Source organism: Streptomyces sp. KM273126 (genome assembly GCF_004337435.2).
Lineage (GTDB): Bacteria > Actinomycetota > Actinomycetes > Streptomycetales > Streptomycetaceae > Streptomyces > Streptomyces acidicola.
The window spans coordinates 2,585,775-2,641,694 of record NZ_SJXB02000001.1 but is presented as its reverse complement, the minus strand read 5'-3'; the positions used below and the strand labels follow the sequence as shown (position 1 = coordinate 2,641,694).

Below are 55,920 nucleotides of genomic sequence, written 5' to 3'. Positions count from 1 at the left end.
GCCGGCCGCTCAGGGGAGGGCGCCCTGGCCGTACTGGTCGCCCGCGACGACCCGCTGGACACGTTCCTCGTGCACCACCCCGAGGCATTGTTCGACCAGCCGGTCGAGTCGACGGTCCTCGACCCGGACAACCCGTACGTCCTGGCCCCGCACCTGTGCGCGGCCGCCGCCGAGATCCCTCTGACGGACGACGACCTTCCGCTGTTCGGCCCCGCCACCGAGGACCTGCTGCCGCAGCTGGAGGCCGCGAAGCTGCTCCGGCGCCGTACCAAGGCCTGGCACTGGACACGCCGCGAGCGGGCCGCCGACCTCACGGACATCCGCGGGCAGGGCGGACGGCCGGTCCAGATCGTCGAGGCCGGCACCGGACGGCTCCTGGGCACGGTCGACGCGGGCGCCGCCCACACGACGGTCCACGAGGGCGCCGTGCACCTGCACCAGGGCCGTACGTATCTGGTGCGCGAACTGGACCTGGACGAATCCGTGGCCCTGGTCCAGGAGGCCAACCCGCCGTATTCGACGGTCGCCCGCGACACGACGTCGATCTCGATACTGGAGACCGACATCGAGGTCCCGTGGGGCGACGGACGCCTGTGCTACGGCTCCGTCGAGGTCACCAACCAGGTCGTCTCCTTCCTGCGACGAAAGCTGATCACCGGCGAAGTGCTCGGCGAGACGAAACTCGACCTCCCTCCTCGTACGCTGCGCACCCGTGCCGTGTGGTGGACGGTCACCGAGGACCAGCTCGACGCCGCCCGGATCAACCCGGAGATCCTCGGCGGCGCCCTCCACGCCGCCGAGCACGCGTCGATCGGCATGCTGCCGCTCTTCGCGACCTGCGACCGCTGGGACATCGGCGGCGTCTCGGTCCCGCTGCACCCCGACACGCTGCTGCCGACGGTCTTCGTCTACGACGGCCACCCGGGCGGCGCGGGCTTCGCCGAACGCGCCTTCCACACGGCCCGCTCCTGGCTCGCCGCCACCCGCGAGGCCATCGCCTCCTGCGAGTGCGACGCCGGCTGCCCGTCCTGCATCCAGTCCCCCAAGTGCGGCAACGGCAACGATCCACTGCACAAGCGGGGAGCCGTGCGGTTGCTCACGGAGCTGTTGCGGGAGGCACCGGCGGGCTGACCGCGCCGGGTCGGGCACGTTCGGTGTGAGGCGCGTTCGGTGCCGGGGCTTGGGGGGCCGTCGGCCCCGGTGCGACCGGCCCGGGTGCGACCGGCCCGGGTGCGACCAGCCCGGGTGCGACCGGTCCCGCCGGTCCGGCTCTCGATCTCGCCTCCGCGCTGAACGGTCCCTTCCCCGACGCAGCCGTGACGTCCGAGGTCTCGCCCTCGATCGCGCACCGCACGAGCCGGGTGCCCTGGGCCCGGGCGACCCGCTCCGCCATGCCGCATGCGGCGTCCGTACCCGTCGTCCAGTGGTCGGCGGCCGCGAGCGCCGCGAGATCGGCCGCCCCGGCCGCACGGTGTCGGATCACGACCGTCTGGCCCATGGCCAGCAGGGCCCCGAAGATCACACACAGCACAGCGATGGCACCCACGGCCCAGACGGTCGCGGATCCTCGGTCGGAGCGGTGGTCCGTCCGGCGCGATCGTTTTCTTTCACTTTGCTGCCGTGGCTTCCGGTGCACCCTGTCTCTGGTCCGTGCTCCGTGTCCTGTGTACGTCACCCCCTGGCCCCCACCGTCTCCTCCGCCAGTGCCACGGCCTCATGGCTCAGGTCCAGGCTCAGGGCATCCGGTCCCGGTGGGTTCGCCGCGACCACCACGTGCACCAGGTCGCCCTCACGGCTCACAGTGACCCTCGCCCCGTCGGGCGCCAGCCGACGAGCCATCGCCACGACCGCGTCGGGTGGGTCCTGGCGAGCCGCCGCCCGAGCACCCGCCCTCGCCGCGTCCACGCACTGAATCTGCGCACACGCGGCGAGCAGCGCCCACACCAACGCCATCGCGAACAGCACCAGCACGGGCAGGGCCATCGCTGCCTCGGCGGTCACGAAGCCACGGTCACGCCTCCGCTCGACGGGCGCTGCCCGGACGGCGGCTCTCCACTCCCCCCTGTCACCGCCGCCCCATCGCACGGCCCACCGGTCACGCCCCGCCATCGAGCGCCCGCTTCACGATGTCCTGCAACTCCGTCTGCACCTGCCCGCTGGTCACGACCTTGTAGAGCACCGCGGCGAAGGCAACCGCCGCGATGATCCCCACGGCGTACTCGGAGGTGACCATCCCCGCGTCCCTCGGTGCCTGGCGCACCCTGCGCACCAGGGCACGCATCCGTCCTCGTACCGCCTCTACCGCCCGTACTGCCTTGCGCATCTCAACCCCCGTAAGGATCCGTTCCGTTCATCCCGTGTGCTGCTGTTTGCACTACTGTTTGCACTGCTGTTTCTGCTGCTGTTTCTGCTGTCCCTTGTGCTGTCGTTTCTGCTGTCGCTTGTGCTGTTGTCGCCGGTCATCCCGTCATTCGCCGCCCCCTCCCAGCAGCCCGTCCGCGAGCCCGATCACCACCGGCAGCACCCCGATCGCGATGAACGCGGGCAGGAAGCACAGCCCCACGGGTGCGGTGACCATGACGGCGGCGCGGCGCGCCCGTTCGGTCGCGGCGCGTGCCCACGCGGCGCGGGCCTCGGCCGCCAGCCGGGCCACCGGGGCGGCGGCGGGCACGCCCGACTCGTCGGCGCGCTCCAGGAGCCGCGCCAAGGGGCCGGCACCGGGCAGTGCGGCCAACGCCCGCCACGCCTCGGCCGGTTCGCCCCCGAGCCGCGCCTTTGCCGCACCGTGGGCCAGCCGCTCCCCGACGGGCCCTCCCAGGGCTTCGCCCACGGCCCGCGCGGCCGCGGCCGGGCCGGCTCCGGCGGCGATGCACGCTGCCAGCAGGTCGGCGGCGAGCGGGAGTTGACGCGCCACTCGGGCCGGGTCGTACTCCCTGTCCCCAAGCTTCTCCGCCGATCCGCTGCCCCGGTGCCTCTGCCGCCACCACGAGAAGCCGCAGCCGGCGACCAGTCCCAGCACCAGTCCCATGAGGCCTCCCACCAGCACCCACCCGGCGCTCACGACTCCGGCGACCGGCAGCCACCCCCGCGCGGCATCCCGCACCACCTGCCGCCGCGCCGACGGCGCACCCTCCAGGAGCAGCACCGCGTCCAGTCGTCTGCGCAGCCTCCGTTCACGCCGAACGGTGTCGAGGGACCGGACCAGCCACCACAGCCCCAGGGCCGCGCACACGAGTACCCCCAGCCTGTGGACAACGTCCGTGCTCATGCCGCCTCCGCTCCCCGTACGATCCGCAGCGCCCACCACAGGCCGACGCCTTCGAGCACTCCGCCGACCAGCAGGCAGCCCAGGCCGGCGGCGCTGTGCAGCACCACGTGCAGCGGGTCGGCACCCAGCGCGGTGCCCAGCAGCAGGCCGAGCACCGGCAGCCCGGCGAGCATCACGGCCGTGGACCGGGCGCCTGCCAACTGGGCGCGCAGGTCCGCCCGTTGGTCCCGCTCCGCGCGCAGGGCGCCCTCCAGCCGGTCGAGCCCCGCCGCGAGACCCGCGCCCCGGTCCACGGCCACCCACCAGCACGCGGCGAGCCCCAGCAGTCCGTCGGCGCCCGGTTGCCGTGCCGCGCCCACGAGAGCGACGGGCACATCCCCGCCGAACCTCGCGGCCGCCAGCACCACCGACTGCGCCTCGCCGAGCCCGCCCGAGTCCCGGGCGGCCCGCAGCAGCGCCTCACCCGGCTGTCGACCGGCGCGGACCTCTCCGGCGAGCGCCCCACACAGCGCGATCACAGCGTCACCGCGCCGCTCGCGCGCCCGCTGCGCCTCCCGGGCCCGGCGCAACCGGCGCAGCAACGGCACTCCGAGCGCACCAGCGAGCACCGGCAGCACGGACGCGCCCAGCACGCCGATCACCACCCCGAGCACCGGCGCCCACCACTCGGCCGGCAGCCGCCGCACGCGCAGGGCCGCCCTCTCCCAGGGCGGCGGCCCCACCGCCCCACCACCGGCCAGCAGCAGCTGCGCCCGCCGAACTCCGGTACCCGGTCCGCCCAGGAGCCAGGCCGCCGCCCCGGCACACGCCACGGCCGCCCCGGTCAGCCCCGCCGACATCTCGTCGACCCCCGTCACAGCGCTCCGCTCCCTTCCCGGAGCAGCCCCCGCAGCCGCTCCCAGCCCCGCTCGTACGCGAAAGCCTCGGCACCCCACCGCAGCGCGGGCACCGTCACCACGAGCCCCGACGGATCCCGCTCCAGCACGTGCACCTCGGCGATCCTGCGCCGCCCGTCCCGGTCCCGGACGAGATGGAGGACCACCGACAGCGCGGCCGCCAACTGGCTGTGCAGCGCCGCCCTGTCGAGCCCGGCAGCCGTGCCGAGTGCCTCCAGCCGGGCGGGCACCTGGGCCGCCGCGTTGGCGTGCAGAGTGCCGGAGCCGCCTTCATGTCCCGTGTTCAGGGCCGCCAGCAACGACACGACCTCGGGCCCGCGCACCTCGCCGACGACCAGCCGGTCGGGCCGCATCCGCAGCGCCTGCCGCACCAGGTCCTGCAGCTCGACGAGCCCCACGCCTTCCTGGTTGGCGGGTCTCCCCTCCAGCCGCACCACGTGCGGATGACCGGGCCGCAGCTCCGCCGAGTCCTCGGCCAGCACGATCCGCTCGCCCGGGTCGACCAGGCCCAGGAGAGCGCTCAACAGCGTCGTCTTGCCTGTTCCGGTGCCGCCGCTGATCACATACGACAGGCGCGAGGTGATCAGGGCCCGTAGCACCCGGTCGCCGCCGGGCGGTACCGTCCCCGCCGCCACCAGTTCGTCGAGGGTGAACGCCCGCGGCCGTACGACCCTCAGGGACAGACAGGTCGAGCCCACGGCCACCGGCGGGAGCACCGCGTGCAGGCGTGTGCCGTCCGGAAGGCGTGCGTCGACCCACGGGCGCGCGTCGTCGAGCCTGCGGCCGGCCACTGCGGCCAGGCGCTGCGCGAGTCGTCGTACGGCCGCCGCGTCCGGGAAGGTGACCTTCGTCAGCTCCAGGCCGCCGCCCCGGTCCACCCACACCCGGTCGGGCGCCGACACCAGGACGTCGGTTACTTCAGGGTCGGCGAGCAGCGGTTCCAGCGGTCCGCTGCCGATCAGTTCGGAGCGCAGCCGTTCGGCCGCGCCGAGGACTTCGGCGTCCCCGAGCACCCGTCCCCGCTCCCGCAACGCCTGTGCCACGCGCGCGGGTGTCGGTTCGGAGCCGCTCTCGGCGAGCCACTGCCGGACGCCGTCCAGCAGTCCGCCGTCGGTCCCCGCTGCCGGGTCCCAGTCGCCCTTCATGCGGCCTCACCTCCGGCCACCGCCCGCTCCCAGAAGGTCGTGCAGAAACGTGCGAGTGGTCCGCGCGGGGCTCCTCCCGGGGGTGCAGCGCCGTCCAGAAGGTCCGTGTCGGCGGGTACTTCGCCGGCCAGGGGCAGCCCGAGCAGCCGTGCCACCTCGCGGTCGTCCAGGCCCGGCGCGTAGGGCCCTCGCACGGCAACCCGCAGATCGCGCAGCACCATTCCGAAGGCGGACGCCACCCGCGCGGCCGCGGCGACCGCGCGCAGCTCGGCGGGGACCACCAGCAGGCCGAGGTCGATCTGGGCGAGGGCCTCCGCGACGCCTTCGTCGATCCGGCGCGGCAGGTCGACGACCACGGCGCCGCCGCGCCGCCGACCGGCGGCCAGGACCGCTCGCACGGCCTGGGGCGGGATGGCGACGGCGTCGCCGCGGTCCCAGCTGAGCACCCTGAGGGAGTGCAGTTCGGGCAGCGACTCCTCCAGGGCTCCGCCGCCGACCCGGCCGCGTGAGGCGGCGAACGCCGGCCAGCGCAGTCCCTCTGCGGTCTCGCCGCCCAGGAGGACGTCGAGTCCGCCGCCCAGCGGATCCGCGTCCACCAGGAGGGTGCGCCTGCCCTGCCGCGCGGAGGTGACCGCCAGCGCGCAGGCCAGGGTGGACGCTCCGGCACCGCCCCGGCCGCCGATCACCCCCACGGTCAGGGCGGGCCTGCCCACGCCCTCGGCCACGTCGGCGATGCGGTCGACGAGCCACTGCTCGCCGTCCGGCAGCATCAGTACGTGATCGGCGCCGATCTCGACGGCCCGCCGCCAGACCCCGGAGTCGTCCTGGTCCCGGCCGACCAGCACCACCCCTCGTCTGCGCGCGGCCCCTCGTACGCGTCGTGCCGCGTCGTCGCCGACGAGGACGAGCGGCGCCGCCTCCCACCGGCCCCTGCCCTCCGGCACCCCGTGGTGGACCTCCGGTCTGGCGCCCGCGGCCGCGCACAGGCGCAGCAGGTCGTCCAGCAGTTCCGCGTCCTCGGTGACGATCAACGGCCTGCCCTGCCGCCCCTCGGCGGCGGGCGGCACCTCGTTCGCGATGGCTCCCGCCACGATCCCCATCCCCTTCGCTGTTTTCCTGCGCGGAGCCCGCGCGGCCCTCTGCGGCCCCGCGATTCCGCCCGTGGTGAAGTCCCGTGTGGAGAACCGGCGGACCGGCCTCCATATGCAAGGCCGACAGGTGCCGGCCAAACGCACACCGACAAACCGATCCGGCCATGAACTCGCCGCGAGCGGTGCGCGCTTGAATCACGGTGCAGCGATCCCGGAAATCGTGTGGATCTTGGTCGATAACTGTGGACAACACGGGGGTTGTGAATATCGCCGTCACCCACACAGGCGACCTCTGCGCGACTTCCGCAACGCAGCCTGACGGCTACGCACAGTGACGAATCATGTGCTGGGGCTGAGGAGTCGCCATGCGGCCACGAGACGGCCGGACGATCATGAAGAGAGGAGAAAAACCCACCCGGACATGCGACGACCCCCGCCGGGGGGGAGAGCGGGGGTCGTCCCCACGGCCGACTCGGGGGGGGAGGAGTCGGACCGGGTTAGCACGGTCGCGAACGATCCGTGACTTCCATGGTGTACCCGAGAGCCCTCTCAGGCAAACCCACGCGCCCCACACTAGCCCGAATGGTGGGCGCATATGCTCGGGCTCGTGGAAAACCACTCCTTGCCTCGCACAGCAGCCTTCTTTGACCTGGACAAGACGGTCATTGCGAAGTCGAGCACGCTCACGTTCAGCAAGTCGTTCTACCAAGGCGGCCTGATCAACCGCAGAGCCGTCTTGCGAACCGCATATGCCCAGTTCGTCTTCCTTGCGGGCGGCGCCGACCATGACCAGATGGAGCGCATGCGCGAGTACCTGTCCTCGCTGTGCCGCGGCTGGAACGTCCGGCAGGTGAAGGAGATCGTCGCCGAGACCCTTCACGATCTCATCGACCCGATCATCTACGACGAGGCCGCCTCCTTGATCGAGGAGCACCACACCGCCGGGCGCGACGTCGTCATCGTCTCGACGTCCGGCGCGGAGGTGGTCGAGCCCATCGGGGAACTTCTCGGCGCGGACCGCGTGGTGGCGACCCGCATGGTCGTGGGCGACGACGGCTGCTTCACGGGCGAGGTGGAGTACTACGCGTACGGCCCGACCAAGGCCGAGGCGATCAGGGAGCTGGCCGAGTCCGAGGGGTACGACCTGGCACGCTGCTACGCCTACAGCGACTCCGCCACGGATCTGCCGATGCTGGAGGCCGTCGGTCACCCCCATGCGGTGAATCCGGACCGTCCACTGCGGCGGGAAGCCCTCGCGCGCGGGTGGCCGATTCTGGACTTCCACCACCCGGTACGGCTGAAGCAGCGCCTGTCGGCGCCACCGCGTCCCGCACTCGTCGCGGCCGCCGCCATAGGCGCCGCGGCGGCCACCGCCGGGCTCGTCTGGTACGCGAGCCGGCGCCGGCTCGCCACCACATGATCTCCAGTAACCGCCCTGACGCCCCGTTTGCCGCCCGCTAACACCCTTTGAGACTAAAAGTAAAGAAGTGCAACCAGGGCTTCCGCTTGCCCCGGGGGCTGGAGTACAAAGGATTCAGCGGCCCGCGAGACCAAAGGACATCCGAAAGGATCACCTTTAATAACGCATTTTGGCCCCACGGACCGAGCATGAACATGGGGTACCCACGCGACGTCGACCCGTCGAATACGGGCCAGCCGCACCAGGTGACGGGCAACAGTTCCCGGCCTGATGGGCAATATTTCGAGGACGCCTGGTAACCCGGTGAACATGCCAGCGGCGGTACGAGCACTCGTACCGCCGCAACCTCGTAAGGCCCTCTCCAGGAGGGCCTTTTCCCCTGCCCAGGGAGCTACGCCGCCCCGCGCTGCAGCGCCTCGCACACGGCCGTCGACTCACGGGCTCCGAGTTCCACGGCCCTGCCGCAGTGGGCGATCCAGGCAGCCATGCCCTCCGGGGTGCCGGAGACGTAGCCCTCCAGGGCCGCTACGTAGGCGGCGCGGCCGAGTTCCGCGTGGCCGACCTCCGCCGGGCAGACGGACTTGGGGTCGAGTCCGCTGCCGACCAGGACGATGCGCTCGGCCGTGCGCGCGACGAGACCGTTGTGGGAGCCGAAAGGGCGCAGGGCCAGCAGTTCGCCGTGGACGACGGCCGCGGTCACCAGGGCGGGGGCCGAACTGCCCGCGATGATCAGCTCGGAGAGCCCTTCGAGGCGGCCGGAGACCTCGGCGGCGTCCGGCAGCGGCAGTTCGACCAGCGGTTCGTCGACCGGTTCGCCGTCCTGACGTGGACGCCCCACGCGCGCGTTGTCGTCGGCCGCCGCCACCAGGTGCAGCCGGGCCAGTACCCGAAGGGGCGACTGCCGCCAGATGGACAGCAGTTGGCCCGCCTCGGCGGTCAGCCTGAGGGCGGCGCCCATCACCCGGCCCTCGTCGTCACCCCTGAAGTCCGTGCGGCGGCGCACCTCTTCGAGGGCCCAGTCGGCACCGGACAGCGCGGCGGAACCGCGCGCTCCGCGCAGTGCCGCTTCGGAGGTGATCTCGTTGCTGCGGCGGCGCATGATGCGGTGCCCGTAGACACGGTCCACGGCCTTGCGCACGGACTCCACGGACTCGGCCACCCCGGAGAGCTCCCCCAGGGCGGCGAGCGGATCGGCGGTCGCGCCTGTCGTACTCATGAGTACGACACTACGCGCCCCCTCCGGGCCGGAAGCTACTGGTTGGCCGCAGAGGCTCCGGGTACGCCCTTCGGAGCGGGGGCGGCTCCGTCCGTGAGGAAGGCGGTCCAGCCCCGCCTCGGGGCCTGGCCGACCTCGAGGGTGCGCAGCCTGTCCAGGGTCTCGGGGTCCTGGGCGTCCAGCCAGTCGGCGAGCTGCCTGAAGGAGACGCAGCGCACCTCGGCCCTCGTGCAGACGGCCTCGATGGTCTCCTCGACGGCGCGCATGTAGGCACCGCCGTTCCAGGACTCGAAGTGGTTGCCGATGATCAGGGGCGCGCGGTTGCCGTGGAAGGCGCGCTCGAAGCCCTTGAGCAGGCCGTCACGGTACTGGTTGCCCCAGTAGGCATGCCTGTCCGGGTCGCCGGCGTGTGCCCCGGACTGGTTCGCGTAGAAGTTGTAGTCCATCGTCAGCGTCTCGAAACCGCGGCCGGGGATGGGGACCATCTGCATCGACAGCTCCCACAGGACGCCCTTCTTGCTGGGCCAGACCTGCTCGGCGTCGCCGCTGGAGTCGTAGCGGAAGCCCAGCTCACGGGCCGCCCGCATGAAGTTCCGCTGCCCGTCCAGGCAGGGTGTGCGGCCTCCGACCAGTTCCCTGTCGTAGTCGAAGGGCAGCGGCTCCGCCTCCGTCAGGCCCGTGTTGGTCTTCCAGGACTTCACGAACGCCTTCGCCTGGGCGATCTCGCTCTTCCAGTCGTTCACCGACCACTCGTCGACGCCGGCCCCGGGGTCGCAGAAGTGGCCGTTGAAGTGGGTCCCGATCTCGTTGCCCTCCAGCCATGCGCCCCGCAGTTGGGCCACGGTGTCCCGGATGCCGCGGATGTCGTTGAAGCCGACGTCCGAGCTGCCCGGCGCATGGTGCGGCGGCCGGTACAGCTCGCGCTTTCCGCCCGGCAGCATGTACACGCCGCTCAGGAAGTACGTCATCGTCGCGTTGTTGGCCCTGGCCACCTTGCGGAAGCGGGAAAACAGCCGCTGACTGTCCTCGCCCGCGCCGTCCCACGAGAAGACCACGAACTGCGGCGGCTTCTGGCCCGGTGCGAGCCGCTCCGGTCCGGGCCGGCCGGGCCGACCGGGTTGCGGGCCGGTGTACGCGGTGGAGCCGTCACCGATCAGGCGCATACCGCTCTTGGGTGCCGGCGCCGGGACGGCTCTCTTCGGGCCGTGCGCGCCTTCCCTGGGAACCGTGCCATCGGTGCGGGCGCCGGTGTCGCCGGTCACGCAACCGGCGAGTGCCGCGGAGCAGGCCGCGACGAGTGCGACACCCGCGGCGATCCTGTGGGTGGCAACCATCGTCGGCCCACCTTCTTCCTTCAGTCAGCGCAACGCCGGCGGGAGGAGTTCTGCCACGCCACCCGAAAAGGCGCGCCCACTCCCGCAGGTGGGGACAAAGTCGCACGACCGCGGAAAAGTATTTGTATGACAAGCCGATGAAAATCCACATTCACTCAACAGAGTGATCTACTCACCCATTTGCCGCTTTTGGACCCACACTTCCTTTACTCTGCATTACGATTCGTTTACTGATTGTTGAGATATCCCGCCGCTGCACGCCGTGACCCACGGCCGCGACCCGACCCCGCCAGAGAGCGGGGACCACCTGTTCCGCGACCGCGCCGCCCCGGAGGAGACGGGAACCATGTCAGCCTGCGTACCCACCCGCGCCGAAGACCCGACTCGGGCCAAGCGCGCCCATCCGCCCCACAGCCCCCCGCCGGCCCCGCGCCGTCCGTTCCGCATCGCGAGCGCCGATCTCTCCGCTTCACTCGCGGTCTTCCTGATCGCCCTCCCTCTGTCCCTCGGCATCGCCCTCGCCACGGGCGCGCCCCTCCAGGCCGGCCTCGTCGCCGCCGCCGTCGGCGGTCTCGTCGCAGGACGTCTCGGCGGCTCACCGCTCCAGGTCAGCGGTCCCGCAGCCGGGCTCACCGTCGTCACCGCCGAGCTCATCCAGCAGTACGGCTGGCGGGCCACCTGCGCCATCACCATCGTCGCCGGACTCGCCCAGCTCGGCCTGGGCTGCCTGCGTGTGGCCCGCACGGCGCTCGCCGTCAGTCCCGCGATCGTGCACGGCATGCTCGCCGGCATCGGCATCACCATCGCCGTCGCCCAGCTGCACATCGTGCTCGGCGGCACCCCGCAGAGCGCCGTCCTCGACAACCTCCGCTCGCTGCCCGCCCAGCTGGCACAGCTACGCCCGGCCGCCCTGTCGATGAGCGCGCTGACCCTCGCCGTGCTGCTCGCATGGCCCCGGCTTCCCGGGCGCGCCGGGCAGGCGCTGCGCCGGATCCCGGCCGCGCTCGTCGCCGTCACCATGGCCACCGCGGCCGCCTCCTTCGCCGGACTGAGCCTGCCCAAGGTCGACCTGCCGTCGTGGAGCAGCCACGCCCTGGCCGGAATGCCCGAAGGAACGGCGCTCGGCCTGGTCGCCGCGGTGCTCACCATCACGCTGGTGTGCAGCGTTCAATCGCTGCTCGGTGCCGTCGCCGTGGACAAGCTGGCGGCGGGGCGGCCGGGCGTGATCCGCTCGGACCTGGACCGTGAGCTGCTCGGGCAGGGTGCGGCCAACGTCGTCTCGGGAGCGCTCGGCGGGCTGCCCATCGCCGGGGTCGCCGTACGAAGTTCGGCAAATGTCCAGTCCGGGGCCGTGAGCCGGAACTCCACGATGCTGCACGGCGTTTGGGTAGTAGTTGCCGCGCTGCTGATGGTTCCCGTCCTTGAGCTGATCCCCCTCGCATCGCTCGCCGCCCTGGTGATGGCCGTCGGCATCCAGATGGTGTCCCTGCACCACATCCGCACGGTCACCCGCCACCGAGAGGTGCTGGTGTACGCCGTCACCACGCTCGGCGTCGTCCTCCTGGGCGTCCTGGAGGGCGTGGCCCTGGGCGTCGCCGTGGCCGTCGGCGTCTCCCTGCACCGCCTCGCCCGCACCCGCATCACACACGACGAGCGAGAGGGAGTCCATTACGTACATGTACGCGGCCAGTTGACGTTCCTCGCGGTGCCCCGGCTCAGCCGGGCCCTCCACCTGGTGCCGCACGGGACCGAAGCCGTCGTGGAGCTGGACGGTTCGTTCATGGACCACGCGGCGTTCGAGACGCTGCAGGACTGGCAGAACACACACACCGCGCAGGGCGGTTCCGTCGAGCTCACCGGGCGCGCGGGCACCCGTATCGCGGAACCCGCCGAGGTCTCCGGATGCCGGTGCCGCCCCTGGACGCCCTGGCGCAACCACCACTGCGAGGACCCGGGGACCGTGGCGCCGGGTGACCAGTCGGGTGAGGACACCGGCGCTCCCGGCGGGCCCAGCGGGCACCAGCTGGCGCGTGGCATCAGCGCCTTCCAGCGGAACACCGCTCCGCTGGTGCGCGGTGAGCTGGCCCGGCTCGCGCGCGAAGGACAACGGCCCGCGCAGCTGTTCCTCACCTGCGCGGACTCACGGCTCGTCACGTCGATGATCACCTCCAGCGGCCCCGGCGACCTCTTCGTCGTCCGCAATGTGGGGAACCTCGTCCCCCTGCCCGGCGAGGAGAGCGGGGACGACTCGGTGGCCGCGGCGATCGAGTACGCGGTGGACGTACTGAAGGTGCGGTCCATCACGGTGTGCGGGCACTCCGGCTGCGGAGCGATGCAGGCGCTGCTGAACACGGAGCCCGGCGGCACCCGGACCCCGCTCAAGCGGTGGCTGCGGCATGGGCTGCCCAGCCTGGAGCGTGCTTCGGACATGGGCCGGCCCGGCGCGCGGCTGGCGGGTCGGGCACCGGCCGACGCGGTCGAGCAGCTCTGCCTGACCAATGTGGTCCAGCAGTTGGAGCACCTCCGGGCGCACGAATCCGTGGCGCAGGCCATGAAGGAGCGGGCGCTGGAGCTGCACGGGATGTACTTCCACGTGGGCGAGGCCCAGGCGTATCTGCTGACCGGCACGGACGGGGCCGAGGTGTTCGACCACGTGGGCGCGTCCGAGAACGCGAGCGTGGTGGAGGACCTGCACCGTTCAGCATGACCCCAGGAGGACGCCCCGAGGAGAATCCACATGACCCCAGGAGGACGCTCCGAGGAGCAAGGGCGCCCGGCCGGCCACCCCGGCAGCGGTCGCCTCCCCGGCCCCAGCACAGCCCGAGCCCGCCCAGGCGTGTGAACCCCGCACGCGCGCCGTCCGTGAGCATGGGTGGCACCCGCACCGGGGAGCCACCCGCCCGCAGGTCTAAACCAATCCATCCGACGGCCCTTGTCATCGAGGGTCCTGGTCTGATGAGCTGTGGCCTGGGACACAACGGACACCCTGGGAAAGGGAGATGTCGTGAGCAACGAATCCTTGGCCAACCTGCTCAAGGAAGAGCGCAGGTTCGCACCCCCCGCCGACCTGGCCGCGAACGCCAACGTCACCGCGGAGGCGTATGAACAGGCCAAGGCTGACAGGCTCGGCTTCTGGGCCGAGCAGGCCCGCCGGCTGACCTGGGCCAAGGAGCCGAGCGAGACCCTGAACTGGTCGAATCCGCCGTTCGCGAAGTGGTTCGAGGACGGCAAGCTCAACGTGGCGTACAACTGCGTGGACCGGCACGTCGAGGACGGGCACGGCGACCGGGTCGCCATCCACTTCGAGGGCGAGCCCGGCGACGGCCGCGCCATCACCTACGCCGAGCTCAAGGACGAGGTCTCCAAGGCCGCGAACGCACTGCTGGAGCTGGGAGTTCAGGCGGGCGACCGGGTCGCCGTCTACATGCCGATGATCCCCGAGACGGCGATCGCGATGCTCGCCTGCGCCCGCATCGGCGCCGCGCACTCCGTGGTCTTCGGCGGCTTCTCCGCGGACGCGCTCGCGACCCGTATCAAGGACGCCGACGCACGGGTCGTCATCACCTCCGACGGTGGCTACCGCCGCGGCAAGCCCTCCGCGCTCAAGCCCGCGGTCGACGACGCCATCGACCGCGTGGACAACGTGGAGCACGTCCTCGTCGTCCGCCGCACGGGCCAGGAGGTCGCCTGGACCGAGGGCCGCGACGTGTGGTGGCACGAGATCGTGGAGCGCCAGTCCGCCGAGCACACGCCCGAGGCGTTCGACGCCGAGCACCCGCTCTTCATCCTCTACACCTCGGGCACGACGGGTAAGCCGAAGGGCATCCTGCACACCTCCGGCGGCTACCTCACCCAGACGTCGTACACGCACCACGCCGTCTTCGACCTGAAGCCCGAGACCGACGTGTACTGGTGCACGGCCGACGTCGGCTGGGTGACCGGCCACTCGTACATCGTCTACGGGCCGCTGGCGAACGGCGCGACGCAGGTCATGTACGAGGGCACGCCGGACACCCCGCACCAGGGCCGTTTCTGGGAGATCGTGCAGAAGTACGGCGTCACGATCCTCTACACGGCGCCGACAGCGATCCGTACGTTCATGAAGTGGGGCGACGACATCCCCGCGAAGTTCGACCTGTCCTCCCTGCGCATCCTGGGCTCGGTCGGTGAGCCGATCAACCCCGAGGCGTGGATCTGGTACCGCAAGCACATCGGCGCGGACCGGACGCCGATCGTGGACACCTGGTGGCAGACCGAGACCGGCGCGATGATGATCTCCCCGCTGCCGGGCGTGACGGAGACCAAGCCGGGCTCCGCGCAGACGCCGCTGCCCGGCATCTCCGCGACCGTCGTCGACGACGAGGCGAACGAGGTGTCCAACGGCGGCGGTGGCTACCTGGTCCTCACCGAGCCGTGGCCGTCGATGCTGCGCACCATCTGGGGCGACGACCAGCGGTTCATCGACACGTACTGGTCGCGCTTCGAGGGCAAGTACTTCGCCGGGGACGGCGCCAAGAAGGACGACGACGGGGACATCTGGCTCCTCGGGCGCGTCGACGACGTCATGCTCGTGTCCGGCCACAACATCTCCACCACCGAGGTGGAGTCGGCGCTGGTGTCCCACCCCTCGGTCGCGGAGGCGGCCGTGGTCGGCGCGGCCGACGAGACCACCGGGCAGGCGATCGTGGCGTTCGTGATCCTGCGCGGCACCGCCGCGGAGACCGAGGACCTGGTCACCGAACTGCGCAACCACGTGGGCACGACCCTCGGCCCCATCGCCAAGCCGAAGCGGATCCTGCCGGTCGCGGAGCTGCCCAAGACCCGCTCCGGGAAGATCATGCGGCGGCTGCTGCGTGACGTGGCGGAGAACCGGCAGCTCGGAGACGTCACGACGCTGACGGACTCGACGGTGATGGACCTGATCCAGGCCAAGCTGCCCGCGGCACCGAGCGAGGACTGAGCACGAGCGACGGCTGACCACGGCCGAGGACTGACCACGGCCGAGGACTGATCACGGGCAAGGACTGACCATGGTCGGCGACTGAGCGACCGACGGCCGAGCAGGTTCGTACAGTCCTGATTCGTACGGTCCGGAATGGGGCACCCGGCAGCACACCGGGTGCCCCTTTCGCGTCCCCGGCGCCCGCACTCGTCGTACGGGATCACCTGCCATGCGCACCCGCAGAACGGATCCCGCCACACCTTAGGTAAAGTAAGAACCACGTCAACAACACAACAAGATGCTCAAGGTGCGCCGGGAAGTCTGGTCGGCATGTGTTTCGTCCTGCCCACCGACCGGAGGTCCCCACCATGGCCGCCCCCCGCACCGCCACCACCACCCGCAAGTTCCTCGGCCGTCTCTCGCTGCCCGAGCGGAACTTCGTCGCGGACGCGCTGCGGACGGAGACGGTCGGCGGCGTGCTGCTCCTCGCAGCGGCGGTCACCGCGCTGATCTGGGCGAACGTGCCTGCCCTGCACAGCAGTTACGAAGCCGTGCGCGACTTCCACCTAGGGCCTGGCTCTCTCGGTCTCGACCTCTCCGTCGAACACTGGGCGGCCGACGGACTGCTCGCGGTCTTCTTCTTCGTCGCGGGCATCGAGCTCAAGCGTGAACTGGTGGCCGGAGACCTGCGGGACCCGAAGGCGGCCCTGCTCCCTGTCGTGGCCGCGCTCTGCGGGATGGCCGTGCCCGCGCTCGTCTACGCGGTCACGAACGTCAGCGGCGGCGGCTCGCTCGCCGGCTGGGCCGTGCCCACCGCCACCGACATCGCCTTCGCACTCGCCGTCCTCGCCGTCATCGGAACCTCCCTGCCCTCGGCCCTGCGCGCCTTCCTGCTCACTCTCGCCGTCGTCGACGACCTGTTCGCGATCCTGATCATCGCCGTCTTCTTCACCTCCGACATCGACTTCGTCGCGCTCGGCGGCGCCTTCGTCGGCCTCGCCGTCTTCTGGCTGCTCATCAGGAAGGGCATACGCGGCTGGTACGTGTACGTCCCGCTCGCGCTCGTCATCTGGGGGCTGATGTACAACAGCGGCATCCACGCCACCATCGCCGGTGTCGCCATGGGGCTGATGCTGCGCTGCACGAGGCACGAGGGCGAGTCCCGTTCCCCCGGCGAGTACGTCGAGCACCTCGTACGCCCTCTCTCGGCGGGCCTCGCCGTGCCGTTGTTCGCCCTGTTCAGCGCGGGGGTCGCGGTCTCCGGCAGCGCGCTCGGCGAGGTGTTCACCCGGCCCGAGACGCTCGGTGTCGTCCTCGGACTCGTCGTCGGCAAGGTGCTCGGCATCTTCGGGGGCACCTGGCTGACGGCCCGTTTCACCAGGGCATCGCTCAGTGAGGATCTCTCCTGGCCGGACGTCTTCGCGGTCGCCACGCTGGCCGGCATCGGCTTCACCGTCTCACTGCTCATCGGTGAACTCGCCTTCGAGGGCGATCCGGAACTCGCCGACAAGGCCAAGGCCGCCGTGCTCGTCGGCTCCCTGATCGCGGCCACGCTGGCGACCGTGCTGCTGAAGGTACGGAACGCCAAGTACCGCGCCCTGTACGAGGCGGAGGAGCGCGACGAGGACCTCGACGGCATCCCCGACATCTACGAACAGGACAACCCCGCCTACCACCTGCGCATGGCCGAGATCTACGAGCGCAAGGCCGCCGAGCACCGGAGGCTTGCCGAAGTGGCGGGCGGGGCAAGCGAGGGGGACGACGGTCCGGCATGATCTGACAGGACCGTACAAAACCGCAGGCACCCCCAGACCGTACGAAGGACCGCACGCGCGGCGAACGGCCCGTTCCGTACGACGGTCCCACAGTTCCGGGGAGGCCGAGGACGCAAGTGAGGGAGACTTCGATGAGCGCACCCGACGGCAGCCCGGTCGGCGCCGAACGCAGCATCGGCCAGCTGTTCGCCACGGCGACCACCGAGATGTCCGCGCTGGTGCACGACGAGATCGCGCTGGCCAAGGCCCAGCTCAAGCAGGACGTCAAGCGCGGTGCGATGGGCGGCGGGGCGTTCGCGGCGGCCGGCGCGGTGCTGATCTTCTCCCTGCCGATGCTGAGCTTCGCCCTCGCGTACGGCATCCGGACCTGGAGCGGCTGGAACCTCGCGGTCTGCTTCCTGTTGTCGTTCGCGGCCAACGTGCTGGTCGCCGGACTCCTCGCGCTGATCGGGGTCGTCTTCGCCAAGAAGGCCAAGAAGGGGCAGGGCCCGCAGAAGGTCGCCTCCTCCATGAAGGAGACCGCGGGCGTCCTGCAGAACGCCAAGCCGCACCCCCGTCGGCCCAGCCCAGCCGACACCCCTGTCGAGGCTGTGGCACGCTCGTCCTCATGACGGACCCCGCCACTCCTTCGGACAAGTCCCCTGCCCCTCCGACGACTGCGGCCTCCGGGGCCTCCGCGGCGCCGCCCGCCTCGGTCGTGCGGCTGGACGTGCCCGGCGCGAAGGTGGCGCACCGGGACGTCGCGGCCAACGGCGCGCGCTTCCACATCGCGGAGCTGGGTGACGGACCGTTGGTGCTGCTGCTGCACGGTTTCCCGCAGTTCTGGTGGACGTGGCGGCACCAACTGGTCGCCCTCGCCGACGCCGGCTACCGGGCCGTGGCGATGGATCTGCGGGGCGTCGGCGGCAGCGACCGTACGCCCCGGGGCTACGACCCCGCCAACCTGGCGCTCGACATCACCGGAGTCGTGCGGTCCCTCGGCGAGCCCGACGCCGCACTGGTCGGCCACGACCTCGGCGGCTACCTGGCGTGGACGGCCGCCGTGATGCGCCCCAAGCTCGTACGACGGCTCGCGGTCGCCTCGATGCCGCACCCCAGGCGCTGGCGCTCGGCCATGCTGTCGGACGTCAAGCAGACGGCCGCCGGTTCCTACATCTGGGGCTTCCAGCGGCCCTGGATCCCCGAACGGCAGCTCACCGCCGACGACGGAGCCCTGGTGGGCCGGCTCATGCGGGACTGGTCGGGGCCGCGGCTGCCGGACGACGAGACCGTGGAGACGTACCAGCGTGCGATGTGCATCCCGTCGACGGCGCACTGCGCGATCGAGCCGTACCGGTGGATGGTCCGCTCGATGGCCCGCCCGGACGGCATCCAGTTCAACCGCCGTATGAAGCGCCCGGTCCGCGTGCCCACCCTGCACCTGCACGGCTCGCTGGACCCCGTGATGCGCACCCGGAGCGCGGCCGGCTCCGGAGAGTACGTCGAGGCCCCGTACCGCTGGCGGCTGTTCGACGGCCTGGGCCACTTCCCGCACGAGGAGGACCCGGTCGCGTTCTCGACCGAACTGATCAACTGGCTGAAGGATCCCGAACCCGATCGGTGACCGTCCGGGTGCGTCTGGTATCCGGACGGTACTCGAACGCACCCGGATGCACCCGGATGCACCCGGACGGGAACACCTGTCCGACGAAGGTCCGGCGGAGATCCGACGAAGGTCATACGACGGTCATACGGACGGCCACATGCCTGGCGCATAGGCCAATTGAGGGGCTCGTGGGCGGTTATCGACCTTGGGGCAGGGGCAGAGGTCGGGGTATGGGCTGGACGCACGACTACAGTGACGCAGCACGCAACCGCCGCTCCGCCGCGGGCCTGAGTTCCCATCAGGGGGGTGGCCCGCAGCTTTCGGGCGCGGACGCCCGGCTGGGCATTCCACACATTCTGCGCCGCCGGGCCCGCTGGGTCTCGGCGCGGCTGCGCCACCCGCGCGCCTGAGTCGTTCCGCCGTCGGCCCTAGATGGCGCAGCTGTCGCTGCCCACCTGCTGGCTGGCAGCACGGCCCCTGGTGATGTCCTCCTGGACCTCGTCCACGGTGAGCGCGTACCCGGTCTCGGGGTCGTCGAGGGACTTCGCGAAGACCACGCCGTACACCTTGCCGTCGGGCGTGAGCAGTGGGCCGCCGGAGTTGCCCTGGCGGACGGTCGCGTACAGCGAGTACACGTCGCGGCTGACGGTGCCGCGGTGATAGATGTCCGGGCCGTTGGCCGTGATGCGGCCCCGTACGCGCGCGGGGCGCACGTCGTACGCGCCGTTCTCCGGGAAGCCCGCCACGATCGCGCTGTCGCCGGTGACGGCGTCCTCGCGCGAGAACTGCAGCACGGGCGCGTTCAGATTCGGCACGTCCAGTACGGCGATGTCGCGCTCCCAGTCGTAGAGGACGACCGTGGCGTCGTACTTGCGGCCCTCGCCCCCTATCTGGACGGTGGGCTCGTCGACGCCGCCGACCACGTGCGCGTTGGTCATCACGCGGCGCTGGCCGAAGACGAACCCGGTGCCTTCGAGGACCTTGCCGCAGCTCTCGGCCGTGCCCATGACCTTGACGATGGACTTCTTGGCCTGCTGGGCGACCGCGCTGTTCGCCAGCTGCGGGTCGGGGGGTTGGACCTCGGTGATCTTCTCGTTCGAGAACGGGCTGAAGACCTGCGGGAAGCCGTTCTGCGCGAGGACCGAGGTGAAGTCCGTGAACCAGGTGTCGGCCTGGTCGGGCAGAGTGCTGGACACACCGTGGAGCACCCTGGAGTTGCGCACCTCCGTGCCGAGCGTCGTCCGCGCCAGCAAGGAACCGATCAGCCAGGCGACCAGGAGCATCGCCACCACGTTGACGAGGGCGCCGCCGGTGGCGTCGAGGGCGCGGGCCGGGGACCAGGTGATGTACCGGCGGAGGTTGCTGCCCAAGTGGGTGGTCAGGGCCTGGCCGACGGAGGCACAGACGATGACGACGATCACCGCTACGACGACGGCGGTCGTGCCCACCTCCGCGCCGTCGGTCAACGCGTCCCAGATGACCGGGAGCAGATAGACCGCGACGAGGCCGCCCCCGAGGAAGCCGATCACCGAGAGGATGCCGACGACGAAGCCCTGGCGGTAGCCCACGATTGCGAACCACACGACGGCGACCAGCAACAGGATGTCCAGCACGTTCACTGCTTCAAGCCTCGCCTCGTCACCTTGCGGTCGCCAATCCCCGGCCGGGGGACGGGGCCACTCCGCAGCAGCACACGAGCGCGGCGTCCCCCGGAAAAACACAGCACGGCTGCCACCCTGTCATGCGCGCCAGTCGAGCGGGACCTGCTTATCCCGGTCCCAGGGCCGCTCCCAGCCCGCGAAGTGCAGCAGACGGTCGATGATTCCTGCCGTGAATCCCCACACCAGGGCCGATTCGACCAGAAATGCCGGACCTTTGTGACCCCTGGGGTGGATGGCGGTGGCGCGGTTGCCGGGGTCCGTGAGATCCGCCACGGGGACGGTGAAGACACGGGCCGTCTCGTTCGGATCGACGACACCCACCGGGCTCGGCACTCGCCACCAGCCCAGAACGGGGGTGACCACGAAGCCGCTCACCGGGATGTACAGCTTGGGCAGCACGCCGAACAGCTGGACGCCACTCGGGTCGAGCCCGGTCTCCTCCTCGGCCTCGCGGAGAGCGGCCCGCAGCGGCCCGTCGGCCTTCGGGTCGCCGTCCTCGGGGTCGAGGGCGCCTCCGGGGAAGGAGGGCTGGCCCGCGTGCGAACGCAGCGAGCTCGCCCGCTCCATGAGCAGCAGCTGGGGCCCGCGCTCCCCCTCGCCGAACAGGACGAGCACGGCGGACTGCCGGCCCTCGCCGTTCGCCGGCGGCAGGAATCTGCTCAGCTGCGGCGGCTCCACCGTCTCGGCGGCGTGAACCACCGGGTCCAGCCAACCGGGCAGGCCGTCCTTGCTCAGCACCAGCCGCCCGTCGTGCGTGTTGCTCGCGTGCGTCATCGCCACCCCCGTCGCTCTGCCGATCCCAACGCGCACGCCACCGCGGATCGTTCCGCAGGTCCCTCGTGTGGGTGTCCTGCCGTACGTGCGCCGTGCGGGCCTCGTGCCGTACGGGCGTCGTATGGGCTTCGTGCCGTACGAGCGCCATGCGGGCTTTCTGCCGTACGAGCGTCGTGTGGGCTGCCTGCCGTACGAGCGTCGTGTGGGTGTCCTGCTGTGCCGGCCGTCATCCGGCCCCCAGTGGGGGTGCCGGGATGCCACCGGCGTCCAGGTACGCCTGCGGGGGCTTGAGGCGCTGGCCCGGGAAGCCACCCTTCTCGTACTTCAGGAGCTTCTTCGCCTTCTCCGGGTCCGTCTCGCCCTCGCCGTACGCCGGGCAGAGCGGGGCGATGGGGCAGGCGCCGCACGCGGGCTTGCGGGCGTGGCAGATGCGGCGGCCGTGGAAGATCACGTGGTGCGAGAGCATCGTCCACTCGCTCTTCGAGAAGAGCGCGCCGACGGCCGCCTCGATCTTGTCCGGGTCGGTCTCCTCGGTCCACTTCCAGCGCCGGACCAGCCGCTGAAAGTGCGTGTCCACCGTGATCCCGGGCCGCCCGAAGGCGTTGCCGAGCACGACGAAGGCGGTCTTCCGGCCGACGCCGGGCAGTTTGACCAGGTCCTCCAGCCGGCCGGGCACCTCCCCGCCGAAGTCCTCCACCAGGGCCTTCGACAGCCCCATGACCGACTTGGTCTTGGCCCGGAAGAAGCCGCAGGGCCGCAGGATCTCCTCGACCTCCTCGGGGTTGGCCGCGGCAAGGTCCTCGGGCGTCGGGTACTTCGCGAAGAGCGCCGGTGTGGTCTGGTTCACGCGCAGGTCGGTGGTCTGGGCCGACAGGACCGTGGCCACGATCAGCTGGAAGGGGCTCTCGAAGTCCAGCTCCGGGTGGGCGTACGGGTACACCTCGGCGAGCTCGCGGTTGATACGGCGGGCGCGGCGAACGAGCGCGGTGCGCGACTCGGCCTTCGGGGGCTTCTTGGCCCTGGCCTTGCCGCCCGGTGCCTCCGCGGCGGCGGCATCGGCGCTTCCGGATGCGACGTTTCCGGATGCGACGTTTCCGGATGCGACGTTTCCGGATGCGACGTTTCCGGATGCAACGTTTCCGGGGGCAACGTTTCCGGGGGCAACGTCTCCGGGGGCAACGGTGACCTTCTTCGAAGGAGCAGCCTTCTTCGCGGCGGCAGCCTTCTTCGGGGTCGCCTTCCGGACAGCCTTCACTCCCGGCTCCTCAGCAGAGGCAGGCCTCGCGACCGCCTCCACTTTTGTCTCCTTTTTCACTTTCTTCGCTTCCGCGGGGGCCTGTTCGCCCACAGCGGAATCGCGACGTACAGCCACCCGCGCAGCCCCCTTGGCCTGTGCTCTCACCGGCGATTTGGACACCCGGCCAGCCTAAAGCCAGGCACCGACATCTGCCCCTGACCCACAAGATCGGCCACCAATTGGACCCCTGCTGGGCACCTGGGCACACCTGTACGGCATCCTTGTGACAGATCACACTGTTTGGACCGTCGGGCAATATGGGGAGCACGGTCCCCTGGTACCACGGGGAGCAAGATCCCCTGAGCAGGTCGACAAGGAGAGAACTCGTGGACGACGTTCTGCGGCGCAATCCGCTCTTCGCCGCGCTCGACGACGAGCAGGCCGCGGAGCTTCGCGCCTCCATGAGTGAGGTGACCCTCGCGCGCGGTGACGCCCTGTTCCATGAGGGCGACCCCGGTGACCGCCTGTACGTGGTCACGGAGGGCAAGGTCAAGCTTCACCGCACGTCCCCGGACGGCCGGGAGAACATGCTGGCCGTCGTGGGCCCCAGTGAGCTCATCGGCGAACTGTCGCTGTTCGACCCGGGCCCGCGTACGGCGACGGCCACCGCACTGACCGAGGTCAAGCTGCTCGGCCTGGGCCACGGCGACCTCCAGCCCTGGCTGAACGCCCGCCCGGAGGTGGCCGGCGCCCTGCTGCGCGCGGTCGCCCGCCGGCTGCGCAAGACCAACGACCAGATGTCCGACCTGGTGTTCTCGGACGTCCCCGGCCGCGTGGCCCGCGCGCTCCTGGACCTCTCGCGCCGCTTCGGCGTGCAGTCCGAGGAGGGCATCCACGTGGTGCACGACCTCACTCAGGAGGAGCTCGCCCAGCTCGTCGGCGCCTCCCGCGAGACGGTCAACAAGGCCCTCGCGGACTTCGCCGGCCGTGGCTGGCTGCGCCTGGAGGCCCGCGCGGTGATCCTCCTGGACGTCGAGCGCCTCGCCAAGCGTTCCCGCTGACTTCCGGTACACCGACGGGGTCCTGCCTCCTGGAGTGCGGGGCCCCGTTCACGGTGATCACATGGCCGGAACCAAGCGCTCCAGAGCCCCCAGGTCCCCCAGAGGGCTCGACCCGCAGGGCTGCATCGAACGTGAGGGGTCCCTGGGGCGGATACCCCAAGCCTTCCGTCCGGTCGTCGCCACCGCGCGAGACCGGATCCTCGACGCCTTCGGCACTCGCCTGCACAGCGCGTACCTCTACGGCTCGGTCCCCCGCGGCACCGCGCGCGTGGGGCGCAGCGACCTCGACCTCCTCGTCGCCCTCCGCGAGGAACCCACGGACGCGGACCGCGCGGAGGCCCGTGCCCTCGATGAGGCGCTCGACCAGGAGTTCCCGCCGATCGACGGCTCCGGCACCCTGCTCCACAGCCGTGCGCGGCTGCTGAGTGACCTGGAGAGGTACGACCTGGGCTGGTTCGTCGCCTGCCTCTGCACGCCCCTCCTGGGCGAGGACCTCGCCGAGTGCCTCCCCCGCTACCGCCCGGACTCGCTCCTCGCGCGTGAGACCAACGGCGATCTCGCGCTGCACCTCCAGCGGTGGCGCAAACGGATCGAGGAGGTGGCCGGGGGCGCGTCCGGCGACGCGGCCGCCGAGGAATCCCGGCGCTCCCTCGTCCGCGGTGTCTCCCGACGCCTCGTCCGCACCGGCTTCACGCTGGTCATGCCCCGTTGGAACGGCTGGACCAGCGACCTGCACGAGATGGCCGAGGTGTTCGGGCAGTACTACCCGGAGCGCGCCGGCCAGATGCGGTCGGCGGCGGTCGCGGCGTACGAGCCGGGCCCCGCCCCGGCCGTCCTGCGCTGCTACGTGGACGACCTCGGCCCGTGGCTCGCCGAGGAGTACGCGCGCGTGCACGGCGTCAAGGCGGCACGCCCCTGAGGCAGCCTCTCCGAACTCCTGAGGCGGCGCCTTTCAGTAGCCCGGGGCAGCCCCTGGCAGTAGCCCGGTGTCAGATCAGCCCGTGTTCCGTCAGGTAGTCCAGCTGCGCCCGCACCGACAGCTCGGCCGCCGGCCACAGTGACCGGTTCACGTCCGCGTACACGTGGGCCACGATCTCGTCCGCCGTGCGGTAGCCGTCCTCGAATGCCGTCTCGATCTGGGCGAGCCGGTGGGCGCGATGGGCGAGATAGAACTCGACGGCGCCCTGGGCGTCGTCGAGGACGGGACCGTGGCCTGGGAGGACGGTGTTAACGCCGTCGTCGACGGTCAGGGACCGGAGCCGCCGCAGGGAGTCGAGATAGTCCCCGAGACGGCCGTCCGGGTGGGCCACGACCGTCGTTCCGCGGCCCAGGACGGTGTCACCCGTCAGGACCGCCCGATCGGCCGGGAGATGGAAGCACAGCGAGTCCGCGGTGTGCCCGGGCGTGGAGACGACCCGCAGCTCCAGCCCGCCGACGGCCACCACCTCGCCCGCGCCCAGCCCCTCGTCCCCGAGCCGCAGTGCCGGGTCCAGAGCGCGCACCTTGGTCCCCGTCAGCTCGGCGAACCGCGCCGCGCCTTCCGCGTGGTCGGGGTGCCCATGCGTGAGCAGCGTCAGCGCGAACCGTTTTCCGGCCCTGTCCGCCGTGTCGACGACGTTCCGCAGGTGCCCGTCGTCCAGCGGCCCCGGGTCGACGACGACCGCCAGCTCGGAGTCGGGCTCGGACAGGATCCAGGTGTTCGTGCCGTCGAGGGTCATCGGGGACGCGTTGGGCGCGAGCACGTTGACGGCGCGCGGGGTGGCGGTGCCCGAGACGACCGTGCCCCGTGGCTGGCCGGGAAGTGCGGCGGCGTCCGTCATGCGGGGGCCTCTTCCGGGACGTTGCTCATGCGGAGGTTCCCCCCGTCGGGATGTGCTTGGTGAACTCGTCGTGACCGGGCCAGGAGAGGACGATCTCGCCCTCTTCCAGGCGCGCCCGCGCCAGGACCGGGGTCATGTCCCGGCCGGGCGCGGCGGCCAGTGCCTCCGCGGCCGTGGCGTACGGGACGAGCTGGCGCAGGGTCGCGATGGTGGGCGGCATCATCAGCAGCTCGCCCTTGTCGTACGCGTCGGCCGCGTCCCGGGGGCGGATCCACACGGTGCGGTCGGCCTCCGTGGAGGCGTTGCGAGTGCGCTGCCCCTCCGGGAGGACGGCCACGAAGAACCAGGTGTCGTAGCGGCGGGGCTCGAACTCCGGGGTGATCCAGCGGGTCCACACGCCGAGGAGATCGGAACGCAGCACCAGGCCCCTGCGCTCCAGGAACTCCGCGAAGGACAGGTCACGGGCGGCCACGGCCGCGCGGTCCGCCTCCCAGTCCTCCCCCGTCGTGTCGCCGACCACGGAGTCGGCGGTCGGGCCCGCGAGGAGGACGCCCGCCTCCTCGTAGGTCTCGCGTACGGCCGCGCAGACGACGGCCTGGGCGCCGGTCTCGTCGACCCCCAGCCTGTCCGCCCACCACGCGCGCGTGGGGCCCGCCCAGCGGATGTGGAGCTCGTCGTCGCGGGGGTCCACACCACCGCCCGGATACGCGTACGCGCCCCCGGCGAAGGCCATGGAGGCGCGTCTGCGCAGCATGTGCACCACGGGGGTGCCGTCGGTGTCCTTGAGCAGGATGACCGTGGCCGCCCTCTTCGGGACGACCGGGGTGAGCGTGCCCTCCGCCAGCGAGCGGATGCGTTCCGGCCACTCCGGTGGGTACCACTGACCGTTCGCCATGGCCGGAGGCTATCCCGTAGTGCGCTGATGTTCGAGAGGCAACAATCGGTTGCTCCAGGGACGCGTTCCAGGACACGTTCCAGGGGTCAGAGCCATCGCTCAGCCCTCCGTCAGCTCCACCTGGATCTCGACCTCCACCGGCGCGTCCAGCGGGAGCACCGCCACGCCGACGGCGCTGCGGGCGTGGACGCCCTTGTCGCCGAGGACCTCGCCGAGCAGTTCACTGGCGCCGTTGAGGACGGCGGGCTGGCCCGTGAAGTCGGGGGCCGAGGCGACGAAGCCCACGACCTTCACCACGCGCGCGACGCGGTCGAGGTCACCGGCGACCGACTTGACCGCGGCGAGCGCGTTGAGCGCGCAGGTGCGGGCCAGGCCCTTGGCCTCCTCCGGGGTGACCTCCGCGCCGACCTTGCCGGTGACCGGCAGCTTGCCGTCCACCATGGGCAGCTGCCCGGCGGTGTACACGTACACGCCCGACCGCACGGCGGGCTGGTACGCGGCGAGCGGCGGGACGACCTCGGGCAGGGTCAGTCCGAGCTCGGCGAGCTTCGCCTCGACGGCGCTCACTGCTTCTCCCGCTTCAGGTAGGCCACCAGCTGCTCGGGGTTGTTCGGCCCGGGCACGACCTGGACGAGCTCCCAGCCGTCCTCGCCCCAGGTGTCCAGAATCTGCTTCGTGGCGTGGACGAGCAGCGGCACGGTTGCGTATTCCCACTTGGTCATGTGGCCGACTCTAGCCGCTGCGCGGCGGGGGTCATGCGGCAGTCGTGCGGGAGTCATGCGGCCGACCCCAGCCGCGTTATCCACAGCCTCCCGCGTAGGCCGTGCACGGACTGGTTAGGCTCGAAGGCGTGAGCAGGCTCCAGGTCGTCAGCGGCAAGGGCGGTACCGGAAAGACCACGGTCGCCGCAGCACTCGCGCTCGCCCTCGCGACCGAGGGCAAGCGCACTCTTCTCGTCGAGGTGGAGGGCAGGCAGGGCATCGCGCAGGTCTTCGAGACGGAGGCACTGCCGTACGAGGAGCGGAAGATCGCCGTGGCTCCGGGCGGTGGCGAGGTGTACGCGCTCGCGATCGATCCCGAACTGGCTCTTCTGGACTACCTCCAGATGTTCTACAAGCTGGGCGGTGCAGGCCGCGCCCTGAAGAAGCTCGGCGCCATCGACTTCGCCACCACCATCGCGCCGGGCCTCAGGGACGTGCTCCTGACCGGCAAGGCGTGCGAGGCGGTGCGCCGCAAGGACAAGAGCGGCCGGTTCCTGTACGACTACGTGGTGATGGACGCGCCGCCCACGGGCCGCATCACCCGCTTCCTGAACGTGAACGACGAGGTGGCGGGCCTGGCGAAGATCGGCCCGATACACAATCAGGCCCAGGCGGTGATGCGGGTCCTGAAGTCCCGCGAGACCGCCGTGCACCTGGTGACGCTCCTGGAGGAGATGCCCGTCCAGGAGACCGTGGACGGCATCGCGGACCTGCGCTCGGCCCGGCTTCCGTTGGGCCGGATCATCGTGAACATGGTGCGTCCGGCCCTACTCGACGGCGACGACCTGGAGTTCCTGCAGGCCGCGTCCCGTCCGTCCATCGCCAGGTCGCTCTCGGCGGCCGGCCTCGGCGGAGCGCGGCGCGGTGGCCACGCCGAGCGGCTCGTGGATCCGCTGCTGGAGCAGGCCGCCGAGTACGCCGAGCGCCACACCCTGGAGCACGAGCAGCGGGCCGTACTTCGGGAGCTGGGCCTGCCGCTGCACGAACTCCCGCTGCTCGCCGAGGGCATGGACCTGGCGGGCCTGTACGAACTGGCCACGGAACTGCGTCAGCAAGGGATCTCATGAGTCAGGACCCGGCCCCCACGCACAGCTTGGCCTCCACGCGCGACTCGGCCCACGCGCACGACCCCCATCGGGCGATCGCCTCCACCCGCGCCCTGGCGGTCGATCCGCTGATCGACGACCCGAAGACCCGCATCGTGGTGTGCTGCGGCTCCGGGGGCGTCGGCAAGACGACGACGGCGGCGGCCCTGGGGCTGCGTGCCGCCGAACGCGGCCGCAAGGTCGTGGTGCTCACCATCGATCCGGCGCGCAGGCTGGCGCAGTCCATGGGCATCGACTCGCTGGACAACGTGCCGCGCCGGGTGAAGGGCATCGACGACTCCGCCGGCGGCGAACTGCACGCCATGATGCTCGACATGAAGCGCACCTTCGACGAGATCGTCGAGGCGCACGCGGACCCCGAGCGGGCGTCCGCCATCCTGGGCAACCCCTTCTACCAGTCACTCTCGGCGGGCTTCGCGGGCACGCAGGAGTACATGGCGATGGAGAAGCTGGGGCAGCTGCGCGCCCGGGACGAGTGGGACCTGATCGTCGTCGACACACCGCCGTCGCGCTCCGCGCTGGACTTCCTGGACGCCCCGAAGCGGCTGGGGTCCTTCCTGGACGGGAAGCTGATCCGGGTGCTGCTGGCGCCCGCGAAGGTGGGCGGGCGTGCGGGGATGAAGTTCCTGAACGTCGGGATGTCGATGATGACGGGCGCCCTCGGGAAGCTCCTCGGCGGCCAGCTCCTGAAGGACGTGCAGACCTTCGTGGCCGCCATGGACTCGATGTTCGGCGGCTTCCGCACGCGCGCGGACGCCACGTACAAGCTGCTGCAGGCGCCCGGCACGGCGTTTCTGGTGGTGGCGGCCCCGGAGCGGGACGCACTGCGCGAGGCCGCGTACTTCGTGGAGCGGCTGGCCGCCGAGGACATGCCGCTCGCCGGTCTGGTGCTCAACCGGGTCCACGGCAGCGGCGCAGCCCAGCTGTCCGCCGAGCGCGCACTCGCCGCTGCGGAGAACCTCGACCTCGCGGACGATCACGCGGATCCCCCTGCGGCCGATTCCCCCGAGACCGATTCCCCCGAGACGGATTCCGCTGCGGCTGATCCCTCCGCGGCCGGGGCTCCTGCGGCCGATCGCCCCGTCGCTGATGCCTCTGCGGCGGAGCCCTCCGTGGCCGATCCCCCCGCTGCCGAGCCGGCCACAGCCGACCTGACCACGGCCGATCCGGCCGCGGCCGACCCTGCCGACCCCGTCGCCGCGGAAAATCTTGCCGATTCCCGCATTGTCGATCAGGTGGACGGGAAAGTAGGACTTCGTAACTCTCCCGACGCGTACGGCAGTTCAGCATCTCCCGCATCCGAGGGTCACGAGTCCGAGGTTCCCGCACCCGAAGCAGGCTCCCCCGCCGCAGACCGGGCCACCGCGGACCGGACGGACCGGACCGTCGACCAACTCACCGCAGGCCTGCTGAGATTGCACGCCGAGCGCATGCAGCTGCTCTCCCGCGAGCAGCGCACTCGCGATCGCTTCACCGCGCTCCACCCCGAGGTGGCCGTGGCCGAAGTCGGCGCACTGCCCGGCGACGTCCATGACCTCGCGGGACTGCGGGACATCGGTCACCGGCTCGCGGCCATACGGCCGGAGCTGCCCACCACCGACGCCTGAGCGTCCGGTAGCCACAAGCGGTACGGAGGCCTGCCGGGTACACACCCGGCACGGAGGCCTCCAGAGACCGCGGGCACCAGCACCCGGAAGCCTGGGGCACCCGGAGGTCGGCGCATCTGCCGACTCGCCGACGCCACAAGGGCGCCCTCGGTGCCCCGGCAGTCAGTACCAGTCAATACGCAGGAGCCGCCCTCGGTCTGCTCAGCCCACCGCGGCGTAGTTCTCGTACACCTCTTCCTCGTCGAGCGGCAGCAGGCCCGCGCCGCGCTCGTACTCCGTACGTGCGGTCTCCAGCAGCCTGCGCCATGACGTGACAGTCGGACGCCTGCGCAGCAGTGCGCGGCGCTCGCGCTCCGTCATGCCTCCCCACACGCCGAACTCCACGCGGTTGTCCAGCGCGTCGGCCAGGCACTCCGTGCGTACCGGACATCCGGTGCACACCGCCTTGGCCCTGTTCTGCGCTGCTCCCTGAACGAACAGTTCATCCGGATCGGTAGTGCGGCAGGCAGCCTGCGCACTCCAGTCGGTTACCCAGCCCATACCGGCGCCGTCCTCTCCCGAATCGAGGCTCCCCCACGGCGGCAGCGGCATATTCACCGCCGCCAGTTGAGGACGTTACGGAAGGTGGGCACAGCGCAACACCCCCTTCGGGCCCAATCTTGAATGGCCCGAACGGACTATGGGTAAGCGGCAGATCACCCGCGGGAGTGACCTGGGGTCATACGTGACTTTCCCGTCAGAACGGGACAGTTGAGCCACGTCACAATGGACGCCAGGTGACACACACGGCGAATTCGGACACGCCCCCGAAAAAAAGTGGGGAGAACGTCGGAACGATTCGGGTTCGCCAGACGTACTTGATACGTGGGCCTACTGCCGTGACAGTCGAGAGCAGCTTAGGCCAAGGCATATGCGCGTGTCCGGCGAATGAGAACGTAGACACATCCGTTGCCCTGGCATCAGGCGTCCACCCCGCACCATCCGCCCGGGGCCATCCGTGCCCGGCGCCCGAGTGACCGTAGTCACCATCAGCATCAACACCAGCGCCACGCACGCGCTCTACGCGGGGTCGTTGCACGCCCGGCTGCCCCGAGATGTCACGATCCTGTACTCGAACATCCCGAGGGGCACCCGCTCCCTCGGAACGCTCATCACTACGGATTAGGCTGCCCCCATGCCAAACAAGCGCTCGGGCGGAGGTCTGTCGCCAACGCAGCAGGCCGCCAAGTTCCTCGGTGTCAGCGTGCTCGCGGGTGCCGTCATGGCGGGCATCGCACTGCCCGCGGTCGGCGCCCTCGGGCTGGCCGCGAAGGGATCGGTGGAGGGGTTCGACGAGCTCCCGGCCAACCTGAAGCGCCCGCCCCTGAGCCAGCGCACGACGATCCTCGACAACCAGGGCGGCCAGATCGCCACGGTCTACTCCCGTGACCGCACGGTGGTCGAACTCAAGGACATCGCGCCCGTCATGCAGAAGGCGATCGTCGCGATCGAGGACTCGCGCTTCTACGTGCACGGCGCGGTCGACCTCAAGGGCATCCTGCGCGCCCTCAACAAGAACGCGCAGAGCGGCGGCGTCGAGCAGGGCGCGTCCACGCTGACGCAGCAGCTCGTGAAGAACGTCGCGGTGGAGGAGGCCGGCGACGACCCGACGAAGGTCGCCCAGGCCACCCAGCAGACCCTCGGCCGCAAGATCCGCGAGCTGAAGGTCGCGATCCAGCTCGAAGAAGAGCTCGGCAAGAAGAAGATCCTGGAGAACTACCTCAACATCACGTTCTTCGGGCAGCAGGCGTACGGCATCGAGGCCGCCGCCCAGCGCTACTTCTCCAAGCCCGCGAAGGACCTGGAGCTCGACGAGGCCGCGCTCCTCGCCGGCATCGTCCAGTCGCCGACGCGTTACGACCCGATCAACGACGAGGCGGAGGCCAAGAAGCGGCGCAACCTGGTGCTGCAGCGCATGGCCGACGTCGGCGACATCTCCCGGGCGCAGGCGGACAAGGCCAAGAGTGCGCCCCTCGGGCTCGACGTCAGCAAGCCGAAGAACGGCTGCATCACGGCGGTCAAGGGCGCCGGCTTCTTCTGCGACTACGTGCGCGAGGTGTTCCTGAACGACCCGGTCTTCGGCAAGTCCAAGGAGGCGCGGGCCAAGATCTGGAACCAGGGCGGCCTGACGATCCGGACGACGATGGACCCGCAGGCCCAGCAGTCGGTCCAGGACTCGATCAAGACTCACGTCAACCAGAGCGACGACGTGGCGACCGCCGCCAGCGTCGTCGAGCCCGGCACCGGCAAGATCCTGGCGATGGGCCAGTCCCGCCCGTACGGCATCGACACCAAGCAGAACGAGACGACGATCAACCTCTCGGTCGACAAGGACATGGGCGGCGGCGCCGGGTACCAGCCCGGTTCGACGTTCAAGCCGATCGTCGCCGCGGCCGCCATCGAGGACGGCATGGCCCCGACGAAGCAGTACTCGTCGCCGTACGAGATGGCCTACCCGAGCCCGATCTCGGCCTGCGACGGCAAGAACTGGACGAACACCGAGGGCGCCAAGCTCACCAACGAGAACAAGTCGGAGGTCGGCCCGTACCGCATGAAGGAGGCGACCGCGAAGTCGGTCAACACCTACTACGTGCAGTTGATCGCCGACATCGGTATCTGCCCGGTCACCAAGATGGCCACGGAGATGGGCGTGAACCGCGCGGACGGCGGCGAGATGGGCCAGAACCCGTCGATCGCCCTCGGAACCCAGGAGATGTCGCCGCTGACGATGGCGAACGCGTACGCGACCTTCGCCTCACGCGGCATGTACTGCACGCCGGTCGCCATCGAGTCGATCAAGCAGAGCGTCGGCGGGACGACGAAGTCCCTCGATGTCCCGAAGTCGACCTGTTCGCGTGCGATGTCGGAGACCACCGCCGACACGTTGAACACCCTGCTCAAGGGCGTGGTCGAGGACGGTACGGGTACGCAGGCGGGTCTCGGCAGCCGCCCCAGCGCGGGCAAGACCGGTACGACGGACGGCCGCTACGCGGCCTGGTTCGTGGGCTATACGCCGAACATGGCGGGGGCCGTCTGGGTCGGCGACCCGGCGCACAAGCGGCGCATGGTCGACATCAGGATCGGCGGCAACTACCACGCCAAGGTGTACGGCGGTGGGGTCCCCGGCCCGATCTGGCGCGACATGATGAGCGGCGCGCTGGTGGGCAAGGACGCACCCGACTTCAACCTGATCAACATCCCCGACGAACGGGACCGCGATCGCGACCGTGGCCGGGACAAGGGCCGCGACGGCGGGGGCAACAACGACAACAAGGGGAACGGCAACAACGGCGGCCTGGTCGACGGCGGCACCGGCGGCGATTTCCCCACCCCGTCCTTCTCCATCCCGGAGGGCTTCATCCAGGGGCAGGGGAACGGCGGCAGGGGGAACGGCGGCGGCTTCGGCGGCTGACCGGTCGGCCGGCCGATGGATAACCGGTCGGCTGGATACGGCGGTGGGGTGCCCCCTGGGTAAAGGGGCACCCCACCGCCGCATTCGGAGCCTCCACAGGCGCCGCCGCGCACACGGCCGGGCCGTGACAGACGTGACAGAAGACGTGGCAGACGTATCGCAGCGCGCCGAGAGCCGTGGACGTATCGCCCGGAAGCGCTGCTCAGCCGCCCGGAAGCGCCGCTCAGCCGCCCGCGAGAAGCTGCTTGACCACCGCGGCGACGCGACCGCCCTCGGCCTGGCCCGCCACCTTCGGGTTGACGATCTTCATGACCTGGCCCATCGCGCGCGGCCCCTCGGCACCGGCCGCCTTCGCCTCCTCGACGGCCTGGGCGACGATCTGCCGGAGCTCCTCGTCCGAGAGCTGCTTGGGCAGATAGGCGGCGAGGACCTCGCCCTCCGCCTTCTCCCGCTCGGCCTGCTCGACCCGGCCACCGTGCGCGAAGGCGTCCGCGGCCTCGCGCCGCTTCTTCGCCTCCTTGGTGATCACCTTCAGGACCTCGTCGTCGGAGAGCTCGCGCTTCTCCTTGCCCGCGACCTCCTCCTTGGTGATCGCGGCGAGCGTCAGCCGGAGCGTCGAGGAGCGGAGCTCGTCGCGCTCCTTGATCGCGGCGTTGAGGTGTTCCTGCAGCTTCGACTTGAGCGTGGTCATGAGATCGATTGTCGCAGGTGCGCTGGGTCGGCCGCCCGTTGATTTCACGGGGCGTGGCTGGGCGCGGCCGCGTGCGGCCCGGCCTGCCTCAGCTCTTCCGCCTTGTCCACAGGGGGACTTGGGGATGCCGACCGCGACGGGCCATGGTTATCCACAGGCTGCGCGAGGTGTCGTGCGGGTCTGACACGATGGGTGTATGCGAGCGCGATACGGAGTACCTCTGGGGATCGCGGCGGTGGGCGCCGCCGGTCTGGTCTATGCGGCGGGAATCGAGGCCCGCTCGTTCCGGCTGCGCCGGGTGACGGTGCCGGTGCTGCCGTCCGGCATGCGGCCGCTGCGCATACTCCAGATCTCCGACATCCACATGGTGAGCGGACAGCGCAAGAAGCAACGCTGGCTGCGCTCGCTGGCCGGGCTGCGCCCCGACTTCGTCATCAACACCGGGGACAACCTCTCCGACCCGGAGGGCGTCCCCGAGGTACTGGACGCGCTTGGCCCGCTGATGGAGTTCCCGGGGGCGTACGTCTTCGGTTCGAACGACTACTACGGCCCGAAGCTGCGCAACCCCGCCCGCTATCTGCTGGAGAAGTCCCAGGGCCGCCACGGTCTGAACGGCAACGCACCGGCGGTGGGCGTCATCCACAACCCCTGGGAGGAGTTGCGGGACGGCTTCGACACGGCGGGCTGGCTGAACCTCACGAACACGCGCGGCACGCTGAAGATCGAGGGCACGGAGGTGGAGCTGACCGGCCTGGACGACCCGCACATCAAGCGGGACCGGTACGCGCGCGTGGCGGGTGGCCCCTCCGAATCGGCCGACTTCTCGATGGGCGTGGTGCACGCCCCGTATCTACGCTCGCTGGACGCCTTCACCGCGGACGGTTACCCCCTGGTCCTCGCCGGCCACACCCACGGCGGCCAGCTCTGCATCCCCTTCTACGGCGCGCTCGTGACCAACTGCGACCTGGACACGGACCGAGTGAAGGGCCTGTCCACACACACGGCGGACGAGCAGACGGCGTACCTCCACGTATCGGCGGGCTGCGGCACGAACCGCTACACGCCGGTACGGTTCGCCTGCCCGCCCGAGGCATCACTGCTGACGCTGGTGGGACGGGAGTGAAACCAGCACGGTGACTCTCTGACGACGGCTGCACGTCACGGGGGGGGCTTCCTCTGAGACGCCCCCTGACGCGCCCTCCGCACATCCCTGGCATGCCCCCGGCACGTCCCCAGCACCTCACTCATACGGAGTGCCCCATTTAGCCGGTTTTGCCGACGCGACTTAGCGTGAACGCATGACCACGCCGATACCCAGGGACATACCCGACCTGCCCGCGATAACGGGCATGCCCGCGCCGCTGCAGTCCGTCGTCCCCGCGAGTGCGGTGGTGGCACCGAACCGGCGCCCGGTAGCGGCCGCCTTCCGTCTGATGGTGGCGCTGGCGGCAGCAGCGGGCGTGGGCGTCGAGCTGCTCCTGGGCAGCCCGCTCCACGTTCTCAGCTACTTCATGATCCAGACCGGCGTGCTGGTGGCGGTGGTCTTCGCCTCCTCGGCGTCACGGGCCTGGACGGCCCGCCGCCCCCTGCCACCCCGGGTGACGGGCGGCACGCTGCTGTACATCTCGATCGCGGCCCTGATCTCCCACGTGATCCTCACGGGGGGCTCGACCGCCTTCCTCACGATGGGACCGACTCCGGTCCCGGCCCCGGGCGCGGGAGCGGGAGCCGGGACAGGAACGGCCGAGGTCGCCACGCTCGCGGGCTGGCCCGCACCGGCCAACCCGCTCCTCCACACACTGCTCCCCCTCGCGGTGGTCGCGGACTGGCTGCTCTTCACCCGCCCCGCCCCTCTGCGCCCGGCCCTCGCGGCAACGTGGCTGCTCTACCCCCTGGCGTACCTGGCATTCACGCTGGCACGCGGCTTTCTGCTGCCCGACGGCTCCTCGGCGTCGTACCTCTACCCCTTCCTGGACGTGAACCACCAGGGCTACAAGAGCGTCCTCGCCAACGCCCTCCTCATCGGCCTCGCCTGCTACGCCCTGGGGCTCCTCCTGGTCGCCCTCGACCACCTCCGCCCCAACCCGGTCCGCCCCCGCCGAGGCCGCCTGGACTGGTGAGCCCGCCCCCACCTCCCGCAAAACCGGATTTCGTCTCCAGCCACCAGTGGGCTAAAGTAAACGACGTCGCCGCGACACGCAGCGACAATCGGGGTGTAGCGCAGCTTGGCAGCGCGCTTCGTTCGGGACGAAGAGGTCGTGGGTTCAAATCCCGCCACCCCGACGCTGGTCAGAGGCCCATTCACGTGATCGTGAATGGGCCTCTGAGTGTTTGTACAGCAGCGGAGTACAGCAACCGCTATGGCTCTTGAAGGCCGTCCCCGTCCGGCCGCTCCTCCCGCTTGCGTTTGCCCTTCTTGCCGTCCCTCTGCTTGCTGCCGCCCAGAGCCTTCCCGAGCTTCCGGAGGGCCCGCCTGGTGTCCGCCGAGGGGACGTGCGTGTAGACCTCCATGGTCACCGCGATCTCGGAGTGGCGGAGGATCTGCATCGCGATCCGAGGGTGGACATCGAGGGCGGCCAAGAGCGAGGCACAGGTGTGGCGGGTGTCGTGCACGCGGATCCGCCGGACGCCGGCACGCTCGCAGCGGCGGTCGAACTCGCGGGTGAAGTTCCGCGGCTCCACCGGGGTGCCGTTGCGGGTGGTGAAGACGAGGTCCGATTCCGTCCAGAGATCCGCGGCCCGCTCCCTCGCCACCTCCTGCTCCTTCTTACGGAGCCGGAGCGCCGCCAGGCAGATGTCCGGCAGCGGAAGCACCGCCTCGGAGGCTTCCGTCTTGGCCGTGTCGGTGTGGAGCAGGCGCCGGCGAACGCGCTGCAGCTGGTGGCGGATGTGCAGCTCCCCCGTGTCGAGGTTCACGTCCGACCAGGTCAGTCCCAGAACCTCACCCTTGCGCAGGCCCAGGACGAGGATCAGCACGTACGCGGCATAGAGGTAGTCCCGCCACGTCTGCGCGTTTTCCAGGAAGGAGCACGCCTCCTCGACCGGCCAAGGGTCCGGCCGCTTGCGCCGAGCTCGCTGCACCTTCACCAGCTGGGCGACGTTCTTGGAGATGCGCTCCTCCACCATGGCGTTGGTCAGCGCGCTGCGGAGGATCGTCCGGGCGTCATTGACCGAGCGCTTCGACAGCGTCTGCCGGCAGCACTCCCCCTTGGCGCAGCAGCGTTGCCGCTCTTCGGACCGCCTGGCGTCCTTGCCCTGTGCGCAGCACTGGCACGTCTCGGCAAGCCTGTTGAGCCAGCCCCGCGTGTCCTGAACGGTCAGCCGGTCGAGCCGCTTCGGGCCGAGAAGCGGGACGATGTACAAGCGCACGGTCGTCTCATACGTGGCAGCGGTGAGCGGCCTGAGGTTGGGTTCCACGACCTCCTTGAGCCAGTACGCCAGGTAGTTCGCGAGCGTTGGCATATTGGTGGCCACTGGCCCCTTCTTGGCTTCGTTGTGGAGCTTGAGCCACTTCTCGTGGACGTCCTTCCGAGTGGGGCCGTAGACGTACTTGCGTTTGCGGTTGCCGTCCGGGGTGGTCACCCATACGTAAGCCGCGAACCCGTTCCTGTACGGGTAGATGGACCCTTCGCCATTGCCTCGCTTCCCGCTCACACGGACCACCTCTCCGCCCCTGCTGTACAGCTCTCCACGTACTCGTCGACCCAGGCGGGGAGGATGCGGCGGTTGCGACCGATCTTCACGGAACGGATCTCACCCGTCAGTACGAGCATCTTGGTTTTGGAGAGGCTGAAGCCGAGCATCTCGGCGACCTCAGCTGTCGTGTGCCACTTCCGACTGATCGCGGTCGTAGTCATCGGGTGGGTTCTCCTTCCGTCCCGAGAGCAGGTTCGAGGGATGCGGTGAGCCAGGCTTCGGCGGCGCTGAGGCCGGTGCCGGCGAAGACCCAGTGGGCGAGGACGTACGTCGTGTCCGTCTGCCATTCGTCGGTTGCTGCCTGGGCGCGGCGCCATTCGGCGCGGGCGTCTCGGAGGGCGCCGAGGGTGGTGGAGTAGCGGCGCGACTTGGTGGAGAAGTGGCCGCGGAAGCCGAGCATGTGGGCCCAGGCCCGCAGGCGTAGGTCTTCCAGGTCCTTGCGGGCGCCGAGGGCCCAGGCGGTGCGGATGAGTCGGCGGGCGTGGTCGGTGATGTCGAGCTGGGCGAGTTCGGCAACGAACTTCAGGGGCCGGTCGAGTGGTCCCGTCGCGGTTTCGGCGCCCTTGGTGGCGTACTTGGCGATGTAGGAGGCGACGGCCCGCTCGGTCAGCTCCTGGCCGCCGTCGAAGTCGGCGGAGCGGATCGTGCGTACGTCGAGCTGGCGGCCGAAGGTGAAGACGTGGGCCCGGCCGTCGATGACGGGTCCGTCGACGCGGACGGCGGTGGCGGCGGCGTGGATGGCGTCGGTCAGCAGCTCGGCGGTGGCCCAGGTGGGAGGCGGGGTGTCACCGCCCTCGGGGCCGTCGATGCGGATAACGGCGTGGAAGTGGACGGCGCCACGCTTCTGGTACTCGGCGACCTTGGCAAAGGACACCCGGGCGTGCTCGCGGAAGGTCCGTTGCGTGAGGCCGGCGCGCTTGGCGACCTCACGGCGCAGGTAGGTCGAGAAGCGGCGCCACAGTGGACCGGCGTGGGCGTTCCAGAGGATGGCCGCTTCGTAGTCGTAGGTGTCCGGGTCGAGCGGGGTGCCGAGGGCGGGGTCGTCCTGGTCGTGGCGGGTGCCGCAGCGGCAGGGGCGGATGGAACCGGGCGGGCCGGTGGGCCGGTTGTGGACGGGGCCGAAGCCAGGGGCGGTGAAGGTGGCGAAGACGCGGGGGTGCGCGGCGACGCGTTCGGGGACGCCCTTGCCGCCGCGCAGGCCGGAGGTGATCAGGTGAAAGGTGTCCCGGCGGTAGACCTCGGCGCAGGCCGCGCAGCGGGTGGTGCGGCGGTTGTTGCAGCGGACGAGGAGGTGTCCGGCCGGGAGGGCGGCGGAGTCGAGGTGGTGGAGGACGCTCCCGATCTCGCCGGTGCGGGTGCTCACGTCGTATTCGGTGCGGTGGCCGTCGAGGCGGATCGGGTGGGTGCAGCCGCCGAGGCCCGAGAGCTGGCGTAGGAGGGCGGGCATGGTGCCGAGGGCGGCCAGGTCTCGGAGTTCGGTCAGCGGGGGCGGGGTGGCGCGGGTGATGATGGGCTTGCTCCTTCTGGCTTCGGCTGGGAGGGTGAGGGCCCCCGGGGCGGCGGATGCTTGGCGGTATCGAGGCCGGCCCGGGGGTCTGGTGCGTCAGCGGCGGTGCTGGTCGCGGAGCATCGAGCGCAGGACCACGGCGGCGACGGCCACGGAGACGGCCGTGACGGCGACGGCGGCCAGGAGCGCGGTCAGTACGACTCCGCCGACGAGGACGGCCGCGACGGCTCCGGTGCTGACGGAGATCTGCGGGACTGGGCGCCGCATGGGCGTCGGTTCGGCCGTGGTGCGGGTGTGCGTGGGCGGCGGGGTCGGGTTGTCGGGGTACTTGGGTAGGAACACGGCGAAGTTCTCCTTATCTACTCGTCTAGTCATGTGAGCCGTTGACGATGCCGACGCCGGAGCGCGTGCCGGACTCGATGGCCGGGGCCATGAACGTGTGCGAGAGCCAGAAGCCGAAGAGGGCAATCAGGACGACGATCCACGTGCGGACGCCGAGGAACTTGACCGCTCCCCAGGCGAAGAAGCCGAGGACGACGACGAGCGGGAGGCTGACGGTCACGGGAGGCGGGTCCTTTCAGCGGACGGGGCAGCGGTGGGTGCGGGCGGCCAGTTCGGCGGCAGGGCGGCTGTCGTAGTCGGCGGAGAAGCCGCAGCGCGGGGCCGTGCAGGCGGCGGTGTGCTTCTCCCGGCCGCGTCCGTCGTAGGAGGTGCCGACCTGGACGGGGCCGATGCGGGTGACGGAGCGGAAGCGGCGGTTGGCACTCATGGAGGGCTCCTTTCAGAGCTGTGCGGCGATGGCGTCGGCCAGGGGCAGGGGCACTCCGAGCCGGGCGCGCAGGGTCGGGGTGTCGATGGCCGTTCCGGTGCGGTTGTGGTGCTCGGTGGCGACCTTGCGTGCGTGCTCGACCAGGGCCGCCGGGACGGGGACCGCGGGCGGAGCGGGCTTCGGCTCGATTGCCGGCGCGGCCGGGAGGGCCTCGGTCGGATCGGGCGCGTCCTCCTGGTCCTCGATGGGCTGCGGTTGCTCCGGTTCGTCGGTCGTCTCGGGGTGGTCGTCCGTCGTCGGCGGGGTCGAGTGGGCGAGGAGGGTGCCGCCGAGGAAAGCGACGGCTGGCCAGCCCGCGACGAGGATGCGGAGCCAGGCCGGTACCTGATCGATGTCGAGCAGTCCGGCGGTGGCGACGTTCGCGCCAAGGGAGGCGGTCAGCGCGATCACGAACCAGCACCATCCGGCCGCCTTGGTCTCGCCGGAGCGCAGTCGGCGCCAGGCGGCGACGAGCAGCAGGTCGACGGAGACGGGATACGCCCACGCCTTCCATCCGTCCTGACCGGCGGCCGAGGCGATGTCGTGCAGGTGGGCGAAGGACAGCGCGGCGGCGATGACCGCCTGAACGAGCACCGCGTCGACGCGGGCCAGGTGGGCGCGCATGCTGCGGCTCCTTCCGGCTTCGGGCATGGGAGGGGTAGTGACATGGCGCGAGGCGGTCACGCCGACCGGGGGGTGAAGGGGGAAGCGCCGGGTCAGTCGGTCACGGGTCGCGGCTTCACGACCGGGGACGGGATCTCGACCGGTGGCGCAGACACGTCGGGCCGGAAGGGCTTGAGCGTGGGAAGGTCGGGGACCACGTGGGCCCAGGCGCGGCAGGTCTCGGCGGCGTCGCCGAGGGAGAGATACGGCGTGCGGATGCGGGACCAGCCGCCGGAGGTGTCACCGGCCACGGCGAGGCCAGGCCGTTCGGGAGCGATGGCGCAGGCGGCGGAGACCGCCTCGGGGGCGATGTCGCCGAGCGCCATCTTGGCGGATGCTTCGTCGTTGACGCGGTGGCAGACGCGGCCGGTCAATTGGGCCCGCAGCATGGTCGCGCCCTTGCCCAGCTCTGCGCCGAAGCGCTGCCCGCACACCTCAAGGTAGATGCCGGCGGCCCGACCGAGCTGGGCGAGACGGATGAGCTGGGTGACCATCTCGTCCCGCCGCTCCTCGTCCTTCTTCATGGCGACGAGGAAGAGTTCCGCCACCTCGTCGACGAACAGCACTACGGGTACAGGGCGTTCACTCTCGGGCAGGCCCCAGATGTCGGAGGTGATCTCCTCGTCCGGCGTGCCGGGGGCGATGCCCTGTCGGGCCTTGATCAGGTCGTACCGTTCCTCCATTTCCCTGATGAGCGCGGGCAGCAGGTCGGCGGCCTGCTCCGGGTTCGTGGCGAGGGCCGAGAGCCGTGCGGCGAAGGGCGCGAGTTCGACGCCCCGCTTGCAGTCGATGCCGACGAGGGCGACCGGCTGCCGGGCAAGTCCGGCGACGAGGTGACGCAGGTACATGGACTTGCCGGACAGGGTCGCGCCGAGGGTGAGTTGGTGCGGCACGGTGCGGTAGTCGCGCAGGAAGGGTGTGGCGTCCTCGCGCAGTGCGACCGGGACCCGGAGGAGTTCGGCCCGAGTCTTGCGCGGCATGCGCACCCGGTTCAGCACGTCGAAGCCGACGAGTCGCAGGTCGACCACGCCCGGCTTCACCGTGTTGACGTAGACGGCGTGGACTCCCCAGGCGTGCCGCAGCCGTTCGGCGGAGGCGGCCACGTCGGCCGGTTCCTGACCGGGGGCGAGACGCAGACGGAGCCGCAGTCCGGTCGTGGTGGGTCGGATGATTCCGCGTCGCGGCGGTACGGGCCGAACCTCGCGGCGGCTGGTGGCCCTGACCGCCAGGACGCGTAGCCGGGACGGGGTCACGGTGAGGCCACAGGCTTCCATGACGGACCCGTACGAGCCGATCAGCCGGGCCGTGGAGAGCGGTAAGCCGACCGTGGACCAGTAGAGGCCGGGGTGTCGCGCCCGGGCGTAGGCAGCCCCACCGCCGAGTGCTGCGACGGGGCCACCCACCTCCAGGAGCGTTGTCAGGTCGGTCATCAGGCCGTGGCTCCCACGGCGGCAGGGAAGGCGGCCGGGGTGACGGCGGCGGCCCGGTAGGCGATGCCGTGGCGCTGCTGCCCGTTGAAGACGCTCTCCCACGGCCGGGCGGCCAGGCCGGGCAGCGAGACCGGCGCACCGAGCGCGAGCCCTTCCGACACCCCGCTCTCCGGAACGGTCACCTTGATCAGGGACGACTCTCCCTCCTCGATGTACACAACGCCGATCGTCATCAGCGCCTCGCCGCTGACGGCGTCCTTCGCGATCTCGCCCGTCTGCCGGTCACGGACCTTGGGCTCGGGCGCCTCGGTCAGCAGGATCGTCGCGGCCGAGGTCTCCACACGGATGGTGCGCAAGACTTCTTCCCATCTACTCGTCTACACAAGAAGCGATCTGAGGACCCGTCATCGCCGGGAACGAGATCACCTTGCCACACAAGTTGCCCACTCGTCTATACGAGTAAGCCTGTCGGCGTGTACGAGTCCGAAGAAGTGGCCTCGCGCACCGCCGATCAGGTCGCCGGGAGTTGGTAGGAGAGGACGTAGGCGTCGGCCGCCATCACCGTGTCGCAGACCTCCACGGCCCGCCCTTCGGTGTCGAAGGCGGTGCGGACGAGGTGGATGACAGGTACGCCTGCGGCCAGGCGCAGCGTCTTCACCTCAGCGGGCGAAGGCATCCGGGCGCGGATCTCTTCCTCGAAGTGGTCGAGGTGGTGGCCCAGTTCTTCGAGACGGGCGTAGATGCCGCCGGGGCCGGGGGTGGGCTCGGCGATCTGGGTACCGCGGGCGATGTCGAGCGGCAGGTAGGACGTGGCGAACTCCACCGGGCGTCCGTCCAGCAGGTACCGGCGCCGCCGGGCGAGCACTCGGCGTACCGAGCCGAGCCGCGTAGAGATGTCCTGGCTCGCCTTCTCCTCCTTGACCTCCAGGCTGTCGACCTGCGGATGACTGCCGGCGGCATCGGCCTCCACGATGAACGCGGACTTGCCCTGCTCGCGGTGGCGGCGGGCGAAGCGGTCGGAGGCGAGCCGGCGCACGGGCGGACGGGGCCTGACGAAGACGCCCTTGCCGTGCTCGGCGTGCACCAGGCCCTCGCCCGTGAGAATCGAGAAGGAGTTCCGGACCGTCATCCGGGAAACGCCGTAGTGCTCGACCAGTTCGGCCTCGGAGGGCAGCTTCTCCCCTTCCTTGAAGCGCCCACGGTCGATGGCCTCGCGCAGCTGGTCGGCGATCTGCCGGAAGACCGCACGATCACTCGTGGGGTCAAGCGCGCCGAGAACGCTCGGTAGAGAGGTCACGAATACTCCTTTAGGTATCTAGACGAGTGGGCGAGTGTTGTTGCTACGGTGGAGAGCCTAGCCAGCCGAGAGGGCCGAGGAACGTGAGCACAGAACGCCCGCACTCCGTGAGCGTCGCCGGGGTCATCGTTGACGACAACGGCCGTGCCCTCTTGATCAAGCGCCGGGACAACGGCCATTGGGAACCGCCGGGCGGAGTCCTCGAACCCGAGGAGACCATCCCCGACGGCCTTCAGCGTGAGGTCCTCGAAGAGACCGGTATCAAGATCGCGCTTCCTGCGACCCTCACCGGCGTCTACAAGAACATGACGGGCCTGATTGTCTCGCTGGTCTTCCGCTGCGAAGCGATCGACGGCACCCCCACCACCGGGGACGAGACCCGGGCCCTTCGCTGGGCCACCCGTGATGAGGTCATCGAACTTACCGACGAGGCGTACGCGATCCGCGTCCTGGACGCACTCGACGCGACGATCCCGCCGGCCATCCGCGCCCACGACGGCGTGAAACTCGTCTAGTCCGAACCCGCTGCACATGGCGGCCTACCTGCATGAAGGAACTTGTATGCACGAGTATACGAGTAGTGCTCGGGTCTGGGGGCTGAGTTGCCCAGGATTCCCGGAAGAGGTGAGCCGGGCCCGCCGATGGACCCGTGACATCCTGCGAGGCTCCCCCTTAGCCGAGGATGCCGAGCTGATCGTGAGCGAGCTGAGCGCGAATGCGATCCTCCACACGGCCAGCGGCCAGGCATACGGCAGCTTCCACCTGGCCGTCGCGGTCTCCGCCCAGGTGGTAGCGGTCTCCGTCACGGACGACGGCGGCACGGGAACGGCTCCGAAGGTCGAGCACCAGGACCAGGACGCCGAGCACGGCCGGGGCCTGGGCATGGTCAGCGTCATCGCTCACCGGGTCGTCGTACACGACAGCGACCACGGCCACACGGTCACCGCGGAGTTGTACGCGGACGCACGGCAGGGAGGCCACCCGTGCTGATGAAACCACCGCAGTGGGGCTACTGGTGCGAGTGCTGGACCGAAGATCTAGCCGACGGGTGGCAGCCGGCACTGCTGGCAGCGTTCGACGCCTACTCGGCACCCCAGGCCGACCGTTGGGTAGCGGTCACGCTGCGGACAATCTCACTGGCCCTGGATGCGGACGCATCTGACGAAGCTTGGGAGTGGCTGTACGAGGGCCGCATCGAGACCCGACGAGCTCTGCTGCGATCCGAGCCGTGCACGGTGTCAGTGACCCACGCCAGCACGCGGATCACCTGGACGATCCGCCCCGTGCTCTTCCTGCCACTCATGCACCGACAAGGCGCCGAACTCCCGGCCTGCGCACGGACCTTCAAGCCTCATCGGACAGAGTGAGTTACAACTTTCTCTACTGGTTCAAGCACCCGGCTCCGCTCCGCTCCGCCGGGCGGGCTTCCCGGCTCCGCTCGGGGCGCCGCTCCTGCCTTCGGCCCGCTCCGCCCCGGCTGCGCCGACGCCCGCCCACTGTGGATAGGCCCGGAGGTCATGAGGCGATCACCCGGACCTCTGCGGCCCACGGTCACAGACGATGCCTCCGGCGGGGGATCGGCCGGCACCGGGTGGGAGGGGGCGCCGTTCCCAGCCGCGGGCACATCGTGGTGAGCGTGGTGGGCTCCCATCCCGTCCACCGTCGACCCAGGCAGAGCCGAGCAGACGCGGCCCATGGCGTCCAGGTCGTTCGTACAGTGGCGCGCTCCACCTGGACGCCATGAACCACGCCCGCTCCACAGACGTGTGGGTCGACGGCGGACGGGATGGGAGCAATGGAAGGGGGTTGGCGCGATGCAGCAATCGTCTGGCACAGCAGAACAGGCGAACGCGCGTGCTAACTACTTCCTCCATCACGCCCCTACGGCAGCGGATGATCCTTATAATTCGTCACCATCCAGGCCGCTTGGGCTCAGTCAGGACCGTGAGGGGGACGTCTTGCTCACAAACATTTTGTCAGACGCTGCTGAGATGGGATTCCAAACTGAAGAAACTGAGCAAGGTGCTCGGATTCGAATACCGTGTTCCCCTATTTCTCTTCAGGTGGATGTCCTAGACTCCGAGACCCTGTACGCAGCCCTGTATCTTCGGACGACTTCATGGGAGTGGCCAGGAGAGAGGTCCGACCTCCATGATGGTTTCTCATCAATCGCGGCCGCATTCTTGGCGGCGAATGAGATCGCATCGTGCGCACTGCTAGACGTACCCCATCCAGCGATCTCTAACGCTGGGGCCGAAATCTATGCCAGATACATTTCACTCGAACAGCCAAGAGGGGGATATTTTAAAGCCACAGAATCAGGTTCCCCCGAACTCATGGCCTTCATTGAAGGCCTGTATGGCCTGGAATCATTTCTCCATGCCGCGTTTCCGATGCACCCGGCAGGAGACTGCGAAAGTGAAGCCTCCAGGGATGGGGAGGAGGCTTGGGGAAACCAGGTGAGGCGGGCTCTGGGCGAGGCTGCTGATCCTCAGGAAGATACCTACGGAATTAGATCTGAACCAGAATGGAGCTACTACCGGTGCGCCAAGGAGGACATTTCAGTTTTCCAAGGGCCGGAGATTTATGCGGCATTCAGCGCGCTCGCCAACGCGACCAGGAAGAGATCCCTTCCTGGAGTATCTGGAAGCCTAGAAATACGCGGCGAACTGCATAATTTCGCTCCAGATGAGAAGGTCTCCAGGTTGACTGAAATTGTCGGCATGTTGTCTGGGGTGAAGGCTGATTCTTCGCCTGAGGTCATGTCGTTGGAGAACTGCGTGATCCTCGGGTCGCATGGATTCGTAGTAATGGCTGGAGCTGCCAGCGGGCATAGAGCTTTCGACTCGGAAAAAGAACAAGTGCTACTGCGGCATCAATCCGAGGTCGAATATCTATTTCGGGGTTCTGCGTTCTCATGGGCACCTTCGGTAGACGGCGGGAGATTTCAATCCCTCGTTCATGACCTTCTCCAGCGTGAGCCTGGAGTCGCAGAGGTCAGAGCGATCGGGAACGCTAACGAGCCCGATGGCGGCCGAGACTTGATAGTGGACTGGTACACACCGCTACAGGCAAACGGCGTCACGCAGGAAAACGCTCGGCGACTGACGACTAAGCGCAGGATCATTGTGCAGTGTAAAGCATTGAGTAAATCAGTCGGTAAATCAAAAATTCCAGACGTGCGTGACATGCTCGAACACTACGATGCGCAGGGATATCTCCTAGCGGCGTCAGGCGATGTTGGTACAACCGCGATTGACTATCTTCTCGGTCTTCGTACTCGTGGCGACTTCTTTACAGATTGGTGGGGGCGCCATGAAATTGAAGATCGCCTTAGGCGCAACCCAGACGTAGCCAATCGCTACCCGGATATGGTGAATCGGGTCACTATGTAGTCTCTCCATAACTCCGCGGCAGCGAACTCCAGTGCGTTCGAGCCGCCGTACCAGATCCGTGCCAGGTGGGTCTGGGAACCACCAGGGAGCACGGGTGACGAAGCGTCGATGCCAAGAGGCTGCCCATGCACTCCCATACAAATCAGACGCCCAACGTCCCCTAGATCACCCGAGCTTCCCAAGCGCGAGGCCCAGTCAGAGCGAGGTGCGAGCGTGCAGGATGGACACGCTGCTTCTCTAGGTCTGTCGTGGCCTCCGGCACGCCTGTCGGATACATGCAGCGGAGGTATCGGGCCTTGGGGGGGCAGGGCTGCGGTTGGTGATGGCCGTCAGCCCTGAAGCTCGATACCCACTGATGAGCGGAAAGGCGTCGGTCAGTCGTCCAGGGGGTCCGGAAGCTGGAACGTCTCCGCGTCTTCGCCGCGGGCCGTCGCGACGCGCAGGCCCAGCTCCTTGATGTGGCTGGCGGGGAGCTTGTCGCCGACCACCAGATAGGTGATCAAGTCGGCGGCGAGGTTGTAGTTCTCCTTCTTCGTCAGGATGTTGTGCGCGGAGTTGATCAGGACGTCGCGCCACAGCGGCGCCGTGATCTTCCAGTCGAGCTGGTACGCGCGGTCGACCGCGTCCTTGAGGGTCAGGTCCTCATCGGCCCGGAGAGTCTGGGACAGCGCCTGGAACAGCACGATGTGGGTGGCCGGCTTGAACAGCAGCCCGTACTCAGCCTCCTTGGCGCGCAGCTCAGGGAGGAGCTTGGTGTTGTCCCGGCCGTACTTCAGCTTCGGCATGCCGTCCAGAACGGCCGCCCACCAGCCCTCCACGTGTTCGTAGCCCTGGTCGATCGTCTCTTCCGAGGGGCGGACGTGGGTCTTCTTCTCGTTCAGGTCGTCCGCCATGTCGTAGTACTCGGCGATAATGCGGACGGTCTCGTAGATGGCGCTCAAGGTGGTGAGCTGGGTGCTGCGTTCGGCGATGGTGTTGTTCTTGTAGTTGACCAGCGACTCGCCCTTGTGGTTCTTGCCGGCCAGGGGCCCGCCGTCGTCCGCCAGGCGTCGGGTGAGGATCGCGAACCCGTCGTCCTCGCTGGTGAGGATGTTGTCACCGCGGCTGGTGTTCTTCGCGTAGCGGTTGACCTTGTTGAAGATCTTCCTGGTGTGCTGCGTGCTGATGCGCGGGACGATGATGACGGTCACCTCGTCGTCCCCGACGTCCTTGGCGTACTCCCCTTCAACGGTACGGGCGAGGTGGACCTCACGCAGGGCGGCGAAGCGGTGCTGACCGTCGAGGATGATGCGCTCGCCGCTATCGATGGTCAGGAAGCCGAAGGAGTCCTTGCCCATGGTGGACCGGTACGCCTTCGGCAGGCTCTTGGCCACCTCGCTGAGCGGCTCGAACTCCGGCTCCTCGTCGGAGTCCAGCAGCAAGATGATGGCGCCGAAGAACCGGTCAGGAGAGTTGGCCAGGTACGGAGCGATCTCGGTGCGCACCCGGGTGTCGTTGAGCTCGCGCTGCAGCCGCTCAGTCAGGCCCGTGGTGGCCCATTCCTCCTGCTCGCTCGCCGGCCGCGCGACCTGAACGAGGTCACTCACCTTCATGGTGGTCACGTAGTACGGGGTCGAGCCCATCTGGGCCCGGATGGCCGTGTGAAGAGTTGCCACGCCTACCTCCTGAGGTTGTTTGTGGCTCCAGCGTATCTGTTTGCGTATACAGTTTGCAACCGACTTTGGAATGTTTGCAAAAACAGTCGCTAGTGATCGCGCAGAGTCACGCCTGATCAACGGTGAGCTTGGTGTGATCAGAAGAGCCTCGATGGAGGACGACGACGCGGCCCGCAGGCCGCGGCTCGGTGCGGACTATCTATGGACAGAGGTGCCCTTGAAAGCGACCTGCACGACTCTGACCAGCGGAGACGCGTGACTCACACGAGCCCTCCGAAGCCGTTGCTGTGACGGAATGTTGTGACTGTCCGCCACCAAAGACGCTGCCTATATGTGAGCGAGGCTGACGAACCATCGCGTTTCTACCTCCCCGAGGGCCTTCCCGCGTCAGACTGCTGGGACTGCTCTTCACGGGCCTGTGAGAGCCAGGACGGGCCGGAAGGGCCGCCGTCGGACACAGTTACACCTAGGGGGAGCCGTGAGCGAGGCCGGGGGGACTCAGGTGACGGATCAGCACAACAGCGACGAGCAGAAGCATCGGGTGGTGCGTCGGCGGCGGGACATGGATTTCACGCCAGTGCGCAACGGCATGGATTTCCTGCTCAGCGCTTTCGACCACCTGAGCCAGCGCAACGGCGAGCCGGGCGCACGGGATTTGAAATATGCGGTTCTTCACCTGCAGGCGGCCGTCGAGGTGCTACTCAAGGCCCGACTGATCCGCGAACACTGGAGCCTTGTCTTCAGCGACCTGAACAAGGCGAAGAGGAGCGACTACGAAAAGGGCAGCTTCAACAGTTGCTCCGTTCTCGGTGCCGTTGACCGCCTGAACAACATCGTCGCCCTGCAGATCACGAAAGAGCAGAGGCAGGCCATCGCTAACCTGGCCGACACCCGCAATGCACTCACGCACCTGGGGCACACGGGCAGCGTCTACGCGGTCGAAGCCCAAGCCGCCGTGGTGCTCGACTTCCTGCTGACCTTCATCCACGAGGAACTGTGGCCCAAACTGACCAGCGAGGGCCCTTACGTATTGAACACCATGCGCCAGCTCCGCGCCCGCCTGGGTGAGGTCAAAGCACTCGTCAAGCAACGATCCCAGCGACTGGAGCAGGAGCTGCAACCCCTGGCCGGCCACACGGTGCAATGTCCGGAGTGCCAACAATGGTCAGTCGTCCTTGGTGATGACCCAACCTGCCGCTTCTGCCTGATGGACTTCACTCCCTATGAGGCGGCGCAGTGGTACGCGGAGGATGGGTACGCCGCGAGCGACAAGCTGTCCCTCTGTCCGAGGTGCAACACACACACCGTCGTCATCGGCGCCAGCGTGGCACAGAACAAGAGGGCCGGTGCGGACATCTGCTTCGGGTGCACTACCAAGTACACCAACTGGCGCCTATGCGAGGCATGCGGTGAGTTCGTGCCTCCCGAAAAGGAGCCGTCGATCTGTGATGGCTGCCTTGGCGACTACTACGAGCAGCTCTGAAAGTGGACGTTGGCGCCCCCTGTCGAATACGTGTCGAAGGCGCCGATTTATCGCGCTCGGCGCCCGTGGAGCACCAGGTCAGCAGGGATGCGCCGGCGATTACACCAAGCGTCTTCTAAGCCCCTGGCTGCTCGCGGCTCAGGTCTCCCCTTGCTGTCCCCGGCATCACGCCCCTGCAAGAGCGGCCGGGCCTGCACCTGTGTTGTTACCTCGACTGAACCCCGTCCCAACCCCCGTAGCGCCGCCACCGAAGGAGCACGATGGCTGACACCGGCATTGACGACCTGTCCAAGTACGACTCTGGGACCGACCCATTTACCGCGGCCGAGCTGAAGGCGATTGCCCGCTTCCGCGAAAACCTGTCCGGTATCCCGGACATCGCCTTCACGGGCTTCGACGCCGACGGGATCCGCCGCCTCACGTCCGAGCACGGAGTTGGCGAAGCCCGCAAGATGCTGCACTCGTTCTCTACCGACCTCCTCAACCGCTGGTGGCTGTCGATCCTCTCGTTGGAGAACGACCTGCCGACCAGCACCGACGAGTCCGCCCGGCACAGCGTGGCCGCCGCCCGGTACGTCGCCCACCTCACCGCTCAGCACCTCAACGCCTGCGCGAAGTTCGAGCACGCCGTCACCATGTGGTTTCTGGACCTGGACACGGACCTCTCCTCCCCGCTGTATCTGAACAGGGACGGGGATGAGTGAGCCCCAGGGGGCGGGCGACAAGGAAGTCATCGACGCCGAGCGCTTGTTGGCAGACCGACTTGACGATCAGTGACCACCCCCTGCGCACCATCAGCGCAGGTGAGTGCCACACCAGCCCAGGGCAGAGCCCCTAGCCACATTGCTTCAGGCACGAAGCGGTCGCTCGGTTAGGGTGCGCCGCATGACCGACGAGGCCTCGGCGTGCCCCTAGTGCAGCCAGGCTATGAAGTTCGGCGGCATCGTCCTCTCTCTCAGCGGGAGGACGATGGCCGGCGGACGTGTCCTGTCGGACGCTATGGAGGTGTACTGGTCAGCATGTCTGGTGGCACTGGGCCCGATCGACCGGATGAGCCTTTGGAGACCTGTCCGGTGCCCGAGCTATTCCGCTGACATCCAACGCTGACATCAATGACCCCAGACAAGGGCGACACCCAACGGTCGTGGACAGCACCGACACATGAGGCGAGGCTTGACTACGCCCCGGGTAGATCGAACTCCTAAAGCGGTGGTCGATGCGACTGCTGTACAGCAGCGGAGTACAGCAACCACCGTGACCGCAGGCGACCGCCAAGAGCCGTCAGCGGCCGACCGACCAGCCCGTTGGCCCTCGATGACCCTCCCGCCGAGAGTTCGGGACGAAGAGGTCGTGGGTTCAAATCCCGCCACCCCGACAGCCGAAACACCAGATCAGGCCCGGTTTCCTCCTTAGGGAACCGGGCCTGATGTGTTCTCTGGGAGCGTCTGAGGAGTGACCGGGGAGTGGACCATGGAAACCTCCCTCGAAAGCTCGGGTGGGCGGCCCCTTCGTATCCCCTGTGGTCGACGCGTGCTCAGCAACTCGTCGAGTGTGGCGACCTCTGATCGCGGGTGCATCGCCGGCCTCACATCGAGTGCCGCTTCCCACTGCTCGGTCAGCCCTGCCATGAGCCGGTTCCTCATGTCCGGCAAGGGCAGAGAGCTGCCGGCCGGAAGTGCGGACGTCGGTCACGAAAGGGCGAGGGTGGCGATGGTGCGACCCTCGGCGTCCAGGACGGTGATGCTGCTGACGAAGTTGTGGCTGGGGTCGTTGGTCTCCGACTCGTCGGGGAGTGGGCTGAGGGCGTACCAGGTGCCCCAGTCGAGTTGGCCGGCCAGGCGGACCACGTGGCCGGTGATCGTTCCCTTGTCGGTGGCCAGCTTCACGGCGGCGGCGTTGCCCTTGCCGTGGTAGAGCCCGGACAGGAAGTAACGGCCATCGACCGGCTCCATCTGGAGGCTCACCCCGGGGCGGCTCGTGTCCACGTTGCCGTCGACGATGCTGCGGAACTGGTCCGCCTGGTTGGGGGTGGACCAGTGCTTGCCCTCCTTGGTCAGCCACAGCTCCACCTTGGGCGCTGCCTGAACCCGTTCGCCCGGTGCCACCACCCGCACCGTTGACGGCGGCGCGGCCGGGCGTGCCGTGAGCTTGGGCGACGGAGTGGGTGTAGTAGGAGTGGGAGTAGGTGTGGTGACGTGCATTGTGGTGGCGGCCAGTGGGACCAGCAGTAGGCCGCAGCCTGCGGCCAGTACGGCGGTGCGCCGCCGCCTGCGCCTGGCCTGACCCGCCTTCTCAATGGCGGACAGTGGTACCGGGGACGGCGTGATGTCGTCTGCGGCATCCGAGAACAGTTGGCGCAGCCGTTCGGTGTCGGGGTGGGAACTCATCGCGGGACTCCGGGATGGAAGGCGTCGGAGGCGAAGGCAGGGTGGGCGCGCAGGGCCGCGAGGCCGCGCCGGGTGTGCGTCTTGACCGTGCCCAGTGCGCAGTTCAGGACCGTGGCGATCTCCTGGTCGCTCAGGTCCTCGAAGTAGCGCAGCACCATCACGGCCCGCTGGCGGGCGGGGAGCGCCGCGAGCGCCTGGGTGAGAGCCGCGCGGTTCTCGGTGGTCTCCGCGTGTCCGCCGTGCGCGCGATGCGCCGTCTCCGGGAGGAACGGCATGAGCAGGTGGACGACACGTTTCTTGCGGATGCGGCTGAGGTTGTTGTTGACCAGAGCCTGACGCACGTACGCGTATGTCTCGACCTCGTTGTGGGGAATGCGCGGCCATCGGGCGTACACCTTGGACAGCGTGGTCTGCACCAGGTCCTCGGCTTCGTGGAAGTCACCTGTGAGCATGTGCGCGGTGCGCACCAAACGAGGCCAGGCCGCCGCGGCGAACTCGGCGAACTCGCCATGACTCGCGTCCGTCACAACTGGTCGTTCCTCATGGGGCTCATGGGGTGAATGGGTGGAGGCGCCGCGAGTGGGGGTGGGGCCCGGAGTGTCCCCCGGGCCCCACCCCCACTCGCGAGCCGTCAGGAAAGGGCGAGGGTGGCGATGGTGCGGCCCTCGGCGTCCAGGACGGTGACGCTGCTGACGAAGCTGCCCGCGCTCTTGGGCATGTCAGCGCTCTTGGGCTTGCCAGCGCTCTTGGACTCGTCGGGGAGCGAGCTGGTCGCGTACCAGGCGCCCCAGCCGGGGCGGCTGGCCAGGTAGACCACGCGGCCAGTGATCGTTCCCTTGTCGGTGACCACCTTCACGGCGGCGGCGTCGCCTTCGCCGTGGTAGACCCCGGAGAGGAAGTAACGTCCGTCGACCGGCTCCATCTGGAGGCTCACCCCGGGGCGGCTCATATCTATGTTGCCGTCGACGACGCTGCGGAACTGGTCGGCCTGGTCGGGGGTCGACCAGTGCTTGCCCTCCTCGGTCAGCCACAACTCCACCTTGGGCGCCGCCTGCACCCGCTCACCCGGTGCCACCACCCGCACCGACGACGACTCCTGTTTGGAGGTCTTGGAGGACGTGGTGGCTGCCCCGGCCATGGCGGCAGCCGTGTCGGGGGCGTTGGCCGGGGTGAAGGCCTGTGCCATCGTGGGCGCCCCTGCCAGCGCGGCCACGATCGCCGCAGCCGTCACGTACTTCGTCATCCGTGTCATGGACGGAACTCCTTGTGGATCGGGATGAACAGGGTGGAGGGCGCCTCTCCAACCTTCTAAACCCCGCTCGTCCCGGATTCGGATGACACGACCCACTGACTTCTTCGGCGCCGCTGGTGTTCAGCGGAAGGCGAGCGCGGTCTCGGATTCGATGTGGGACAGCTTCTGCGGGTTGCGGACGTAGTAGAGGCCGGTGATGCGGGCGTCCTCGGCGCGGATCGCCATGATGCCGTCGATCTCGCCGTCCAGGCGTACGACGAGTGCCGGGTTGCCGTTGACCGTCGTGGGGGCGAGGGTGAGCGTGGCTTCAAGCTTGCCGGTGCGGCCGACGAACATGCGGACCACCTTCTCGGCGCCGATGACCGGCCGCCGCGCGGCCTGCTTGATGCCGCCGCCGTCGCTCATCAGGACCACCTCAGGGGCGAGCACGTCAAGGAGACCCTGCAGGTCCCCGGATTCGAACGCCCGCTGGAACGACTCCAGGACCGCCCGGGACTCGCTCGCGGACACCACCTTGCGAGGGCGGCGGGCGTCGACGTGCCGGCGGGCTCGGTGGGCGATCTGGCGGACGGCGGCGGGGGTCTTGTCGACGGCGGCGGCGATCTCGTCGTAGCCGACGTCGAACACCTCGCGCAGCACGAAGACGGCGCGCTCCGTCGGCGACAGCGTCTCCAGGACGAGCATCAGCGCCATCGACACACTCTCGGCGAGTTCGACGTCCTGGGCGACGTCCGGTGCGGTCAGCAGGGGCTCCGGCAGCCAGGGGCCGACGTACGCCTCCCTGCGGCGTTTCATTGTGCGCAGTCGGTTGAGGGACTGCCGGGTCGTGATCCGGACCAGGTAGGCGCGGTGGTCGCGCACCTGTGACAAGTCGACCTCGGCCCACCGCAGCCAGGTTTCCTGGAGGACGTCTTCAGCGTCGGCAGCCGATCCGAGCATCTCGTAGGCGACGGTGAAGAGCAGGTTGCGGTGAGCGATGAACATCTCGGTCGCCGGGCCGGTCCCGTCGTGGTCTCTCATGTCTCGCCCCTTCTCGTCTCGCCTCTTCTCGTCTCGCCCCTTCTCGTCTCGCCCCTTCTCGTCTCGCCTCTTCTCGTCTCGCCCCTTCTCGTCTCGCCCCTTCTCGTCTCGCCCCTTCTCGTCTCGCCCCTTCTCGTCTCGCGGACGGTCCTGGTTACCGGAGGCCTTCAAGCATGCATCCACAGCAACCTTCCTTCAGGCTGCCCGTGCTGGGGTGGTGGCCGACGTCTCGCCGCGCTTGGCCTGCAGCCGCATCAGCTGCTGCTGGCGCTTGGTGCCTCCTGAGACTCGGTGCAGGCTGTACGAACCCGCCTTGCGTGCCTCGGCGGCCAGGTGCTTGACGATGCCCTTGCAGATGAACTCCTTGATCTTCGCGCCAGGGCGACCGTCGATGTGGAACCACAGCGCGACGTCGTACCTGTGGGCGAACTGGAAGATGCCGGCGCGTCGGCCCAGGCTGATGCACTGGCCGGCGAACACCTGGTTGAGGGGCGAGGGTTGCTCACCCTCGATCCGGCTAAGCACCGTGTCGGCGGCCCGCGCGCCCAGAGGGATCGCGGCCTGGCAGCTCATCCGCAACGGCAGGTCCGACGGCGCCGCCGAGTCCCCGGCCGCGACGATGCGCTCGTCGTCCACGCTCGTCAGCGTCTCGTCCGTGAGCAGGCGTCCCAGTGCGTCGGTGCTCAGCCCGCTGCGCGCGGCCAGGTCCGGCACGGCGAAGCCGGCCGTCCAGATCGTCACCTGGCTCGGCAGTTCGCGGCCGTCTCCTAGCCGCACGGCATCGCGGGTCACCGCCGTCACCTTCGCGTCAGCCGCGTCGGATCCGTCGAGTACGGTCACCCCCAGCGCCGCCAGCCGCCCTGCCACCGCGCGTCGGCCCCGAGGGTGCAGGTACGGGCCGAGTACCTCGCCGCAGACCAGGGTCACGTTGTGGCCGGCCTCCGCCAGTTCGGCGGCGGTCTCGATGCCGGTCGGACCGGCTCCGACCACCGTCACCGCGGCCGTCGCGGGAGCGGCGTCGACGATCGGCCGCAGCCGCTGCGCCTCCTCCAGGGTGGCGATCGGGTGGGCGAACTCGGCCGCTCCGGGCACGCTCGGGTCGGCGCTGCCGCTGCCCACCGCGTAGATCAGGTAGTCGTAGTCGACCGTGCCGCCCGCCGCCAGCGTCACGCGGCGACCGGCCGCGTCGATCCGTGTCACGGTGTCCACCACCAGCTGGACGCCGTCGGCCAGGACGTCCCGATAGTCGACGACCGCGTTGTCGGACCCGCCCACCAGCTGGTGCAGGCGGATCCGATGGACGAAGTTCGGGCGCGGGTTGATCAGGGTCACTGTCACGTCGTCGCGCTGCGTAAGGCGATTGGCGGCCATGACGCCGGCGTATCCGCCGCCGATCACGACAACATCCGTGTTCTCCGTGTTCTCCGTGTTCTCCGCCATGGTGTCTGCCGTCTCCGTTTCGTCTCCGTTTCAGGGGTTCGACCTCAAGACACCGCTTGACCGATCGCCGTGACAGCTTGTGAGGCAGATCACTGCACGGGCGTGGACCCCGCCAGGGAACAACCCCCCGTCGATACCTCCGCCCACACCG

General features: G+C 69.4%; 57 protein-coding genes and 1 tRNA gene (2 of these 58 running past the window's edge). 23 read left to right on the top strand and 35 right to left on the bottom strand.

The genetic code is table 11. The annotated features are described in order from the left end of the window. Positions 1-1,131 carry the 3' end of a DEAD/DEAH box helicase gene (locus E0500_RS11390; RefSeq protein WP_165934839.1) on the top strand. Its footprint begins 1,347 nt before the window's first position, so the window shows 1,131 of its 2,478 coding nt (coding positions 1,348-2,478); its start codon lies off the left edge, out of view; its stop codon occupies positions 1,129-1,131. Here the strand turns inward: E0500_RS11390 and E0500_RS11385 are convergent. From E0500_RS11385 to ssd, 7 genes are all read right to left on the bottom strand, one after another. Then, entirely contained in the window at positions 1,097-1,636 is a 540-nt protein-coding gene (locus tag E0500_RS11385) for an Rv3654c family TadE-like protein (protein ID WP_131558635.1), read from the bottom strand. The two genes, E0500_RS11390 and E0500_RS11385, sit on opposite strands and share 35 nt — an antisense overlap. A 35-nt stretch (positions 1,637-1,671) precedes the next feature. Then, complete coding sequence (locus E0500_RS11380) at positions 1,672-2,109, bottom strand: TadE family type IV pilus minor pilin (RefSeq protein WP_131558633.1); 438 nt, start codon at positions 2,107-2,109, stop codon at positions 1,672-1,674. Next, positions 2,096-2,323 carry a DUF4244 domain-containing protein gene (locus E0500_RS11375; RefSeq protein WP_131558631.1) on the bottom strand — a complete coding sequence of 76 codons (228 nt, stop codon included), beginning with the start codon at positions 2,321-2,323 and terminating at the stop codon, positions 2,096-2,098. Before E0500_RS11375 ends, E0500_RS11380 begins: the two co-directional genes overlap by 14 nt. A 144-nt stretch (positions 2,324-2,467) precedes the next feature. Next, the gene (locus E0500_RS11370) at positions 2,468-3,268 is read right to left on the bottom strand and encodes a type II secretion system F family protein (RefSeq protein WP_131558629.1); all 801 of its coding nucleotides are present in this window, start codon (positions 3,266-3,268) and stop codon (positions 2,468-2,470) included. Further along, positions 3,265-4,107, bottom strand: coding sequence for a type II secretion system F family protein (locus tag E0500_RS11365; RefSeq protein WP_131558703.1), 843 nt, complete (start codon positions 4,105-4,107; stop codon positions 3,265-3,267). The genes E0500_RS11370 and E0500_RS11365 overlap by 4 nt, the downstream gene beginning before the upstream one ends. Positions 4,108-4,121: 14 nt before the next feature. Then, a complete protein-coding gene (locus tag E0500_RS11360; protein ID WP_131558628.1) occupies positions 4,122-5,309 on the bottom strand; it encodes a TadA family conjugal transfer-associated ATPase in 1,188 nt (395 codons plus the stop codon). Then, complete coding sequence (gene ssd, locus E0500_RS11355) at positions 5,306-6,409, bottom strand: septum site-determining protein Ssd (RefSeq protein ID WP_220140493.1); 1,104 nt, start codon at positions 6,407-6,409, stop codon at positions 5,306-5,308. The genes E0500_RS11360 and ssd overlap by 4 nt, the downstream gene beginning before the upstream one ends. Before the next feature lie 586 nt (positions 6,410-6,995). Here ssd and E0500_RS11350 point away from each other — a divergent pair. Then, positions 6,996-7,820, top strand: a complete 825-nt coding sequence (locus E0500_RS11350; RefSeq protein ID WP_131558624.1) for an HAD family phosphatase — start codon at positions 6,996-6,998, stop codon at positions 7,818-7,820. Between the two features lie 391 nt (positions 7,821-8,211). Here the strand turns inward: E0500_RS11350 and E0500_RS11345 are convergent, their stop codons facing one another. After that, positions 8,212-9,036, bottom strand: a complete 825-nt coding sequence (locus E0500_RS11345; protein ID WP_131558622.1) for an oxidoreductase — start codon at positions 9,034-9,036, stop codon at positions 8,212-8,214. A 35-nt stretch (positions 9,037-9,071) separates the two neighbouring features. Beyond that, positions 9,072-10,370, bottom strand: a complete 1,299-nt coding sequence (locus E0500_RS11340; RefSeq protein WP_131558620.1) for a hypothetical protein — start codon at positions 10,368-10,370, stop codon at positions 9,072-9,074. A 346-nt stretch (positions 10,371-10,716) separates the two neighbouring features. Here E0500_RS11340 and E0500_RS11335 point away from each other — a divergent pair, with 346 nt between their 5' ends. The 6 genes from E0500_RS11335 to E0500_RS43730 all read left to right on the top strand — a co-directional run bounded on the left by E0500_RS11335 (position 10,717) and on the right by E0500_RS43730 (position 19,082). Beyond that, the gene (locus tag E0500_RS11335) at positions 10,717-13,077 is read left to right on the top strand and encodes a SulP family inorganic anion transporter (protein WP_131558618.1); all 2,361 of its coding nucleotides are present in this window, start codon (positions 10,717-10,719) and stop codon (positions 13,075-13,077) included. A gap of 297 nt (positions 13,078-13,374) precedes the next feature. Next, positions 13,375-15,330, top strand: a complete 1,956-nt coding sequence (gene acs / locus E0500_RS11330; RefSeq protein WP_131558616.1) for an acetate--CoA ligase — start codon at positions 13,375-13,377, stop codon at positions 15,328-15,330. A gap of 350 nt (positions 15,331-15,680) precedes the next feature. Next, the gene (nhaA, locus tag E0500_RS11325; protein WP_131558614.1) at positions 15,681-17,087 is read left to right on the top strand and encodes a Na+/H+ antiporter NhaA; all 1,407 of its coding nucleotides are present in this window, start codon (positions 15,681-15,683) and stop codon (positions 17,085-17,087) included. A gap of 131 nt (positions 17,088-17,218) precedes the next feature. Continuing rightward, positions 17,219-17,698, top strand: coding sequence for a phage holin family protein (locus E0500_RS11320; protein WP_131558612.1), 480 nt, complete (start codon positions 17,219-17,221; stop codon positions 17,696-17,698). After that, entirely contained in the window at positions 17,695-18,690 is a 996-nt protein-coding gene (locus E0500_RS11315) for an alpha/beta fold hydrolase (RefSeq protein WP_131558610.1), read from the top strand. Before E0500_RS11320 ends, E0500_RS11315 begins: the two co-directional genes overlap by 4 nt. A 212-nt stretch (positions 18,691-18,902) precedes the next feature. Then, positions 18,903-19,082: a hypothetical protein gene (locus E0500_RS43730; RefSeq protein ID WP_131558608.1), complete on the top strand. Its 180-nt coding sequence runs from the start codon at positions 18,903-18,905 to the stop codon at positions 19,080-19,082. An 18-nt stretch (positions 19,083-19,100) separates the two neighbouring features. Here the strand turns inward: E0500_RS43730 and E0500_RS11310 are convergent, their stop codons facing one another. From E0500_RS11310 to nth, 3 genes are all read right to left on the bottom strand, one after another. Then, a complete protein-coding gene (locus E0500_RS11310; protein ID WP_131558606.1) occupies positions 19,101-20,291 on the bottom strand; it encodes a MarP family serine protease in 1,191 nt (396 codons plus the stop codon). A gap of 120 nt (positions 20,292-20,411) precedes the next feature. Beyond that, positions 20,412-21,107 (bottom strand): CoA pyrophosphatase, encoded by a 696-nt coding sequence (locus tag E0500_RS11305; RefSeq protein ID WP_131558604.1) that lies wholly within the window; start codon positions 21,105-21,107, stop codon positions 20,412-20,414. A gap of 226 nt (positions 21,108-21,333) precedes the next feature. Then, the gene (gene nth / locus E0500_RS11300) at positions 21,334-22,362 is read right to left on the bottom strand and encodes an endonuclease III (RefSeq protein WP_309505025.1); all 1,029 of its coding nucleotides are present in this window, start codon (positions 22,360-22,362) and stop codon (positions 21,334-21,336) included. A 368-nt stretch (positions 22,363-22,730) separates the two neighbouring features. Here nth and E0500_RS11295 point away from each other — a divergent pair, with 368 nt between their 5' ends. Continuing rightward, entirely contained in the window at positions 22,731-23,405 is a 675-nt protein-coding gene (locus E0500_RS11295; protein WP_131558600.1) for a Crp/Fnr family transcriptional regulator, read from the top strand. 61 nt (positions 23,406-23,466) lie between these two features. Then, the gene (locus tag E0500_RS11290; protein ID WP_131558598.1) at positions 23,467-24,324 is read left to right on the top strand and encodes a nucleotidyltransferase domain-containing protein; all 858 of its coding nucleotides are present in this window, start codon (positions 23,467-23,469) and stop codon (positions 24,322-24,324) included. A 70-nt stretch (positions 24,325-24,394) separates the two neighbouring features. Here the strand turns inward: E0500_RS11290 and E0500_RS11285 are convergent, their stop codons facing one another. The 4 genes from E0500_RS11285 to E0500_RS11270 all read right to left on the bottom strand — a co-directional run bounded on the left by E0500_RS11285 (position 24,395) and on the right by E0500_RS11270 (position 26,842). Then, positions 24,395-25,225 (bottom strand): MBL fold metallo-hydrolase, encoded by an 831-nt coding sequence (locus E0500_RS11285; RefSeq protein ID WP_131558596.1) that lies wholly within the window; start codon positions 25,223-25,225, stop codon positions 24,395-24,397. A 25-nt stretch (positions 25,226-25,250) separates the two neighbouring features. Then, positions 25,251-26,120: an NUDIX domain-containing protein gene (locus tag E0500_RS11280; protein ID WP_131558594.1), complete on the bottom strand. Its 870-nt coding sequence runs from the start codon at positions 26,118-26,120 to the stop codon at positions 25,251-25,253. A gap of 99 nt (positions 26,121-26,219) precedes the next feature. Beyond that, positions 26,220-26,687, bottom strand: a complete 468-nt coding sequence (locus tag E0500_RS11275) for a RidA family protein (RefSeq protein WP_131558592.1) — start codon at positions 26,685-26,687, stop codon at positions 26,220-26,222. Next, positions 26,684-26,842, bottom strand: coding sequence for a DUF4177 domain-containing protein (locus E0500_RS11270; protein ID WP_003991873.1), 159 nt, complete (start codon positions 26,840-26,842; stop codon positions 26,684-26,686). The genes E0500_RS11275 and E0500_RS11270 overlap by 4 nt, the downstream gene beginning before the upstream one ends. Positions 26,843-26,970: 128 nt before the next feature. Between E0500_RS11270 and E0500_RS11265 the strand changes: the two genes are divergently transcribed. Next, a complete protein-coding gene (locus tag E0500_RS11265; RefSeq protein WP_131558590.1) occupies positions 26,971-27,948 on the top strand; it encodes an ArsA-related P-loop ATPase in 978 nt (325 codons plus the stop codon). Then, positions 27,945-29,594: an ArsA family ATPase gene (locus tag E0500_RS11260; RefSeq protein ID WP_131558588.1), complete on the top strand. Its 1,650-nt coding sequence runs from the start codon at positions 27,945-27,947 to the stop codon at positions 29,592-29,594. The genes E0500_RS11265 and E0500_RS11260 overlap by 4 nt, the downstream gene beginning before the upstream one ends. A gap of 201 nt (positions 29,595-29,795) precedes the next feature. On the opposite strand, the gene wblA is transcribed toward E0500_RS11260, so the two are convergent. Continuing rightward, positions 29,796-30,134 carry a transcriptional regulator WblA gene (gene wblA, locus E0500_RS11255; RefSeq protein ID WP_059133594.1) on the bottom strand — a complete coding sequence of 113 codons (339 nt, stop codon included), beginning with the start codon at positions 30,132-30,134 and terminating at the stop codon, positions 29,796-29,798. 472 nt (positions 30,135-30,606) lie between these two features. Between wblA and E0500_RS11250 the strand changes: the two genes are divergently transcribed. Further along, positions 30,607-30,759, top strand: coding sequence for a hypothetical protein (locus tag E0500_RS11250; protein WP_165934838.1), 153 nt, complete (start codon positions 30,607-30,609; stop codon positions 30,757-30,759). Positions 30,760-30,768: 9 nt separating this feature from the next. Then, positions 30,769-33,045 carry a transglycosylase domain-containing protein gene (locus tag E0500_RS11245; RefSeq protein ID WP_131558586.1) on the top strand — a complete coding sequence of 759 codons (2,277 nt, stop codon included), beginning with the start codon at positions 30,769-30,771 and terminating at the stop codon, positions 33,043-33,045. A 223-nt stretch (positions 33,046-33,268) separates the two neighbouring features. Here the strand turns inward: E0500_RS11245 and E0500_RS11240 are convergent, their stop codons facing one another. Then, positions 33,269-33,736 carry a GatB/YqeY domain-containing protein gene (locus E0500_RS11240; RefSeq protein WP_131558585.1) on the bottom strand — a complete coding sequence of 156 codons (468 nt, stop codon included), beginning with the start codon at positions 33,734-33,736 and terminating at the stop codon, positions 33,269-33,271. A gap of 196 nt (positions 33,737-33,932) precedes the next feature. On the opposite strand from E0500_RS11240, the gene E0500_RS11235 reads away from it, so the two are divergent. The 3 genes from E0500_RS11235 (at position 33,933) to E0500_RS11225 (ending at position 36,019) form a co-directional block, all read left to right on the top strand. Beyond that, on the top strand, positions 33,933-34,859 hold the full coding sequence (locus E0500_RS11235) for a metallophosphoesterase (protein ID WP_131558583.1): 927 nt from the start codon (positions 33,933-33,935) through the stop codon (positions 34,857-34,859). 175 nt (positions 34,860-35,034) lie between these two features. Next, positions 35,035-35,856 carry a Pr6Pr family membrane protein gene (locus tag E0500_RS11230; RefSeq protein ID WP_181586957.1) on the top strand — a complete coding sequence of 274 codons (822 nt, stop codon included), beginning with the start codon at positions 35,035-35,037 and terminating at the stop codon, positions 35,854-35,856. A gap of 89 nt (positions 35,857-35,945) precedes the next feature. Then, positions 35,946-36,019: transfer RNA gene (locus E0500_RS11225), tRNA-Pro, on the top strand. A 75-nt stretch (positions 36,020-36,094) separates the two neighbouring features. Here the strand turns inward: E0500_RS11225 and xerC are convergent. The 10 genes from xerC to E0500_RS11175 form a co-directional block, all read right to left on the bottom strand. Continuing rightward, positions 36,095-37,399: a tyrosine-type recombinase/integrase gene (gene xerC / locus E0500_RS11220; protein ID WP_309505024.1), complete on the bottom strand. Its 1,305-nt coding sequence runs from the start codon at positions 37,397-37,399 to the stop codon at positions 36,095-36,097. Then, a complete protein-coding gene (locus E0500_RS11215) occupies positions 37,387-37,593 on the bottom strand; it encodes an excisionase family DNA-binding protein (RefSeq protein ID WP_131567485.1) in 207 nt (68 codons plus the stop codon). The genes xerC and E0500_RS11215 overlap by 13 nt, the downstream gene beginning before the upstream one ends. Continuing rightward, positions 37,590-38,879 (bottom strand): replication initiator, encoded by a 1,290-nt coding sequence (locus tag E0500_RS11210; RefSeq protein WP_131567482.1) that lies wholly within the window; start codon positions 38,877-38,879, stop codon positions 37,590-37,592. Before E0500_RS11210 ends, E0500_RS11215 begins: the two co-directional genes overlap by 4 nt. A 156-nt stretch (positions 38,880-39,035) precedes the next feature. Beyond that, positions 39,036-39,281, bottom strand: a complete 246-nt coding sequence (locus E0500_RS11205) for a SpdD protein (protein ID WP_131567480.1) — start codon at positions 39,279-39,281, stop codon at positions 39,036-39,038. A 25-nt stretch (positions 39,282-39,306) separates the two neighbouring features. Next, positions 39,307-39,501 (bottom strand): hypothetical protein, encoded by a 195-nt coding sequence (locus E0500_RS11200; RefSeq protein ID WP_131567478.1) that lies wholly within the window; start codon positions 39,499-39,501, stop codon positions 39,307-39,309. A gap of 15 nt (positions 39,502-39,516) precedes the next feature. Further along, entirely contained in the window at positions 39,517-39,708 is a 192-nt protein-coding gene (locus E0500_RS11195) for a mobile element transfer protein (protein ID WP_131567476.1), read from the bottom strand. Between the two features lie 12 nt (positions 39,709-39,720). Further along, on the bottom strand, positions 39,721-40,371 hold the full coding sequence (locus E0500_RS11190; RefSeq protein WP_131567474.1) for a DUF2637 domain-containing protein: 651 nt from the start codon (positions 40,369-40,371) through the stop codon (positions 39,721-39,723). A gap of 92 nt (positions 40,372-40,463) precedes the next feature. Further along, on the bottom strand, positions 40,464-41,840 hold the full coding sequence (locus E0500_RS11185; RefSeq protein ID WP_131567472.1) for an FtsK/SpoIIIE domain-containing protein: 1,377 nt from the start codon (positions 41,838-41,840) through the stop codon (positions 40,464-40,466). After that, entirely contained in the window at positions 41,840-42,196 is a 357-nt protein-coding gene (locus tag E0500_RS11180) for a hypothetical protein (RefSeq protein WP_131567470.1), read from the bottom strand. Before E0500_RS11180 ends, E0500_RS11185 begins: the two co-directional genes overlap by 1 nt. A gap of 155 nt (positions 42,197-42,351) precedes the next feature. Next, positions 42,352-43,137, bottom strand: a complete 786-nt coding sequence (locus E0500_RS11175; protein WP_131567468.1) for a GntR family transcriptional regulator — start codon at positions 43,135-43,137, stop codon at positions 42,352-42,354. 107 nt (positions 43,138-43,244) lie between these two features. Between E0500_RS11175 and E0500_RS11170 the strand changes: the two genes are divergently transcribed. From E0500_RS11170 to E0500_RS44925, 4 genes are all read left to right on the top strand, one after another. Continuing rightward, positions 43,245-43,652 (top strand): NUDIX hydrolase, encoded by a 408-nt coding sequence (locus E0500_RS11170; RefSeq protein WP_131567496.1) that lies wholly within the window; start codon positions 43,245-43,247, stop codon positions 43,650-43,652. Between the two features lie 46 nt (positions 43,653-43,698). Further along, a complete protein-coding gene (locus tag E0500_RS11165) occupies positions 43,699-44,127 on the top strand; it encodes an ATP-binding protein (RefSeq protein ID WP_131567465.1) in 429 nt (142 codons plus the stop codon). Further along, the gene (locus tag E0500_RS11160) at positions 44,127-44,504 is read left to right on the top strand and encodes a hypothetical protein (protein WP_131567494.1); all 378 of its coding nucleotides are present in this window, start codon (positions 44,127-44,129) and stop codon (positions 44,502-44,504) included. The genes E0500_RS11165 and E0500_RS11160 overlap by 1 nt, the downstream gene beginning before the upstream one ends. Before the next feature lie 696 nt (positions 44,505-45,200). Then, positions 45,201-46,532, top strand: coding sequence for a restriction endonuclease (locus tag E0500_RS44925; RefSeq protein WP_165935109.1), 1,332 nt, complete (start codon positions 45,201-45,203; stop codon positions 46,530-46,532). Between the two features lie 374 nt (positions 46,533-46,906). Here E0500_RS44925 and E0500_RS11150 read toward each other — a convergent pair whose 3' ends face one another. Then, positions 46,907-48,187: a DNA sulfur modification protein DndB gene (locus tag E0500_RS11150; RefSeq protein ID WP_131567461.1), complete on the bottom strand. Its 1,281-nt coding sequence runs from the start codon at positions 48,185-48,187 to the stop codon at positions 46,907-46,909. Between the two features lie 478 nt (positions 48,188-48,665). Here E0500_RS11150 and E0500_RS11145 point away from each other — a divergent pair, with 478 nt between their 5' ends. Together E0500_RS11145 and E0500_RS11140 are read left to right on the top strand one after the other, a co-directional pair. Next, positions 48,666-49,670 carry a hypothetical protein gene (locus E0500_RS11145; RefSeq protein ID WP_131567458.1) on the top strand — a complete coding sequence of 335 codons (1,005 nt, stop codon included), beginning with the start codon at positions 48,666-48,668 and terminating at the stop codon, positions 49,668-49,670. A 260-nt stretch (positions 49,671-49,930) separates the two neighbouring features. Beyond that, complete coding sequence (locus E0500_RS11140; RefSeq protein WP_131567456.1) at positions 49,931-50,374, top strand: hypothetical protein; 444 nt, start codon at positions 49,931-49,933, stop codon at positions 50,372-50,374. A gap of 984 nt (positions 50,375-51,358) precedes the next feature. On the opposite strand, the gene E0500_RS11135 is transcribed toward E0500_RS11140, so the two are convergent. The 6 genes from E0500_RS11135 to E0500_RS11110 form a co-directional block, all read right to left on the bottom strand. Beyond that, positions 51,359-52,057, bottom strand: coding sequence for a hypothetical protein (locus E0500_RS11135; RefSeq protein ID WP_131567450.1), 699 nt, complete (start codon positions 52,055-52,057; stop codon positions 51,359-51,361). Then, positions 52,054-52,584 (bottom strand): SigE family RNA polymerase sigma factor, encoded by a 531-nt coding sequence (locus E0500_RS11130; RefSeq protein WP_131567448.1) that lies wholly within the window; start codon positions 52,582-52,584, stop codon positions 52,054-52,056. Before E0500_RS11130 ends, E0500_RS11135 begins: the two co-directional genes overlap by 4 nt. Before the next feature lie 104 nt (positions 52,585-52,688). Beyond that, the gene (locus tag E0500_RS11125; protein WP_258572744.1) at positions 52,689-53,309 is read right to left on the bottom strand and encodes a hypothetical protein; all 621 of its coding nucleotides are present in this window, start codon (positions 53,307-53,309) and stop codon (positions 52,689-52,691) included. Between the two features lie 120 nt (positions 53,310-53,429). Next, positions 53,430-54,329 carry an RNA polymerase sigma-70 factor gene (locus E0500_RS11120; RefSeq protein WP_131567446.1) on the bottom strand — a complete coding sequence of 300 codons (900 nt, stop codon included), beginning with the start codon at positions 54,327-54,329 and terminating at the stop codon, positions 53,430-53,432. Positions 54,330-54,524: 195 nt separating this feature from the next. After that, positions 54,525-55,769 carry an NAD(P)/FAD-dependent oxidoreductase gene (locus E0500_RS11115; RefSeq protein ID WP_131567443.1) on the bottom strand — a complete coding sequence of 415 codons (1,245 nt, stop codon included), beginning with the start codon at positions 55,767-55,769 and terminating at the stop codon, positions 54,525-54,527. An 89-nt stretch (positions 55,770-55,858) separates the two neighbouring features. Then, on the bottom strand, positions 55,859-55,920 hold the final stretch of the coding sequence (locus E0500_RS11110; protein WP_131567441.1) for an ATP-binding protein. 478 nt of this gene lie beyond the right edge of the window; the window shows 62 of its 540 coding nt (coding positions 479-540); its start codon lies beyond the right edge, outside the window; it ends in the stop codon at positions 55,859-55,861.

Excerpts from the sequence above, each read along its gene's own strand:
- E0500_RS11380 (WP_131558633.1), bottom strand. The coding sequence starts at position 2,109 with ATGGCGGGGCGTGACCGGTGGGCCGTGCGATGGGGCGGCGGTGACAGG.
- E0500_RS11375 (WP_131558631.1), bottom strand. The coding sequence starts at position 2,323 with ATGCGCAAGGCAGTACGGGCGGTAGAGGCGGTACGAGGACGGATGCGT.
- E0500_RS11370 (WP_131558629.1), bottom strand. The coding sequence starts at position 3,268 with ATGAGCACGGACGTTGTCCACAGGCTGGGGGTACTCGTGTGCGCGGCC.
- E0500_RS11365 (WP_131558703.1), bottom strand. The coding sequence starts at position 4,107 with ATGTCGGCGGGGCTGACCGGGGCGGCCGTGGCGTGTGCCGGGGCGGCG.
- E0500_RS11360 (WP_131558628.1), bottom strand. The coding sequence starts at position 5,309 with ATGAAGGGCGACTGGGACCCGGCAGCGGGGACCGACGGCGGACTGCTG.
- ssd (WP_220140493.1), bottom strand. The coding sequence starts at position 6,409 with ATGGGGATCGTGGCGGGAGCCATCGCGAACGAGGTGCCGCCCGCCGCC.
- E0500_RS11350 (WP_131558624.1), top strand. The coding sequence starts at position 6,996 with ATGCTCGGGCTCGTGGAAAACCACTCCTTGCCTCGCACAGCAGCCTTC.
- E0500_RS11345 (WP_131558622.1), bottom strand. The coding sequence starts at position 9,036 with ATGAGTACGACAGGCGCGACCGCCGATCCGCTCGCCGCCCTGGGGGAG.
- E0500_RS11340 (WP_131558620.1), bottom strand. The coding sequence starts at position 10,370 with ATGGTTGCCACCCACAGGATCGCCGCGGGTGTCGCACTCGTCGCGGCC.
- E0500_RS11335 (WP_131558618.1), top strand. The coding sequence starts at position 10,717 with ATGTCAGCCTGCGTACCCACCCGCGCCGAAGACCCGACTCGGGCCAAG.
- nhaA (WP_131558614.1), top strand. The coding sequence starts at position 15,681 with ATGGCCGCCCCCCGCACCGCCACCACCACCCGCAAGTTCCTCGGCCGT.
- E0500_RS11320 (WP_131558612.1), top strand. The coding sequence starts at position 17,219 with ATGAGCGCACCCGACGGCAGCCCGGTCGGCGCCGAACGCAGCATCGGC.
- E0500_RS11315 (WP_131558610.1), top strand. The coding sequence starts at position 17,695 with ATGACGGACCCCGCCACTCCTTCGGACAAGTCCCCTGCCCCTCCGACG.
- E0500_RS43730 (WP_131558608.1), top strand. The coding sequence starts at position 18,903 with ATGGGCTGGACGCACGACTACAGTGACGCAGCACGCAACCGCCGCTCC.
- E0500_RS11305 (WP_131558604.1), bottom strand. The coding sequence starts at position 21,107 with ATGACGCACGCGAGCAACACGCACGACGGGCGGCTGGTGCTGAGCAAG.
- E0500_RS11290 (WP_131558598.1), top strand. The coding sequence starts at position 23,467 with ATGGCCGGAACCAAGCGCTCCAGAGCCCCCAGGTCCCCCAGAGGGCTC.
- E0500_RS11285 (WP_131558596.1), bottom strand. The coding sequence starts at position 25,225 with ATGACGGACGCCGCCGCACTTCCCGGCCAGCCACGGGGCACGGTCGTC.
- E0500_RS11280 (WP_131558594.1), bottom strand. The coding sequence starts at position 26,120 with ATGGCGAACGGTCAGTGGTACCCACCGGAGTGGCCGGAACGCATCCGC.
- E0500_RS11270 (WP_003991873.1), bottom strand. The coding sequence starts at position 26,842 with ATGACCAAGTGGGAATACGCAACCGTGCCGCTGCTCGTCCACGCCACG.
- E0500_RS11260 (WP_131558588.1), top strand. The coding sequence starts at position 27,945 with ATGAGTCAGGACCCGGCCCCCACGCACAGCTTGGCCTCCACGCGCGAC.
- wblA (WP_059133594.1), bottom strand. The coding sequence starts at position 30,134 with ATGGGCTGGGTAACCGACTGGAGTGCGCAGGCTGCCTGCCGCACTACC.
- E0500_RS11245 (WP_131558586.1), top strand. The coding sequence starts at position 30,769 with ATGCCAAACAAGCGCTCGGGCGGAGGTCTGTCGCCAACGCAGCAGGCC.
- E0500_RS11240 (WP_131558585.1), bottom strand. The coding sequence starts at position 33,736 with ATGACCACGCTCAAGTCGAAGCTGCAGGAACACCTCAACGCCGCGATC.
- E0500_RS11235 (WP_131558583.1), top strand. The coding sequence starts at position 33,933 with ATGCGAGCGCGATACGGAGTACCTCTGGGGATCGCGGCGGTGGGCGCC.
- E0500_RS11230 (WP_181586957.1), top strand. The coding sequence starts at position 35,035 with ATGACCACGCCGATACCCAGGGACATACCCGACCTGCCCGCGATAACG.
- E0500_RS11215 (WP_131567485.1), bottom strand. The coding sequence starts at position 37,593 with ATGACTACGACCGCGATCAGTCGGAAGTGGCACACGACAGCTGAGGTC.
- E0500_RS11210 (WP_131567482.1), bottom strand. The coding sequence starts at position 38,879 with ATGCCCGCCCTCCTACGCCAGCTCTCGGGCCTCGGCGGCTGCACCCAC.
- E0500_RS11195 (WP_131567476.1), bottom strand. The coding sequence starts at position 39,708 with ATGAGTGCCAACCGCCGCTTCCGCTCCGTCACCCGCATCGGCCCCGTC.
- E0500_RS11190 (WP_131567474.1), bottom strand. The coding sequence starts at position 40,371 with ATGCGCGCCCACCTGGCCCGCGTCGACGCGGTGCTCGTTCAGGCGGTC.
- E0500_RS11185 (WP_131567472.1), bottom strand. The coding sequence starts at position 41,840 with ATGACCGACCTGACAACGCTCCTGGAGGTGGGTGGCCCCGTCGCAGCA.
- E0500_RS11165 (WP_131567465.1), top strand. The coding sequence starts at position 43,699 with ATGCACGAGTATACGAGTAGTGCTCGGGTCTGGGGGCTGAGTTGCCCA.
- E0500_RS11160 (WP_131567494.1), top strand. The coding sequence starts at position 44,127 with ATGAAACCACCGCAGTGGGGCTACTGGTGCGAGTGCTGGACCGAAGAT.
- E0500_RS11140 (WP_131567456.1), top strand. The coding sequence starts at position 49,931 with ATGGCTGACACCGGCATTGACGACCTGTCCAAGTACGACTCTGGGACC.
- E0500_RS11135 (WP_131567450.1), bottom strand. The coding sequence starts at position 52,057 with ATGAGTTCCCACCCCGACACCGAACGGCTGCGCCAACTGTTCTCGGAT.
- E0500_RS11125 (WP_258572744.1), bottom strand. The coding sequence starts at position 53,309 with ATGACACGGATGACGAAGTACGTGACGGCTGCGGCGATCGTGGCCGCG.
- E0500_RS11120 (WP_131567446.1), bottom strand. The coding sequence starts at position 54,329 with ATGAGAGACCACGACGGGACCGGCCCGGCGACCGAGATGTTCATCGCT.
- E0500_RS11115 (WP_131567443.1), bottom strand. The coding sequence starts at position 55,769 with ATGGCGGAGAACACGGAGAACACGGAGAACACGGATGTTGTCGTGATC.